The sequence below is a fragment of the Candidatus Nealsonbacteria bacterium genome, assembly GCA_011050465.1.
Lineage (GTDB): Bacteria > Patescibacteriota > Minisyncoccia > Minisyncoccales > RBG-13-36-15 > RBG-13-36-15.
In genome coordinates, this window is sequence record DRFQ01000001.1 from 57,222 (window position 1) to 114,892 (window position 57,671).

The following is a 57,671-nucleotide window of genomic DNA, read 5'->3' on the forward strand; positions in this document are numbered from 1 at the left end:
TAACGCTTTGATTTCGAAAGGAATTTACGAAAAAAAAGACGTGATCCTCATTCTCCCTGAAACTTTTATGAACTTATCTGGAAAGGCAGTCAAAGCCCTATCTGTCTACTACAAACTGCCAACTACTAATGTCTGGATTATTCATGATGATATTGACATTCTTTTGGGCCAAATCAGGATCGTCAAAAATCGGGGATCTGGCGGTCATAAAGGAGTGGAATCAATAGTTAAAGAATTAAAAACGAAAAATTTTATTAGATTTAGAATAGGAATTCAGTCGAAAGACGGAAAACCCAAAAATGTTGAAAAATATGTTCTTCAGAAATTTGGTAAAGCAGAAGAGAAAGTTGTTGAAAAAACTGTTGAAAAAACTTGTTTAGCAATTACAATGGTTCTCAAGGAAAATCTAGAAAAAACAATGACCCAGATGAATTAAGCAAGGTCTTGTGTGAAAAATGAGCTTTTCAACGGAAGTTTTTTAAAATTTCTATTTCCCGGTTGAATCCAACATAGTTCGTGCGGGCCAATGTAAAAATATAACCGATAAAAAAATTGGCCAGCTGGCCAATTAGCACTCTTGCCGATCCCTGCTCCTTTCTTCTTTCTAAAGAATAAACTTTACCCTCCAGTCCACCTATCAGCGCCAGGGACTCAAAAGATAACCTTCAAATCCCTAGACTTTCGGCTACTTCAGGCTTAAGGAGGGATTGCCTAGAATTTCACCGCTGATAGGCAGGCTGGAGGGTAAAAAGGTAGAATACGGCTTGACTATCTTGTAAATATTTTATTATAATTCAATCGAATGAAATTGTCAAGGGAAGCTACCGATAGAGTTTTGATTGTCAGTCTCATCCCCTATTTTTTGAATAAGGGAAATTTTTGGTTTGAGGAGAATTTTTCAAAGATTTTAGCTGCCAGAAAAACCCAATCATTTTTCGAGAGCAATACTCTATTTTTAGAAAAAGGGCAAACCCTTAATCTCTCTCAATTTTTAAGAAAGTTGGATGAAATGGGCTATGAGAAAGTATTGAAAATTGAATATCCGGGAGAATTCTCCCAACGAGGAGGTTTGGTTGAGGTTTTTCCTCTAAATTCAAATCAAGCTCTATTGTTTGAGTTTTTTGGTAATAAAATTGAGAATATTGAAAAATTAGAAGTAGTAATCGAAGATGAGAAAAAATCAAAAGAGATTTTGAAAAAAAAGCTAAAATCTCAAAAAATATTTTCTGATTTAAAAGGAATTAAACCCGGAGATTGTTTAGTTCATCTAGATCATGGTATTGGCATTTATGAACAACAGTCAACTGTCACGCTGTCTGTCAACGGAGAATCAGATAATAAGCAATATTATGTACTAAAATACGCTCAGGAAGATAGGTTATATGTTCCCTTGGGCCTAGAAAGAAAACTTTCACGTTATATTGGTTTTGGGAAACCGCAAATTGCTCGATTAGGTAGTTCACTCTGGCAGAAAACAAAAAGAAAGATAAAAGCAGAAACTGAGAAATTGGCTAAAGAGCTTTTAGACATTGCGGCCAGCAGAGAGATAACCACTCGCTCTCCTTACTTACCAGAAGACGAAATAGACCTTCAGTTAGCTTCTGATTTTCAGTACCTTGAGACTCCCGACCAAAATGAAGCGATCGAAGAAATAAAAAAAGATTTAGAAAATAATCGGCCAATGGATAGAATCTTGTGTGGCGATGTTGGTTTTGGTAAAACAGAAGTGGCAATAAGGGCAATGATAAAAGTGGTGAAATCCGGCTACCAGGCAGTAATGATCTGTCCAACCACTATTTTGGCTTATCAGCATTTCCATAATTTTAGAAAAAGATTAAAAAATCTTCCCGTAAAAATTAGATTGCTTTCTCGCCTTCAAACAAAAAAAGAACAAAAAAAAATTGTTGAAGAATTAAATGCCGGTAAAGTTGATTTTGTTGTTGGCACCCATCGATTATTATCAAAAGATGTTACCCCCCACCCCTCTCAAAAAGGTGGAGGGCTGGGGCTTTTAATTATTGATGATGAACACCGATTTGGGGTTAAACAAAAAGAAAAATTTAAAAAAATCAGGGCTAATCTTGATATATTATCACTTTCTGCAACTCCAATTCCCAGAACCCTTTATTTGGCTCTCTCATCCCTGAAAAAAATAAGTTTAATTACAACACCTCCTCCCGGCAGGCTCCCGATTAAAACTTTTATTGTCCATTTCAAGAAAAAAATAATCAAACAGGCTATTGAAAAGGAAATTTCCAGAGGAGGACAGGTCTATTTTCTTTTTAATCGAATTCAAGCAATTGAAAAAATGCGGGAATTTTTAGAGAAATTATTGCCTAAGGTTAAAATTGGAATCGCCCATGGAAAATTGGCAGAAAAAGAACTAATTAAAACAATACAAGATTTCCAACAAAAAAAGATCGATGTTTTAGTTACAACGACAATAATTGAAAATGGAATTGATCTACCCAATGTTAATACTTTAATTGTCGCAGACGGCACAAAACTCGGGCTAGCCCAAGCCTATCAAATAAGGGGAAGGGTTGGCAGGTCTCATATTCAGGCTTTTGCTTATTTTCTATACTCTAAAAGAATCTCCTCTTTGGCCAGAGAAAGGCTTCAGGCCCTAAAAGAAGCCGAAGCCTTGGGTTCTGGCTATCAAGTTGCTTTAAAAGATTTGGAAATCAGAGGAACGGGGAATATTTTGGGAAAAGAACAATCTGGCAATATAAATCAAGTAGGACTGAACCTCTATTGCCAAATGCTCTCTGAAGCTGTTGAGAAATTAAGAAAATAAAAAAGAGGCCATGTCTCTGGCCCCTCAATAATTGGCGCGGATTGCTAGAAGGATTGGCATTTGCTCTTTTGCAGTTTCTCTGGCTATTCGCTCGATTTCGCCTCTTTCAGACGGCGCTAAATCGTTTACTGATACGTCGAAAAACGAACGAAAAACTTCCTCAACAGTTTTTATCATCCTATCTTTTAGAACATCCTCATCAATTTCGCTTCCCTCTAGGTCATTTAACAATCTTTCTTTTTGTTTATCCAATAGGTAGGTCGCCTCTTGAATTATCTCCTCAAAACTCTTCATTTCCGCCTCCTTTTGGTTGTTTAAGTACAAGCCCTCCGTTTAAAAAATAATATACGGAGTCGAAAAAGTCAATCTTTTGACAAGCTTAGGATTAATGTTGAACTTATTAAAACATCGAATTTCTTAATTTTTAAAAATCGTGCTAAATTAAAAAATGGAAGAAATAAAAGAGATTAATATTAATAATAAAGATTATCCAGAACTTCTTAAAAAAATTAAGAATCCGCCAAAGGTTCTTTATGTTAAAGGAAATATTTTTCCAGATGAGCCCTGCTTTGCTATTGTTGGAACAAGAAGATTTTCTTCTTACGGAAAACAGGTAGCCCTGGGAATTGCCGGCGATTTAGCTGAGGCCGGTTTAATTATTGTTTCAGGATTAGCACCCGGCATTGACACTTTTGTCCATCAGGCAACAGTTGAACGGAGAACACAAACAATTGCTGTTTTAGGAACGGGCATTGATGAAAAAAGCATTTATCCTCAATCAAATCTGAGGTTGGCCCAAAAAATTATTGAAAAAGGTGGAGCTTTAATTTCTGAATACAGACCTGGTACTCGAGGGACTCAATTTACTTTTCCCCAAAGAAACAGAATTATTGCCGGACTCTCTTTGGGAGTTTTGGTGGTTGAGGCTAAAGAAAAGTCAGGGGCTTTAATTACTGCTCACTATGCTCTCGAGCAGGGCCGAAAAGTCTTTGCTATTCCTGGTTCAATTTATTCTTCTAATTCTCGAGGTTCCCACAATTTAATAAAGAAGGGAGCAAAATTAATTGAGAATGCTAACGATATTTTAAGAGAATTAAATTTACCCATTAAAAAGAAGGCTAAAACAACAACGGGAAAAACCAAAGAGGAAAATCTAGTTTTAGAAGCATTAAGAGAAGAGTCTTTATATGTTGACAAAGTTATCGAAAAAACAAAATTACAAGCATCTGTCGTTTCCAGCACTCTCTCGACATTGGAAATAAAAGGAAAAATAAGAAACTTGGGAGGAAGCATATATGCAATTAGTAATAGTTGAATCACCAATTAAATCTCGAACTATCCAGCAATTTTTAGGCCGAAATTACAAGGTCTTATCTTCTTATGGCCATGTTAGAGATCTGCCAAAAAGTAAACTTGGGATAGATATAGAAAACGATTTTAAGCCAAGCTACATAATCATTCCAAAAACCAGAAAAATAACTCAGTTATTAAAAAAAGAAGCTAAAAAAGCAACATCTGTAATTTTAGCTACTGACGAAGATAGAGAAGGAGAATCCATTGCTTGGCATCTTGTCCAGTTGCTTAATCTGAATGGTTTAAAGCCTTATCAAAGAATAGTTTTCCACGAAATTACAAAAAGAGCAATTGAGAAGGCTTTAAAAAATCCAAGAAAAATTGACATGAATTTAGTTAATGCCCAACAAGCCAGAAGAATTTTAGATCGCATTGTTGGCTATAAATTATCACCTTTTTTATGGGATAAAGTGGCTAGGGGGCTATCGGCAGGAAGAGTCCAGTCGGTAGCAGTAAGATTGATAGTTGAAAGAGAAAGAGAAATTCAGAAATTTACTCCCAAAGAATATTGGAGCATTGAGGCATTACTTAAAAAAAATAAAAATACAAAGGTAGAATTTAAGGCTTCGCTAATTAAGAAAAATGGAAAAACTATTCCAAAGCTTGCAATTGCAGCCAAAAAAGAAGCTGATAAAATTATCGAAGATCTAAAAGGGGCTGAATATAAGGTAATTGATATTGAAAAAAAAGAAGTAAAAAGAAATCCTCTTCCTCCATTTACAACAAGTACTTTGCAGCAAGAGATTTATCGAAAATTAAGATTCTCGGCAAGAAAAACCATGTTTATTGCCCAGCGGCTTTATGAAAAAGGGCATATTACCTATCACCGAACCGATTCTCTTAACCTTTCTGAACAATCTTTATTGGCGGTTAAAAAATTCATTATCGGAAATTACGGTAAAAAATATTGGGCAGGTTTTCTGAAAAAGTATAAGGCTAAAGGTAAGACTCAAGAAGCCCATGAGGCCATTAGGCCAACTTATCCTGAAAATACTCCAGAAAAACTGAAAATAGAGGCAAAACCCGACGCCGGAGCGAAGCCCAGCACCAGAGCCGAGCACGGTGCCGGACCAGCCCCGAACCGAAACAAAGTTTCTGGTGCGGGGTTAGACGACGACCAGTTCAAACTTTATGATTTAATCTGGCGAAGATTTATTGCTTGCCAGATGAATCAAGCCATTTTCGACTCGACTACTATTGATATTTCAGCTAAAACATATCTCTTTCGGGCCACTGGCCAAATTTTAAAATTCGAAGGTTTTTTAAAAATATATCCCATTAAATTTGAAGAAAACGAACTACCATTATTGAAAAAAAATGAAGCCTTAAAGCTTATAAATCTCATATCTTCTCAGCATTTCACTCAGGCTCCCCCCAGATATACCGAAGCAACTTTAATTAAGACCCTGGAAGAAAAAGGGATTGGCCGGCCTTCAACCTATGCCCCGACATTAGCTACAATCCAAGGAAGAAATTACATTGAAAAAGATGCAAATAGACGGTTTCAACCAACCAGAATTGGTTTTATAGTAAACGATCTTCTGGTTAAAAATTTTCCGAAGATTGTTAGTATTGATTTCACGGCCACGATGGAGGACGATTTAGATAAAATTGCTCAGGCAAAAGTAGGGTGGGTCACAATTATAAAAGAATTTTATACTCCTTTTAATGAAAACTTAGAAAAAAAGCGTCAAAAAGTTTCAAAAAAAGAATCAATTGCAGAACTAACTAACGAAATTTGCCCAGATTGTGGAGCCAATTTATTAATTAGGATAAGCAGATTTGGAGAGTTTTATACTTGCTCCAATTTTCCAAAGTGTCGATACAAAAAAGATATCCCTAAATCTTTAGATATTAAATGTCCAAAATGTAAGAAAGGAGAAATGGTTGAAAGAAGGACAAAAAATAAGAAGATTTTCTATGGGTGCTCTCTCTGGCCGGACTGTGATTTTGCCTCTTGGGAAAAACCGATTGGAAAAAATTGTCCAAAGTGTGAATCAATCCTAGTTATCACTAAATGGAAAAAGATAAGGTGTTTTAATAAAGACTGTAAACCCCGTTAGAAAGGGCGAGGCTTTAGACTCCGTTAGAGGTAAATCTCTAACGGAGTAAATAACATGCTGAATATCTTGAAACAAATTAAACAAAAAAGCGATGACCCGGTTTTGATTGAAAAGGCTTTTAATTTTGCAAGAAATGCCCACCAGGGACAAAAAAGATTTTCTGGTGATGATTATATTATTCATCCTTTAAAGGTGGCTTTAATTTTAGCCGGTAGAAACCTTGATTCCAAAACTATTGCTGCAGCTTTATTGCATGATGTACCCGACGATACCTCGGCGTCTTTGGATGAAATCGAAAAAGAATTTGGCAAAGAAGTTGCTTTTCTGGTTGACGGAGTAAGTAAATTAAGCAGGCTTCGTTATCCTAAAGTGTATAATCTTCCCCCTATCTCTATCTTTTCTGTTAGTCCTCAAGTAGAGAACCTAAGAAAAATGTTTTTTGCTATGGCTGAAGATTTAAGGGTGATTTTGATAAAACTGGCTGATCGTCTTCATAATATGGAAACATTAAAATATATGCCTAAAGAAAAACAGAAAAGATTTGCCTTAGAAACTTTAGAAATTTTCGCTCCAATAGCTGACAGATTAGGAATGGGCGAAATAAAAGTCCAGCTTGCAGACCTGGCTTTTCCTTATCTTTATCGTAAAGAGTACGAATGGTTAATAAAAAATGTAAAAGAAAAATATGAAAAAAGAGAGGGTTATTTGAAAAAAGTAGAGCCAATTATTAAAAAAATCTTAGAGAAAGAGGGAATAACTCCTTTAAATATCCACTCTCGAGTTAAATCATACTGGAGTCTTTATCAGAAGCTTTTAAAGCATGGCATGGATTTTGAAAGAATTTATGATCTAGTAGCTTTAAGAATTATTGTAAAAGATTTAGATTCTTGTTATAAGACCTTGGGAATTATACATAAACATTTCAAACCGCTTATAGGCAGAATTCAGGACTTTATTGCTCTTCCCAAGCCAAATGGCTATCAAAGCCTTCATACTACTTGCTTCTGTTTGGAGGGAAAACTAACTGAGCTTCAGATTAGAACTCCAAAAATGCATAATCGGGCCGAAAATGGAATTTGTGCTCATTGGGCTTATAAAGAAAAAGTAGATCTAAAGGCTCAACAAAATAAATATATTTGGATTCAACAATTAAAAGACTGGCAACAAAAAATTCACAGAACAAAAGAGTTTTTTGAAAGATTGAAAATTGATTTTTTTAAAAGTAGAATTTTTGTCTTCACGCCCAAGGGAGATGTGATCAATCTTCCCGAAGGAGCTTGCGCTATCGATTTTGCCTACCATATTCATACTGAAATCGGAAACCATTGTGCCGGAGCGAAAGTCAACGGAAAGATAACTCAAGTATCAGCTCCGTTGAAAAATGGAGATGTGGTGGAAATTCTGGTTGATAAAAATAAAAAACCAAGCCGAAATTGGTTAAGATTCGTTAAAACCAATTTAGCCTACTCTCATATCAAAAAAGAGTTTAAAAATGGCTTCTTGGAATCTATTAGAGAGAGGTTTTTACCAAAAAGAATAACAAGACAAATATTTAAAAAGCCAAAGTTATTCGTTAAGCCCGGAATAAAAAAACCCCCTCAAATTATCTTAATCGGCGGGGAAACCGGTATTTCTTTTGCTCTCGCCAAATGTTGTGATCCTCGATCAGGAGATAACATCAAGGCTATCATTGCAAAAACTAAAAATGCCTCTGTTCACAAAATTTCCTGTAAAAACTTAAAGAAGGCTCAATTACAACATCCTCAAAAAATTATTGAAGCTTCTTGGAAAAGACCCTAGGTTGATAAAAACCGGAATCTTTGTTAAATTAAAATTGGACCTTGGCCAGGTTGGCTGAGTTCTCCATAGTTTATCGCAAGAAATAAGCAAAAGTATATTCTTTCTGTACTGGTGATTTTAACCCAACTAACTCTAACTGGCCGCGGTGGCGGAATTGGTTTACGCGTACGACTCAAAATCGTATGACCGAAAGGTCGTGTGGGTTCGAGTCCCACCCGCGGCACTGATTTTAAAAATGAAGTCCTCGAGAAAAATAGAAAAAATCCGAAAGAAAGCTGAAGAAAAGATGATTACTTTAATCTTGGTCGGATTTGAATTGGTAGCGGCTCTGGCCTGGAATGATGCCATTAGACCCCGTTCAATGTTCTCTTCCTAAAAGGAAGAGGAGTGGCCGGAAAGTTTATGTATGCCGTGCTCATTACGGTGATTGCGGTTATTATTTCTTTACAATTAAAGAAAATTTCCGAAAAGAAAGAATAATCAAAAGAGCTGAGAGGATACCAACGATTGCCCCAGCCAAAATATCTGATGACCAATGAACTCCGGTGAAAATCCGAGGAATAGTAATTAAAAAGCTGGCCATAAAGAACAGAAGGCCGGCCTTTTTGTTATAAAAATAGATAATTGTAGCAATGGCAAAAAAGAAGGCAGCATGGCCCGAAGGAAAGGCGGATTGATTCAGACGGTCTAAAAGTAAATTAATATGATTGTCAACAAATGGTCTTGGTCTTTCCCAAAACAAACGAATAGTATCTACAATAATGAACCTTGCCAAAATCGCGGATAAAAAGGACAAGGTTACCATCTGACGATATTTTTTAAAATTTTTAACTAAAAATAAAAGTAATAAAAAAACTAAAATATAACCAAAGTATTTGGCGAAAAAAATAGTCAAAACGTCCAACCAAAACCATCGTAAAGCAAATTGATTAATTTGTTGAAAAATAAATAAATCCAAATTGTGTTGCGAGAATTTAAATTTTTAAATCTTCGCTAGCAGGACAATTCAATTCTAACAAATTGGAAGATAAAAAGAAAAGATATCCCATTACCATTTTTATGTTTATGTAGTCAAAAGTAAAAAGGATAATACTACGGTTCACATATATGTGAACCGTAGATGCAAGCTGCAGGGTTCTGACTTCTGCAGTTTAGTTATTTGAAGATTCTTATCTTTCTCTTTTACCGACCTAAAATATCGTTAATCTTAGCTCGGGTAGTTGAACCAACAAAACCAGTACCTTCCGTTAATCCCCAAGGAGCTAAGATATCTTCAGCATATTTTTCCTGAAAGCGAATTACTGCCTTCTTAGTTAAAGGACCAAACCAACCAGACACTATGCCTTCAGGATAAATCTCAGGACCTTGGGCTTTTAAGAAGATCTGTAAGTATCTGACGTCATCATTTGTCTGGTCATATTTAAGATTAATGGTGAATCTGTAATTAGTTGGGATTTCTTCAGTGACCTCCTTTTCCAAAAGTTGTTGAAGCTGAACTTTTAATTGGTTAATCTTTTCTGAAATTTCAGCAATCTTTTGTTTAAGTTCCTCAACGGTCATCTCAACAATTGGTTTTTCTTTTATCTCTCCCATTAGGGCAAACAAAGTAAAGTGGATGGTCTGGGCAGTGACAGTGTTAGTTAATGTGTTAACTTCGCTTTTCAATGGTTTCCAGCTTTTAGTAGTTTTATCCCACCAGTAAATCTTGAGAGTCTTTTCATCAACCCCGACTTCTTTTACTTTTGCATCTGTATAGGTAAAAGTAATCGCCACTACTCCCTCAAATTTTTCTAATTCTTCTCCTCCAGAAAGAGCTGTAAAATCAGCTACTAAGTCACCAACTATTTTAGTATTTTTAGGTAAGGGATTGGTTTTAATTGCCTCAACTTTATCTTTTGGCTCAATTTTAACTACCACTGTTCCCTTAATGCTGTAGGAAGGAAAAACTACTTTAGCTAACTCTCCAGATTCAAAGGTTTTTCTAACCTCTCCTCCTAAATTTTGATAAACATTACCTTGACCGGTAGTGCTGACTGGTGGAGAAATAACTCCACCACCACCAGTAACAACAACTGTTTTTCTCCAGCTTGTATTAATATTGCAATTAGCACAACTAAAACTAATCCAGCCCACATTTTCTCCCCAGGCATAACCTGAAAAATCACCGGTTGAACCATCAATAATTACCTGAGAACCAGTGGGATTGAAATTTATCCAACCAACATTCTCGCCCCAGGCATATCCTGAAAGATTACCCTGACCGTCATTGGTTACCCCGCCATAAGTAGGGTTGAGATTAATCCAACCAACATTTTCTCCCCAGGCATAGCCAGCAACTGCGCTATTTGTTACCGTTACCCCCTCGCCCTGGCTGGGATTAAAGTTGATCCAGCCCGCGTTTTCTCCCCAAGCGTAACCCGTGGTGTTTCCGGCAGCCCAAACTGGAAAGGCGAAGAAAAATCCTACCCATAAAATGACGGCAAGGAGAGTATATTTTGTATTTTGGAACATATAACCTGGAATTTATAACTTATAACTTTCTTAGAATGCCCAATACCATCTGCTCCAACGTCTTCAGTTAATTCCATTGCTCTTCCATAGTTCTTTTTAGATACATAATTTTCGACCAAAGAAAAATGTAATAGATATTTGGCTTTCTTAAGTGATCCGTACGAGGTTTCTAAAAAATTCTTGTAGACATTATCCATTTTTCTGGCATAACCTTCAATGTAGTCTAAGACTATCGAAAGAGCAGCTCTTCGTAACTAAGAAGTTACTCCGTATAATTCATCTCTGGGAAAATCTTTAGTAATTTTATAAACCAAATGAGCAAACTCATCCATTTTAAATTACAAATGACTATGAAATTGGATCATAAATTCACGGGTTACAGGTTAAGATACAAATTACAAGATTCTACCCGCGGACGCAACGGACATACAAAAGAAAAGTATCCTTATCGTAGCCGTCCACGCCGCCGGTGCCGAAGAACACGACCCAGGCGCCGGCAGGGTTACCGACGAAGGTAGAACCCGACCAATAGTAGCTAGACTGAGTAGCGGGGAAATAAGTGGTGTTAATAGCTGGGCTAACATTTTGGTAATTAACAATGCTTTGCAGTTCTTTTATATTGGGCAATCTCCAGTCAGTCTGGCCGGCAAAATTAAGTCCTTCGCAGTACGAAGGAGCAGCTGCCCAATAATTAGTTTCAATCGTACCGGTGGTGCAAGTTGAGCCGGAAAGGCCTTTTGAACATTTCTGCCACATTAAATTAGTGTTGTTATCGGTGATGGTCTCGTCTCCGTTGTCAGTAAATGACGGATCGAGGGTCCCGGAGTTTGCAGCAGTGTATTCAGCATCCTGCCCCGCTGGAGCATCACCGCAGGTTATTGAGCCTCCCGTTGTGTTCCAACAGCCGGTTTGACCAGTATCGGGAAGAAGCCTTTTAAAGGTTCCGGCCACCCCAAATATGGAAATTCCGCTTTTAATGTTGCCTGCAGTCAGATCAGCATCTCCTTCAGCATAACCAGTGCCATTGTGATAACCTTGGGTAATGGTCAGGTTAGTAGTCGAGGGAGTAATAGTCTGCTGACCGACATTAGTCATTGTGCCGGTTAAAAGAGCGCCGGCTTTTGTCCAGGCCTCAAGTCCTGAGAGGATGTTGCCAACCACAGCGTCACCAGCCCCAGTATCCCCGGGTAGAGCATAAGTGGCCGAAGGATAATCGCCGGTTAGTCCTACGCCAAAAAGAGTGTCTTTTTTTACCGTGCCAACAGTAAGATTGGCCGCGTTGTAAGTTCCGGCTCCGGCAGCCGTAGTTAAAACCGTGCTCTGGATTGTATCGCCGTAAGGATAACCGGCTGTAACGGTTCCGGCGATTCCAAAAATGGTTTTCCCGCTCAAAATATTGCCTGCTATCAAATCAATATCCACCGCGTCCAATGTTGTCGCGCTGTAATAGCCGGCGCTTACAGAGGTAGTGGCGGCTGATAAAGTTTGAGTCGGCATTGTGCCGGTGATAAGCGCGCCTGCCTTGCTCCAAGCTTCCAAACCGCTTAAAATATCTGCGGCAGTACTGTCAGCAGCCGCGGTATCCCCGGGCAGAGTATAAGTGGCCGAAGGATAATCGCCAATCACGCTGAAAAGATCTACCCCGCTTTTTATCTTGCCCACAGTCAAATCAGCATCTCCTTCAGCATATCCTGTCCCATCGTGATAACCTAAGGTAATGGTCTGATTGGTTGTAGTGGGAGTAATAATCTGTTGTCCTACATTAGTCATTGTGCCAGCTACTCCCAAATAAGAAGTGCCAGAAAGCACTTTAGCAGCATCAATGGTGGGGATAGCTTCGTAAATCTGGGTGAGAGTATACATTGAGGAAGCTGGTGAGACTGAAGGAGAAAATGAATGATCGCCTTCAGTGGAAGTAGCGTTGGTAGTTAAACGGGTATAGATATTTGAAAGGGTATACATAGTGGCTGCCGGCGAAGCCGAGGGTTCAAGATTGCCGGCTTTGACGATAACGAAGACAATGGCTACAGAAATGATGATGGTGACAAAACTTAGGAAAATTGTCCTGAATCTGTTCATAGTTTTACGCAAAAATACAAAGTATTTCTTTTGCACTGAAAAGCAGATATTTTGTATTTAAGCGGTTAGTTTTATTATGTTTTATTTCTCTTAAAGAGAGATTGTGTGTTGCATTTTGCATAGTTTCTTATATTATTGTTCTTATTCTAATAATATCATAGCACAGAGAAAAAAAGGAAGTTCAATCCTCATTCTACTTGCTCCTAAGATTTAATACTCCTATTTGTTAAGGTTTACTAAATTTTTAATTACAAAGGCTACTGTAAGCGGACCAACCCCTCCTGGCACTGGAGTGATATAACTTGTTTTTTTGGAAACACTTTTAAAATCTACATCTCCTACTAACTTTCCCTCCAGATAACTTGAGCCACAATCAATAACTATTACTCCCCTCTTTGTCATCTTGGCAGTGATGAGATTTGATTTCCCAACGCCGGAAATTAAAATGTCAGCTTTTTTGGTAAACGAAGAAATATTTGGGGTAAATTTATTAATAACTGTCAAGGTTCCCCCCTTTTTTAAAATCCATAGGGTTAAGGGTAAGCCGGTCAATTTCCCTGAGCCAATTAGAACCACATTCTTTCTTTTAATTCTTAAATTATAAATTGTAAAAAGATAAGAAATTGCCTTAACGACGGGAGGTAAAATTTTTGAAGTTCCTTGATAAAATCTTCCCAAACTCTCAGTTGATAAAACATCAACATCTTTGCGTGAAGGAATTAGATTTAAAACTTTATTTGTATCTATATTTTTCGGTAAGGGGAGTTGAATTATTACTCCCGAATTTTTTGAGTTCTTACTAATTCTTCTAACCTCTTTTTGAAGTCTATTTTGGCTGATTTTTTTTGGGAAATTATATAACCTAAAATTAACTCCAGTATTTTCACAAAACTTTTTCTTTTGGCTGATGAAAATTTTAGAAACAGGTTCTTCTCCCACTAAAACTACGGCTAATCTTAACCTCAGATTAGATTTTTTAATCTCTTTTCTAAGAACATCGGAGATTTTTCCTGCTAATTTTTTGCCATCTAATATTTTGGTCATTATAGTAGAGGAAATTTCTTACACAATTTTTTTATTTCTCTTTTCACCCGCCTAAGTTTTGCTTCGCAAAATTTTGGCGGGTTAATTTTTGAACTTTCAATAACTTCGTTAATCCAATAAGCTATCTTTCGCATCTCCTTTTCCTTCATCCCTCGGCTGGTAAGAGATGGCGTTCCAATTCTTAATCCCGAAGGGTCAAAAGGCTTTCTCTGGTCGTAGGGAATTCCATTTTTATTGGTTACTATCCCAACCTTTTCTAATAAATTCTGGGCTTCTTTGCCCGAAAGTCCTTTATTGGTTAAATTAATTAGAATCAAGTGGTTATCGGTTCCTCCGGAGATTAAATCGAAATTGTATTTCTTGAGTTCTTCAGCCAAGACTTTAGCGTTTTTCACTATTTGTTGAATATATTTCTTAAATTGCGGTTTTTGGGCTTCTTTTAGCGCAACACCAAGAGCGCAAATTGTGTGATTATGTGGTCCTCCTTGAATTCCGGGGAAAACTTTCGGAAAAATCTTTTTCCGTAATGCTTCCCTGCAGATAATTATTGCTCCTCGCGGCCCCCTTAGAGTTTTATGTGTGGTTAAAGTCACAACATCTGCAAAAGGAAAAGGGCTGGGATGTACAGAGCCTGCAATTAAACCTGAAATATGGGCGATATCAGCCATTAAGTAAGCTGTAATCTTATGGGCAATCTGGGCGAATTTTTTAAAATTTACTTTTCTTGGATAAGCGCTGTATCCTGTAATAATTAACTTTGGTCGTTCTTTTTTAGCTAATTTTTCGATTTCTCTATAATCTAAAAATCCTTTTTTATTTACAAAATAATTAACAACTTTGAAATCCTGGCCGGAAAGAGAAACTTTTGCCCCTTGGCTTAGATGGCCGCCATGACTCAAGGCCAGGCTCATAATTTTATCGCCAGGATTTAAAAGTCCTCTTAAAACTGCGTAATTTGCCAGACTTCCAGAATAAGGCTGAACATTTACTGCCCATTTTTTTGGACTTATCTTAAAAACTTTTTTTACTCTTTCTTCAACTAACGTCTCTAATTCATCAATAATCCTTGTCCCCCCGTAATATCTCTTATATGGCCTCCCCTCAGAGTATTTGGCAATAAAGAGCGAGCTTAGAGCCTCTCTGACAGCTGTCGAAGCATAGTTTTCAGAAGCTATTAAATTCAAAGTCTCTTCGTGCCTTTTTCTTTCTTTGTCAATAAGAGCTGCAATTTTAGGATCTTTCTTTCGAATAATTTTAATGTCCATAAAATTAGTGTTTAAAACATCTAATATTAGTTAGCGCCATTGGAACTTTATATTTATTACAAAGATTAATTGTCTCTTTATTACGAATAGAACCACCCGGCTGAATAATTGCTTTTACTCCTGCCTTAATTAAAATTTCAGGGCCATCCGGGGATGGAAAGAAACCATCGGAGGCAGCCACTAAATTCTTAAGAGACACTTTTGAAAAATTTAGTTATATTTTTATCGTATTCGGCTGTTCGCTGAAAGACTTTTTTGGCTAGTTCTAATCGAATTTTCTCTGGAATCTCTTTCTTCTGTTTTAGGACCTTTATAATCATACCATAATCTTCCGGGTCAATGACTACTGCTACATATTTATAATTTTTAGCTGCGGCTCTAATCATTGTTGGCCCGCCAATGTCGATATTATCAACGGCTTTCTCAAGAATGTAATCTTTTTGAGTAATAACTTTCTCAAAAGGATAAACCCGCCTAAGTTTTGTTTTACAAAATTTGGGTGGGTAAAGGTTGCAAACTACCATATCAATTGGCTGAATACCCAATTTTTTAGCCTCTTTCTGGTGTCTTAAATTTTTCCGGTCGTAAAGCAATGCTCCTTCAATCTGGAAAGAAATTGTCTTCATTCTTCCGTCGAAAGCTTCCGGATTCCTGGTAATTTTTTCGATTGGAATTATTTTAATCCCAGTTTTTTTAAGAATTTTGGCCGTCCCGCCAGTTGATACTATTTCCCAACCTAATTTAGTCAAATTTTTAGCAAAATCGGCTATTCCTATTTTATCCCAGACACTAATCAAAGCTCGTTTTTTCATTTTCTTTTAAATTTTGACGGCTCCTCCAGTAACATAAAACCTAAAGAAAATATTGCAGCTATTATAAAAGCTATATTAATTTTGGGAACAAAAAAGAAGAATATTGCTAAAACTAAAAATAAAAAAAATCTAGAAATATTTATAATTATTTCTCGATAAATTATGAATTCATCGGTTTCTGCTCCTTTCAGGGCTGCTTTTTCATAAAACAGGGTCTGGAAAGGAATTCCGGCTGTGGTTCGGGAAATTCTATAAAGAGTGTGGGACAGGAAGGCGCCGAAAGGGGTTACCACAAAGTATTTTATTATCCAGGCCACAGAGGTTAAAAAGGAGCCAATGTTTAAAAGTCTGGGCCGGTTAATGGTGTCAGTCATTTTTCCCATATATAGAGTAAAAAAGGCTGAAAATCCCAAAGCAAAAGAGGTGATTCCTCCCATAACTGAATATTGGATGGCTAAAATAAACATAAAAATAGGCCACAAATAAGCATTCATCGCCACTTCCATACCGTTAAAAGCGAAGGCTAAAGAAGTTTTTCGATTTCCTTTTTTGAAAATTCTGCTCCAGGCCTTTTTATAAGAATCGGTGTAAATTTCATGAATTTCTTTGGAAAGAAATAAAGGAATGGCAGAGGCAAAAAGGATAATTAACACTACCATAAATAAAACCGGATAGTTAAAGGCAGTTAAAATCCATCCTCCAATAATTGGACTGACAACGACGGGGACCAACATGGCAATGTTCATTTTCCCTACCTCCATTCCTCGATGATCTTTTTCCGAAAAACGAGCAAAATCAGTATGAAAGGCTGGCCAAAAAAGAGTCATTCCTAAGACTTTTAAAATGATAGCCAAAGGTATGAATAAAAACGATCGATAAAGAAAAAATAGGCAGAGATAATATCCAAAGAAAAAAAAGTGACTAAAAAGCATGCTGTGTTTTAACCCGATTTTTGCCATTATTTTTCCTCCATAAACTACCAAAATCCCATAAAGACCATGAATTACTCCAAAGAATAAAAGGGTAGAGGGAAGAGATCTCTCAAAATAAAGATAAAGATAAATCGGCTCAAATATTAAAACCATTCCCAGGGCTAAATAACGGATAGCAACGCTGGCGAAAAACTGACTAGCCTCTCTTTTTAGGAAATAATGTAAAAAATAAATTGGAGAGTAGTGTATGGGCATGTTTCTTGATTGTATTTAGTCGAATGAAAAATTAAAAATAAAAAAAATATTTAACTTTAAATTTTGAGATTGGCATTGGCCTTTATTCCTTTCCAGTTTTTTCTCTCGCCCGCTTTCCGGTGGGAACAAGCAGCCCTTGCTATCATTGCTGCATTATCAGTACAGAATTGATTGTCTGGCATTAAGTACCCAGTGCTTGGTATTTCTTGTTGAATTTTCTCTTTAAGCTGTTTTCTCAACTCTTTGTTCGCCGCCACTCCTCCACTTAGTAATATTGTTTTTACTTTATAATGCTTAGCTGCCTTTAGGGTTTTTTTAATTAAAACGTCAATTATTGCTTGTTGAACTTCGACACACATTGCCCGAATAAAGTTCTTATCTTTTCTTTCTTTGGGTCTTTTGTCTTTGACTTTATACAATACGGCGGTTTTTAATCCAGAAAAACTGAAATCATAATCTTTAGTATAAATCATCGGTCGGGGAAGTTTAATTTCGAATGCAACCCTACGGGGAGTCCTCTTCGAGTCCAGCAGATTTCGTGCTTCGGATTTCCATCGCCGAGCAAGCTCGGCTATGGCCGGTCCTCCCGGATAGCCTAATCCCAAAATCTTAGCCACCTTATCAAAACACTCACCAGCCGCATCATCACGAGTTTCCCCCAGTAATTTATATTCGACCGAAGGGAGAATATCTCTGGAAGCATATTTCCCAATACTTTCGATTAGAATCAACTGAGTATGGCCGCCAGCAACTGATAAACAAATAGCTGGAAATATATCTTTTTTCTGAATCTTAATTTCTTCTCTAATAAAGTTGGCAAAAATATGTCCTTCTATATGATTAACCGATATAATTGGCAACTGCCAGTAATAAGAAAGGGCTCTTGCAAAATTGATTCCTACCCATAAAGCAGGCTCTAACCCCGGACCTATTGTTATTGCAATAGAATTAATTTTTGGTTTCTTATAATTTGCTAAAAATTTTTCTAACTTTTTATAGAGATGCTCTTCTCTTGTTAATATTTCTTTAAATTTTTCGAATTTTTTCTTTTGGGCTCTTGATTTATCTTTGACTTTCACTAACATACCGGCTTTTTTTAATGCTCTTTTTAGAACTGGCACTAAATTTTTCTGATGCTCTCTTTTAGCTAAAGTCGGCACCACTCCTCCCCATTTTTGATGAATCTTTATTTGGGAGGAAATGATATTAGACAAAATTCTAAAGCGAGACTTCTGACACTTAGCCAAGGCAATGGCTGTTTCATCACAAGAAGTTTCAATAGCAAGAATAATCATATTTTTAAGACCTGATAATTTTTGGCGGGGAAGTGGTTAAATCCAAAACTATAGACGGCTTGCTTTTGGCCAAATTTCCAGCATCAATAATTAAATCTGGCTGATGTTCCTTTCTCTTAAATTGCCGTAAAACTTCTTTAATATTGCCAGAAGCCGGTTTTCCAGAAATATTAGCCGATGTACCAACGAGAGGTATGTCTAGTTTTTTTAATAGAAAATTCATTGGTTTAAGGTCTGGAATCCGAAGAGCAATCGTATTTTTAGCTACTCCGTAAATTCTCATTTTTGTTTTTTTATTGCCCCGCACCGAATTTTTGCTGGTGCGGAGTCTTTTTAAGACAACTGTTACTCTTCCTGGCCAGACTGTTTCTAAGAACTTTTCCTGTACCTTGTTTATTTTGGCTATTTTCTTGGCTGCCTCAATATTCTTGACAAATATGGGAATTGGATTCTTCGGGGAACGTTGTTTTATCTGAAAAACTTTTTTTACGGCTTTCCTGCTCGTAGCATCGGCTACTGGAATATATACGGTATCAGTGGGGAAAATAATAACCCTACCCTGTTTTAATAAATTAATTACCGAAATCAGCTTTTCTTTTTCTATCTTCTTAAGGTTAATCTTTATTGTCTGCATCTTCTAAGAATTCTAAGGCCAACTTAATTGCTCCTATTGCTGGAATTTGCCTTGGCCGAATAAATTCAACTTTTGGGGCTATTTTTCTAACTTCTTTTTTTATTTTATTTAAAACAACCGGTGACTTTAAAGTGCTACCCACTAAAACTAAAGGAAAATTCTCTTTTTCAAAATTCAATTTTTTTATAACCTGGGCTGCAGCTAAGGCTAATTCTTTTCCTCCTTCAATTAAAATATCTTTAGCAATTTTATCTCCTTTCTTGGCAGCTCTATTGATTAATGGAGATAATAAAGAAATCTGTTCGACAAAATCTTTTTTATAATCAAAGTAAACTCTTTCCATCAATTTCTCTTTTCCCCTGATCTTCCATTTTTGAAAAACTAAATCAGTGAGCTTGGTTTCTTCTCCTCTGCCATCGAGCTGTCGGCAGACCATTCTTAAGGCTCTACGACCCAACCAGAAACCCGAACCATCATCTCCTAAAAACCAGTCCCAACCGCAAGCCATTTCCTCCTTTCCTTTTTTCCAGCCCATGGCCACAGAACCGGTCCCAGAAATTAAAACCACCCCCGCTTTTTTATCGGTACCAGATCTAAAAGCTGCCAGTTGATCCCCCTCAATAATTATTTTTTTATCAGAAAATCGATTAAATTCCGGATATTCAAGAAGGTTTTTTTTAATTATTGTTTTTTTCTTTTTATCTTTCTCTATACCGGCAGCTAAAGCAAGATAAATTATGGCAATTCTTTCTTTCTGATATTTTTTTAAAATATTTCCAATCGCCTTTCTTATATTTAAAACCGCTATTTTCATCCCAACCTTTAGAGGATTAGAAGAACCTGTTTCAGCTTTAATCAGAACCTTACCCCTCAAATTAGCTAGGGCGGCAATTGTCTTTGTTCCTCCTCCGTCTATCCCAATAACATATTGAATTTTTTTTTCTTTCATTGGCTTTTTTCAGTATATCATTTTTTCAGCAACGATAAGAGCCCCGAAAAATGGGGCTCATTGTTGTTAATTAAAAAAGAAATTACTTTCTCTTTTTGACGTTTTTTCTAAATTGACTATAGAAAATTTGATTATCGGCAACATTTTCCATTACTAAGGAATGGGGGCCAATAATACAATCTGACCCAATTAGAATACCGGGCATTAAAGAAGTATTAATTCCTATTGTAACATTTTCTCCAACAATCACTCCCAAAGACTTCAAACCAGTAGTTATCTTCTGTTTCTTGTTTTTAATTTTTATTTCTCCTCGGTCAATTCTGGCATTGGCGGTAACTGTTCCAGCCCCCACCTTACAACCCCGACTGAAAATAGAATCTCCGAAAAAACCTGAATGAATATGACAATCTTCCTGAAAAATTGAATTTTTAATCTCGGCTCCTCCTCCAACCAAAGTATTCTCTTCCAAATTAGTATATCCCCTAATCAAAGAATTAGTTCCAATAATGCAATCTGACCCTATATAACAAGGACCTTTAATTGCAGCTCCTTCAAAAATTTTCACACGTTTACCAATATAAACCTTTCCCTCAATTGTCGCTTTTTTTGAAATTTTGGCTGTATTATTAAATTTTTTATTTAAAAACTTATCGAAAATACATCTCTCTATTTGAAACAAATGCCAGGGGTATTTTAGGGGAGGAGCAATTTTTTCGATAACAATTACTCGGATATTGTTTCTTTTGGCGTACAAAGATAAAGCATCTTCAAAGTCGTAGATATTTTTTTTAACCTTCTGATAAACTATAAAAAAATCCTGAGATAAAAGATAAACACCAACTACTTTTATATTTGAGAGTGTTTTGCCTCTCTTCGGTTTTTCCACAATATCTACAATCTTGCTGCCTTTGAGTTTCATTATGCCGTAAAGTTCGGGCTGATCAGTTTTTTGACCGGCTAAAACAGTTTGAATATTAAATTTTTTGCTCGTTGATTTTAATTTTTTAACTATCTCTCCTCCGTCAACTCGTTCAGCGTTCAAAACAAAAAAAGGACCAGAGATCAAGTTCCTGGCCTGCCAAAGAGCATTGCCCATTCCTTTTGGTTGTTTCTGACAAAGATATTTTATTTTTAACCCGCCGAAAAGCTGATAAAGAACAAGTTCCTTTTCAATATCTCTTTTTGGCCCCTGAATAATAATTAAATCTTTTATTCCTGCTTTTCTTAAGCTTTCTAAAGTATACCAAATCAAAGGCTTGCCCATTATTTTAACGAGACTTTTATGTTTTCGATTTAAGGGCCAAAAACGGGAAGACCCGCCGGCAGCTAAAATTACAGCCTGCATAAAAAAATTAAATTAAGAATCAAGGATTTTTAAAAGAGTTTTAGCCAGTTTATTGGGATCGTGACGAACAAGCCCATTTTTCCTTAGAAAGTTTCCTTTCATAACCTGGATTTTTCTATTTTTAAGATTATCTTTGCTGCATTTAACAAAAGTTGCTCCTTCTCTTTCATACTTTACTACTCTTACCGGTGACGGTCTTTTGTTATTGAAAATAACATAATTTAAAAACTTTCCTCGGACAACATCTCTCCTCTTACGGGAAGGATGATCTGACCAACTTAAATATTTCTCAACTTCATCGATAAAATCTGAGCCAGTGAAATTATTTGTTTCTCCGAGCTTAGTCATTAAATTACAAATGTAAACTTTTTTAGCTCTACTTTTACGAATTGACCTTGATATACTTCTCACTAGAAGGTTGGGGATAATACTTGTATAAAGATCTCCTGGACCAATAACAATTAAATCAGCTTTCAAAATAGCTAGTCTTGCTTTAGGATTTATTTTAACGTTTGGTTTTAAATAAACTTTTTTAATTTTTAACCTAGCATCGTGTTTGGGAACATCAATATTATCCTCACCTTTAATGACCTGGCCGTTTTCCAAGACGGCGTGAAGGTTAGTATCTTGCAAGGTTACCGGGATAACCTCTCCTTTAATATTTAAAATTTTTCCTGCCTCCTCAATTGCCTTTTCAAAGTCTCCTTTTATCCTTTCCAGGGCAGTAATGAAAAGATTGCCGAAACTATGACCGGCCAACCCTCCCTTTTTGAAGCGGTAATTAAAAAGGCTGGCTAATACTCTTTCTGATTGGGAAAGAGCGACCAAGGCTCTTCTAACATCGCCTGGAGGTAAAATGCCAAAATCTTCTCTTAAAATCCGAGAAGATCCCCCATTGTCAGCCATTGTCACAATAGCTGAAAGGTTAACCGGATATTTTTTTAAACCAGAAAGAACCGTATACACTCCTGTCCCTCCTCCGATGACCACAATATTTTTTTTAATCATATTTTAGCTTTTATTTAAACTCGTTGGTAACGGCCTTCCACTCTATTTTCCTTTTAACGGTATGCCAGGGTTTCTTAAAATGAGGCCATTGATCTTCGAAAATCGCTCTTTCTTTTTTATAAAAAACGCCTATTGGCACTCTTTTATTTTTATCAAATCCGTAATCCCATTCCTTGGATTTCTTTAAGGCCTCTCTGAGATTTTTAGAATCGTGATTTTGGCTTCCTATCTTATAAATATTTTTTTGAAAATACGGAATAACGTTATGAAAAATTATACAAGGCTGCAAGACGTCAATAAAAGAGAATCCCTTATGGTTTATTGCCTCTTTTATAAGATTCTTCAAGTGAAGAATATCTAAAGCGTAGCCTCTGGCAACAAAACTTGCTTGACTTTCAAGGGCCATGGCAATGGGGTTTAATGGCGTTTCGGCTACACCAAAGGGGGTTGAAGCTCCGGTGAATCCTTTCTCTGAAGTTGGAGTGGCTTGACCGGTAGTTAAAGAAAAAACCTGGTTATTGTGAACAATCATTGTAATATCTGTATTATAACGGCTCGCATGAATAAAATGGGAAATGCCTTCAGCATAAGTGTCGCCATCTCCGCCAAAACCAATAACCGTTAACTGACGATTAGAGATTTTAGTTCCCAGGCAAACCGGTAAAACCCTGCCGTGAATTCCGTAAAAACCATTTACATTAATGTAATCATAAATTTTGGCATGGCAGCCAATACCGGTTACAATCACCACATCTTTGGCTTGGATTTTTCCTTCATTAACTAAATCAGCCATTGCCTCTCTGGCAGCGCTAAGAATTCCATTGTCCGGACATCCCGGACACCAAGTAATTTCTTCTTTTGTTTTTAAATTTTCAGCTTTCATGATTTTTGTTTTATTTCTTGAACCAAAATATCAGGAGTAAAAGGTCGGCCATCGTATTTGAGAACCTTATTTTGAACAATTAGGCCTGTTTGTTCGGTAATTACGTCGGCCAAAAGTCCCGTGACGCTGTTTTCAACTAAGAAAACTTTTTTAGATTTCTTCATTTCTCTTGCCACCGCCTCTCTCGGAAATGGATCAATATAAGAAACCTGTAAAAATCTAAAATCCTTTAATCTGGGTAAAGCATCAATTATTGCGCCTTTGGTTGAACCCCAGCTAATCAATAAATTTCTTCCTTTACCGTATAAAGAAACAGGCTTCATTGCTCTGATTTCTTTAACAAAATAATGATTTTTTTTGAGACGATTATCACTCATTTTAATAATTGAATCAGGGTCTTCAACAGTATGACCATATTCGTCGTGTTCATAGCCTGTAGCCCGGCTAACTGGACCTTGCCCCGGAACAGCTCTAAGAGATATCCCCTTTTTAGTAATCTGGTAGCTTTTATATTTTCTCCCCGGATTTTGAAGAATAAATCTTCGGCTGCTTATCCGACTTTTCTTCATTTCATCAAAACTATAATTGCTTTCCCCTAAGTGTTTATCTCCTAAAATTATTACTAAAGCTCTGTATTTTGACGATAAATAAAAAGCTTCCTGGATTCTTATTATAGTCTCTTGGGGGTCGCCCGGGGCAACAACAATTTTTGGAAATTCGCCGTGCCCACAGTTTAAGGCGAATTTTAAATCACCCTGACCCGTGTAGGTTGGTACTCCGGTTGAAGGAGCTGTTCTTTGTGCCAAATAAACCACCAGCGGCAGCTCTGCCATTCCAGCTAAGCTTAAAGTTTCGGTCATTAAAGCAAAACCGCCCCCCGAGGTACCAACCATCACCTTGGCTCCGGCAAAGGAAGAACCTAAAGCCGCATTAACCACTCCAATTTCGTTTTCTAACTGAGCCACTAAAATATTATATTTTAATTGTTTCTTAGCTAAAAAGTGCAAAACGGGGGTAGCCGGAGTCATTGGATAGGCCAAATAAATATCCATTCCAGAGGCTAAAGCTCCCAGAGATATTCCTTCGTTTCCTGTAAAAAAATATTTCCGGGGTCCTATCTTTTTGACATTTTCTCGCTTTTTGGCCAAATTACAACCTTCTTCTATTGCTTTTTTTATTAAACCGTTTTTCCCTTTAAATTCTTTTTCTGCAGCATCAAATAAAACTTGCTCGTCAACTCCCAGATATTTTAAAAGATAACCTATGAAGATATCGTTTCCTAAAATCTTGGGGCCTTTTATTTTGTTTAGAATTGTCTCAATATCAAGCGAATGCATCCTTTTTCCTTTCAGACCCTTGCTTCCGATAACGAAACCCTCTTTATTAAGGTTTTTCTGGTGTAAATTTATGGTATTTTGATCCAAGGCCAGAATAATGTCATATTTTTCTCTGTGGGAGTAAACTGGTTTGTCAGAAATTCTTAAAATATTAAAATTATGCCCTCCTCTTATTAAAGAAGGGTAATCCCGATAATTAAAAACATAATAACCCAAATTACAGAATACTTTTCCTATAAAATAGGAAGTGACGGCTGAACCTTGGCCGGCTTTTCCTCCAATTAAAATTATTTTTTCCATATTAAGGCAATAGCATCACAAATATTGGGGCTAATTACAGTTTATTCTACGGTCACGCTCTTTGCGAGATTGCGGGGTTTATCAACATCGCAACCTCTTAAAACTCCCATATGATAAGCAAAGAGCTGCAAAGGAATGACGCTTAAAATTGGGGTTAACATTTCAAGGGTCTTTGGAATATAAATTACGTCATCTGCTAAATCTTTTATCTTTCTATTCCCTTCGGTAGTTAAAACTATCACCTTTCCTTTTCTGGCTTTGATTTCTTCGATATTAGAAATCATCTTTTCATAAACTGAATCTTCTGGACAAATAGCCATTGTTGGGAAGTCTTCGTCAATCAAAGTAATGGGACCGTGCTTCATTTCGCCCGCAGCGAATCCTTCTGCGTGAAGATAAGATGTTTCCTTTAGTTTGATAGCGCCTTCAAGAGCAATGGGATAATTATATTTTCGTCCTAAATAAGCAAAATTATTATACTTAGAATATTTTATAGCAATTTTTTGAATCTTATTATTCGTTTTTAAAATTTCTCTCGCTTTCTCCGGAATAAGTGCTAATTCTTGAGCAATCCGCCGACCTGTCGCTAAAGACATGTCACGTTGTCGTCCCAAAAATAAAGTCAAAAGAGCCAAAACAACTAACTGAGAAATGAAGGCTTTTGTTGAAGCTACAGCAATCTCTGGTCCAGCGTGATTATATATACCGGCATCCGTTTCGCGGGCAACCATACTTCCCACTACATTAGTAATACCCAAAGTAAGAATATTTTTCCGCTTAGCTTCACGAACTACTGCCAAAGTGTCGGCTGTCTCCCCGGATTGGCTGATAGTTATTACGGCCGTAGAAGGATCGAGAATGGATTTTTTATAGCGGAATTCTGAACCATAGTCTGTCTCAACAGGAATCCCGGCATACTCTTCAAGCATATATTCTCCCACTAACGCGGCACAGCGAGCAGTCCCGCAAGCTCCGATAATGATTCTTTGGATTTCACGTAGTTTATTTTCCACCCCCGCTATCCCTCCTAATCTTGCCAGTCCCTCTTTCTTAATCAATCTTCCCCGTAAAGCATTTTCAATTACTTCTGGTGCCTCAAAAATTTCTTTTAACATAAAATGAGGGTAGCCTGATTTTTGGGCCTTTTCTAAATCCCAATCTATTTCTTCAACCCGTTCGGTTTTACTCGGGGTTGATCCCGAGTTTATTGAAAGATTAATTGGTTTTTCCTTTTTGTTTTGAGAAAGATCGGTAATAAAAAAAATCTCGGGAGTTAAAACGGCAACCTCTCCATCATCAAGATAAACCACCTTTTTCGTCCTGCCAATAATGGCTGAAGGATCTGAAGCAACGATGTATTCTTTCTCTCCCAAGCCAATCAAAAGTGGTGAAGAGTTTCTGGCTACGACAATCTTTTCTGGATCATCCCGGGAAATTATTGCCAAACCATAGGTTCCTCTAATTAATTTCAGAGCTTTTGTTACTGCTTCTTCTAAATTACCATTAAAAAATTTTTCGATCAAATGAATTATAACTTCAGTATCGGTCTTTGATGAAAATTGATGCCCCTCTCGGGTAAGTTTTTTCCGCAGAATCTTATAATTTTCAATAATTCCATTATGGACAAGATAGATATTTTTTTTGCAATCTAAATGTGGATGAGCATTTTTCTCGTTTGGTTCCCCATGCGTGGCCCAACGAGTATGAAAAATTGCTGGACTTCCAGAAAAACCAGATTGCTTGATTTTTGCCTCCAATAAATCAATCCGGCCAGCCACTTTAATCAAATGGATTTCTTTTTTAGCTGAATCGAAAATAGCCATACCTGCCGAATCATATCCTCGGTATTCTAAACGCTTTAGGGCTTCAAGCCCAATCGATAAAGTATTCTGTTTTCCGATATAGCCAACTATGCCGCACATAAAATTATTTTTAATTCTACATCTTATTTCAAAAAAAGAAAAGAGGCCGCTGACCCGGAGGTGAAATTTCCGAGCTAGCGGCCTTTGTCTACTATTAGTCAGTTTAGGTCAATTTATTTTAGATGACGCCAGGTTAGGTGTCCTGCAATGGCGATTAATAATAATTCTCCACCCAGAAAAGTCTTCCAGAAAGGTGATTCCTCCTCTCTGGGTAATTGGCCGCCAGTTGGTGGCTGACCACCAGTTGGTGGTAGCATCTTAGGAACTTCGGCCATTGGCGTCTTATGAGCCTCAAGCGTCAGCGTCGGCGAAGGGATTGGTGTGGGTGTCGACGTTGGTGACGGTGATGGCGCCAGTGTTGGCGTGGACGTGGGCGTTGATGTCGGTGTCGGTGTTGACGTAACCCTCAGGCACGGAGGGAAGCTTTCGCTTTTCTCCGGATTAAGAGCGAGATTAACATTTATGTCCACCTCCACCCGAAGCGCGTTGGCCCGGGAGTCGACGTTGACCGTCAACAGAGGATCATACTCGAATTCCAGGACCGCGCCGCCAGCCAAATTCACGTCAACGCTCGTCATTACACCAGGGACGGGCTGGAACTTAGGGTCTCCTCCCCGCGATGGTGGAATATGCTGCGCCAGCATGAGCGGTACGCTGTAGCTGACCTTCTTATTCGTCAAGTTCTTGACCGTGATCAGACCGAACACGTTACCGTCCGCATCGCAACTCGCAGCGACAAGAGTCACGCGAACCGGAGCCGACGAATACGCATCGCTCTTACTGATCTGAAAAATGCTGACTACTATCAGCAGCAAAACTACTAACAGTGAACTAAAAAAGACCCCTCTGTTCATTACTACGCCTCCTTGATACTAGGGGAGCCTGCTAACCATTAGGTTAGCTTCGCTACCAATTAGACACTATAACAAAGTATTCAAAGAAAGTCAAGCCCGAATAAGTCTCAGGCGGATATCAAAAAACCGCCTTCTTGCCTACCTAAATTTCGAAGAAACTTTGGCGGGCTTGGCGGTTTTTTGATTAGATTAAACTAGAATTTAAATTATTGCGGTAATGCAGATGCACAAGCGGGTATCTGCATAAGTTGTTGCAATGTTTGTTGACATTGTTGCACTGTGGCTTGTATTGTTTCCGCACACTCTGCTTGAGCCGCTGCTGTTAATTGGGGTATAACTTGGGTATCTATATTTGCTTTGCATTCTGCTTCTGCTTTTTTAGGAACACTCACTGTAAGTGTATAATAAGTCCAACCAGCCAAAGCAATTAAAATTACAATTAAAACTACAATAATGATATTTTTTGAATTGCCCATGTTTAAACTTGTTATCAATATTTTAAAAAAAACCGACCTTTATATTTATATAATTATTCTATCATTAAATCGTTTTTTTAGAAATCAACTTAATAAAATTGTATCTTTTCTTATTATACCAAAAAACCGCCTTCTTGGCGATTTATAAAGTTAACTAATAACTAAAAACTATAAACTAATAACTGAAAATTACTTTGTAATTTTTATTGGCTCCGCGGGTAGGAATCTCACTGCTCGCTTCGCTGCGCTTTAGACACCCACGGCACTTCGTCCTGAGCTCAGTATCGAAGGATTTCTAACGTTTTCGCCTCAACGGCGAAAGCCTGTTTTCCTACACGGGAAAACACCCAGTTTTCCCGACCCCTTTCTGTGGTTCTCATCCTCCCCCTCCGCAATCATCACAAATCAAAAACACCCATAAAGGGTGTCTTGATTTTGGGAGCTCCCCCTATTGGACGCGTTTAGAACCATTGATTGGAGAAAGATGAGGGAAGAATTAGATAAATTAGCTCCTTTGGTTGCGGGACTTGGACGGTGTTAGAAGCTGTTTATTGTAGAGTATTTAAACTATTTCACTTTAGCAAATAACAAATGATCCATCAGTTTATTGTCTTTTAGGACATCTTTTCTCAATCTCCCTTCATATTTATACCCTGCTTTTTCTAAAACTCTTACCGAGGCTTTATTGAATGGGAACACATCAGCGTATACTCTTTTTAATCCTAATTTAGTAAAGGCATACTTTGTTACCAATTTTACAGCAAAGGTCATAATTCCTTGTCCCCAATACTTTTCTCCTAACCAGTAACCTATTTCTGCTTTATGGACTTCGATCTTATCAAGACCAATACCTCCTATAATTTTTCCATTTATATCAATAGCAAAATTAATTTCGGTTCTCTTTTTTTTCTTTTGTAATTTTAAATTGTGGTTAATCCAAAAACGAGCATCCTTTTTCTTATAAGGATAAGGGATTCTTAAGGTATTTCTTGCTATTTTCTTACTGTTTATATTCTTTGTTAAAGACTCCTCGTCTCCTTTTCTAAGGGGCCTTAATATAAATTGTTTTGAGTGAATAGTGGGCATAATTATTAGCGTTTTATTTTTCTATTCTATCAAAAAATCGCCTTCTTGGCGATTTTCTGAAGCTAACTCCCCCTACAGGACGCATTCAGAACCTTAGATTGGGGTAAGATTAGGGAAAGCCTTAGAGATTTGGAACCCCTTATGGCTACTTATCTAAATCCTCTGGCTAAACGGTGTTATTAAAGACCGTTTGAGATAAACAAAAAGGCCTCGATACTCTATTGAGCCGAGGCTTTATTCCCTCCTATTCTTGAAGACTATCGAGAAGATTAGCAATGTTACGCACAAGACCCATTGTTGGTATGATTTCGTCAGCTTCTGGAAAGTTAAATCTACTAACAGTGTTAACGACCACTTTGGCTCCAACTGCTTTAATCTGTGGAATTATTTTGTTTGCATCACCTGCTGGTATATCGCCAAAGTGTAGTATAACTACATCTACTCCTTTGGCAATATCAACAACTCTTTCTACGTCTGGCCCGTGGCCGAAGCCATAGCGTTCGAGATTGGTCCAGCTAACATCTAATATTTCAAAACCTTTTCTTCTTAGTAGTTGTTCAACTGACCCCCAAAGAAAAGCAAGTTTGTCTTCGTAATCAACGATTAGAACTTTCACGGTTAGCTCTCCTTTAAGCCTTAGAGGCCGGCTTCTGCCAGCTCACGGAACCAACAGGCTGCAGCAAGCAGAAAGACGAGCTGCTCAGACCTATCCGTATTATGTGGAAGATAAAGAATCCATTCCTTGTCTTCTTTAATCATATGCTCCCATTCATTGTGGGACGGGTCAAAACCACAGGCATTTCCTGGACAATTCCAGGAACGAAGTCCGTGTTCATTGTCTATATGAACATTGAATTCGAATTCTAATGCCGTTTCCCCAAAGTATTGCTTTCCTGCGGTAACAAGACGCTGCTGAATTCTCTCTATCTGTTCTCTGGTTAGCGTCTTAAAGAAACGAACCACACTAATGTGGAAATAAATGTTAGCACTTGCACTATAGTTACCTTTCTTTGGGAAAGAAACTTCTACTCGTAATTTCTCAGTATGATCGTGTAGCGGCATTTCTTCTCTCCTCCGTTCGTGGCTGTTCTTGGCAATCCTTATTCAATTGAGAAAGTGCGAAACTCTCTCTGTTAATTTTATATCTTAACGGCTTCCGAAAATAAGTCAAGTCTACTATCAAAAAACCGCCTCTATGGCGATTTTCTGAAGCTAACTCCGGGAGTAGGACTCGAACCGTTAAATCACGATATTGATTAATTTTCCCGGGACGAAGATCACTCTCTTAATTGTTCTACTTTTTAACCATTTTTTTACTTTTTCCAGGGAAGTTGCCAATTCTCTGGCTTTTTTTTCTGAAATACCAGCTTCAACATCAATTTTATCACGGACTTTACCATTTATCTGAATAATCATCACTATAACCTTTTCTTTAATTAATTTTGGGTTATATTTTGGCCAAGGTTGATTATGAATGGAGTTTCGTATATTAAAATGTTTATCCTCCGACCCTCGTCGGCCGTAGCCGACTTCGGTCGGCGAAGGCCGAAGCTTTCTAGTCAAAGAGGACCAGAGCTCTTCGGTCAAATAAGGAGTGAAGGGCGATAAAATTTTCAAGAAATTTTTAAAATCCTCTTTTCCTAATCCATCCTTTCCTTCTATTTGCCAGGCATTACAAAATTCCATTAATGAGCTAACAGCTGTGTTAAATTTTAAAGACTCAATATCTTCTGAAACTTTTTTAATTGTTCTGTGGAGTATTTTTTTCAAATCTAGGGAGCCTTGAGATTCTGGAGCAGCAAGAAATTGTCCGGCTAATTTCCAAACTCTTTCCAAAAACCTTTTAGATCCCTTTACTCCTTTCGTGTCCCAGGCAATCATTTGTTTAAAGGGCCCCATAAACATCTCGTAAATTCTCAGAGTATCGGCACCATATTCTTCTATAATTTGTTCAGGACGTATAACATTGCCTTTGGACTTGGACATTTTAATTCCTCCCTCGCCAAGAATTATTCCGTGAGAAGTTCGTTTTTTGTAAGGTTCTGAGCCAAGAGATTTTGGTACAGCCCTGATATCCCACAAAAATTTATAGATAAAACGAGAATATAATAAATGTAAGGTGGTATGCTCCATGCCCCCATTGTACCAGTCCACCGGCATCCAATATTTAAGTAATTTCTGATCGGCTAACTTTTTTTCGTTTTTAGGGTCGCAATAGCGAAGGTAATACCAATTGGAACCTGCCCAGTTTGGCATAACATCGGTTTCTCTCTTAGCTTTGCGGTCGCATTTTGGACATTTAGTGTTCACCCATTTCTCAAGGGCTGCCAACGGAGATTCGCCGGTCTCGGTGGGCTGATATTTTTCAACAAGGGGGAGTTCAACCGGTAAATCCTTTTCTGGTACAGACACCCAGCCACATCCTTCACACCTAACCATTGGAATTGGCTCTCCCCAATATCTTTGGCGAGAAAAAATCCAATCTCTTAATTTATAATTGATCGTTTTTTTTGCCAGACGCTTGCTGGCTAGCCACTCAATAATTCTTTCTTTTGCCGCCCCGGATTTCATTCCATTAAATCTGCCAGAATTAATTAATATCCCTTCTCCTTCATAGGCCCTCTCCTTGAGTCCACCTGAAACGACCAAAGAAGCTCTTTTTGAAGTTGACCTTGAGGGCTGCGCAGGGTGGATTACCTCAATTATTGGCAGGTTATATTTTCTGGTAAAATCAAGGTCTCTTTGGTCGTGAGCAGGTACTGCCATAATGGCTCCGGTACCGTAGTGAATTAAAACATAATCTGCTATAAAAATTGAAATTTGCCGATTGTTTATTGGATTAATGGCTTTAACTCCCCTAATTTCTACTCCAGTTTTTTCTTTAATCTCGCTTAGTCTTTCTTTTTCAGTTTTCTTCTTGGCTTGTTCAATATATTTCTTAACGCTTTCTAAATTCTCAATTTTTGATTCTAATTGTTCAATTACCGGATACTCCGGAGATAAAACTAAATACGTACAACCAGATAAAGTGTCTGGCCTAGTGGTAAATACGGAAATCTCGTGTTTCGTGCTTTTAATTTTGAATTTTATTTCTGTTCCTTCGGATTTTCCTATCCAATCTCTTTGTAACGTTTTGACTCTTTCTGGATAATCAATGTTATCTAAATCTTTAATCAATCTCTCGGCGTATTTGGTGATTTTTAACATCCACTGTTCTTTTTCTTTTTTAATAACTTTTTGACCGCAGCGTTCACAGTGACCATCGACTACTTCTTCATTGGCCAAACCGATCTTGCACGAGGGACACCAATTGATTGGTATCTCGGCTTTATAAGCCAAACCCTTTTTAAAAAGTTGGACAAATATCCATTGGGTCCATCTGTAATAAGCCGGGTCGGTAGTGTTAATTTCTCGGCTCCAATCAAAAGAAAGTCCTAGTCTTTTTTCCTGACGTTTAAAAAAAGCGGCGTTTTTCTCGGTAACGGTTCTTGGATGAATCCCCGTCTTGACGGCGTAGTTTTCGGTTGGAAGCCCGAAAGCATCCCAACCCATCGGGAACAAAACATTAAACCCCTCCATCCTTCTTTTCCGAGCAATAATGTCTAAGGCTATATAACTCCGGCAATGTCCTACGTGCAATCCTTCACCCGATGGGTAAGGAAATTCAACTAAAATATAGCTTTTTGGTTTTCTAAGCAAGTCTTTGGCTAGATAAAAATCTCTTTCTTCCCAAATCCTCTGCCACTTCTTTTCAATTTTTTGCGGATTATATATCTCCATAACTAAATCTGATTATTCAATTTATCATAAAAAAACAGCTTTCTCAAACCCCCACACCATAACGAGCATAAATTCCATTTATTTGCGCAAAGCGCAATGCTCGTTATGGTGTGGGGGAAAGCTGCTATTTTTTAAAAAAATTATGCTAAATATTAAATAATTTTTTAGTATTTTGGCAGGTTATCCGAGTTACTTCTTCAAAAGTTATATTTTTAATTCTTGCAATTTTTTGAGCAACATATTTAATATAAAGAGGTTCATTCCTCTGGCCTTCGTGGGGGGGCGGAGTTAAATAAGGAGCATCAGTTTCAATTAAAATTTTCTCTAAGGGTAATTTTTTTACTATTTCCTGCCAATCTGGCGCTCCTTCTATCTTTTTAAAAACTAAGCCATTGAATCCAAAATAAAGGCCCATTTCTAGATATCTCTGTGCCTGCCTTTCATCTCCGGTAAAACAATGAACAACCCCGTTAATTGCTGAAATGTTAGATTGTCTAATTATCTGAATAAGGTCATCGTGAGCCATTCGACAATGGAAAATTACTGGCAAATTTAGTTCTTTGGCCAAATTTAATTGTTGACAGAGGACGGACCTCTGTTTTTCTTTAAATTGTTCCAGCTTTTTTTTAGTTTTGGGTTTGTAATAATAATCTAAGCCAATCTCGCCAATGGCTACCACCCGCCTCCTCGGCGGGTCGCCGATGAGGCGACTTTTTTCATCTTGGGCCAAATCTTTAATTTGAGCGGAGCGAAAATCAAGGTTCTTGCCAAGGGCAAGGTTCTTATACTTTTCGTAGTCAAATTCTTCTATCCGAGTTTTAAAGATTGTCTGAGAATCTACTTCTGAATGATCGACTTTTCTTTCTTCCAGATGAATTGGATGAAGGCCAATGGCAGCAAAAACTCCGTTGTCATATCTCTTGGCAATTTCAACTGCTCTCCTGCTCGTTGAATATTGAGAACCAACATTTATCACCCAGACATTATTCTCTAAAGTCCGCTTAATGACTTCGTCAACATCATCTTTAAAAGCATTAAAATTCAAATGAGTATGAGAGTCAATTAACATAATTTTAGAAATCCGGCCAAGGGGCCAGTCGGGGAAAAAGAGATTTTCCCTTTTCGGGTTTAAATTTTCTCTTTTTATCTTTTATATCAACGCCGAGTTGTTGAAATATTTTCTCTGAAGTTTCTGGTAAAAATGGCTGTAAAAGAAAAGCGATGCTAGATAAAGTAAACAGTAAATCTTGTATAACTTTTTGATTTTTATTCTCCCAGGGTTTTTCTTTTTCAATATATTTATCGCAAAAGCTAATTAACTCCCAAACTGAAGACAAGGCTTTATTAAATTTAAATTCATCTAAAGATTTTTTATAACTTTGCCGGATTTCATCAGTTTTAAGTTGAATGGCTTGGAGGGGATAGGCTTTTATGTCTATTTTCTCAGCAAGAGTTAATATTCTGGCCACCAAGTTCCCAAGACCACTTGATAAATCAGCATTATATCTTTTCTCAAATTTCTCATAAGTAAAGTCGCCGTCTTCGGTTGGTGGAATTTCCTTTAAAAGAAAATACCTGACAGGGTCTGTACCGTATTTTTTTACCAGTTTGAAAGGATCGATAACATTACCCAAACTCTTTGACATTTTTTGGCCTTCTACCGAAATGAAACCATGAACAAAAATATTTTTTGGCAACTCTAATCCCAAAGAAAAAAGGATGCCTGGCCAAATTGCAGCATGAAACCTCAAAATATCCTTGCCAATACAATGAATATCAGCTGGCCAATATTTTTTAAATTCTGATGAATTTTTATCATAACCAAGAGCAGAAATATAATTGGTTAAAGCATCTGTCCAGACATAAATCGTTTGATTTTTATCATCTGGCACTGGAATCCCCCATTTTAAGTCTTTTCTCGGCCTAGAAAAACTAACATCTTTCAAGCCCTGTCTAATGAAACTTAATATTTCATTTTTGCGGACCCCTGGAATAATTTTCATTCTGTCTTCTTTTATAGCTTTTTCGATTTCTTTTGAGTACTTTGAAAGCCTAAAAAAATAATTTTCTTCTTCTATAACTTCTGGCTTCTGTTTATGTAGAATGCATTCGCCATTTATCAAATCCTTTTTAGTGATAAAAGCTTCGCAGCCCGAACAATAAAATCCTTTATATTTCTTTTTATAAATATCGCCGTTCTCTTTTAATTTTAGCCAGACTTTTTTAACTGTTGGCCAATGTTTCTTTTGGTCGGTGGTTCGAATAAAATCGTCGTTAGACAAATTTAAGGTTTTTTTTAATTCTTTAACTTTTTTAACAATCTGATCGACGAACTCTTCTGGGTTTCTTTTCTCTTCTTCTGCTGCTTTAACTACCTTTGCCCCGTGTTCGTCAGTTCCGGTCAAAAAGAAAACCTCCTCGCCCAAAAGCCGGTGGTAACGAGCGATAACATCGGCCTGAATTGACTCAAACGCAAAGCCTATATGAGGAAAAGCATTAGTATAAATGATACTAGTGGTAATATAGAATTTTTTTCTTTGATTTAACATAAATTTAAGAAATGGAGCTATTTCTTTTTCACAATAATTGTGAATTCGCCTTTTATTTTGTCTTTCTTGATTTTCTCAATAACTTCTTCGATATCTCCTCGATAAGTTGTTTCAAATTTCTTGGTTAATTCTCGACAAACGACTATTGTTAATTGTTGATTACCAAGGGTTGACTGTAACTCCTTTAAGGTTTTGATTATTCGGTAAGGCGATTCGTAAAAGATAACTGGATATTTTGACTTTACTACTTCTTCAAAAAATTTTCTGCGTTTCTTTTTTTTTGGCGGGAATCCCAAAAACAAAAATTTATCCATCGACAAACCAGAAATTGAAGCTGCGGCTATCACCGCCGAAGATCCAGGGATAGGAATAACTTTTACTTGATCACTTAATAGTTCGATTACTGTTTTAACTAATTCGTTTCCTGGATCTGAAATTCCTGGCGTTCCGGCATCAGAAACTAAAGCTAAATTCTTGCTACTTTTTAGAAGTTGAATTATAGAATTAACTCTCTGAAGCCTTGAATGCTGATGATAGCTTAAAGTAGAAGTTCTTATATTGTAGTGGTTAAGCAATCTTTTGGTCACCCTGGTATCTTCGCACAAAATTAAATCAGCCTCTTTTAATACTTCTAGAGCTCGGAGGCTGATATCCTTAAGGTTGCCAATTGGGGTTGCAACAATGTATAAATTCATTGTCTCATTGTTGAATGGTTATATTGTCAAATTGAAAAGCAATTTAGCAATTTATAACACTATTGATTCCTCTTCCTTCTTTTTTGCTAAAAAATCTTTTAGAAATTCAGACAGAATTCCAGCCAGAGGAATTGCAAATATTGCCCCTAAAATCCCAAGCAATTTCCCGCCAATAACCAGAGAGATTAAGACAATAACCGGAGAAAGCGCAACAAACCTCTTGGTCAACAAAGGAGTCAGGATGTTATTTTCGATCTGTTGAACCAGGGTAAAGGCAACTAAAGCGAAAATTGCCCTCAAGGTACTATCCAGAGAAATGATTACAAAAATCAGAATACCGGTCACAATCGGGCCAATAATAGGAATAAAGTTCAGAACTCCAGCCAATAATCCTAGGGTCAAAGGATATTTTACATTAAGAATTAAGAAAGCGACATAAACAACTCCGCCAACAAAAATACTGGCTAAAATCCTACTGAGAAACCAACCGCTTACTTTCCTCTGGCATCTTGCCCAAAGGTGCAAAACATAGGTTTCATATTTTTTAGGGAATAACAGTGATAATGATTTCTCCACTCCTTTTTCTTCTAAAGAAAGGAAAATAGCAATAGTGACAACATAGATAGTGGAAAAAATACCGCCAAAAATGGCTGATACGGCTCCTAAAAAGCTAGCCGCTATTGTCTCCACTGATTTATTAAGCAACCCTATAAAACTTTCTATATCCTCGAAGGCTTCTACTCCCAGGCTTTTCAGGGGAGGGGAAATTGTTTCAAAGTATTCAGGGAGACCTTGAGAAAATTTCTGGATTTCAACGAAAAATAAAGAAGCAAGAGAATAAATCAATAGGCTTATTAGACCGAAAATTCCGATATAAACAAAAATAACTGCCAATACCCGCGGGATTCTTTTTCTTTGGAGGAAATCGATTATCGGATTAAATAGAATAGAAATAATTAAGGCGAAAATCGAGAGAATTAAAATATCCCTAATCAAATAAATTATGTAGAAAAGGAGAGCAATAAACGCTATTTTAAAAATTGTTCCCAAAGATATGTCTAAAACACGGCTTCCGTTCATATCTTTAATAGTTTTTTGAATTTATTTTTATCTTGAAAAGGCCCAATAAAGGCTAAATTTAATTTTTGCGGTTGAAATATTTCTTGAGCAACCAATTGAACATCTTCGACCGTTACTTCATCAATTTTCTTTAATTGCTCTTTTAAGGTTAAAATTTTTTCTTCTAATATCTCTTGTCCAGCATAAAAGCTCGCCTGAGTATCAGAAGATTCTAAAGATAAAATCGAGTTCCCTTTTAGATAATCTTTGGATTTCTGCAGCTCTCTCTTATCTACTTTTTTATTCTTTAAAGACTTATACTCTTTTAAAATCAAACTTATTGCCTTCTCTGTATTTTTATGATCCACCCCGCTTTGAGTCACTAAATATCCAGTGTCTGGATTATTCTCAGAAGAAGATCTGATATAATAACATAAGCCTGCCTTCTCTCTAACTGATATAAAAAGCCGAGAGCTCATATTCCCACCCAGAATAGTAGTTAACACTACTTGGGCGTATTTTTTAGGATGAAATAAACCATAAGCCCTAACCCCTAAGCAAAAATGGGTTTGGTCGGTTTTTTTAAAATGGAACAGACTCTGGGGACGATTTTGCTTTTCAGTCACTTTCAATCTTTTTTCGGGAATTCCAGTTCTTATCTTTTTAAAATATTTTTTAATTTTCTTCTCGATGGCCTCTGGATTAATATTGCCGGCCACACAAACAATAGTGTTTTTTGCCAAATAATGATTTTTGAAGTAATCCAAGAGTTGGTTTCTTTTTATTTTGGCGATAACTTCTTTTTCACCGGTTATCATCCAACCAGCCGGTTGATTTCCGTAAAGCAGCTTTTCCCATAAATCATGAATATAGCTCATAGGTGTGTCCAAATACATATTTATTTCTTCAATGATCACTCTTTTTTCTCTCTCTATTTCTTGCGCTTCAAACTTTGAATTCAGGAGGATATCTGAAACCCAGTCTAAGGCCAAATCTAAATGTTGGGAATCAATTTTCGCCCAATAACCGGTTAATTCTTTCGAGGTAAAAGCGTTGTACATTCCCCCTACTCGGTCAAGGGTTTCAGCGATCTTGAGGGTGCTTGGTCTCTTTTTTGTTCCTTTAAAAAACATATGCTCCAAAAAGTGAGAAATGCCGTTGATTTCTTTTGTTTCATATTTCGAACCCGTCCCAACTAACACCAAAACAGTTACTGTTTTGGTGTTTTTCAAAGGAACAGTAATAACCCGAAAACCATTTCTAAAAGTAGTTTTTTTGAACATCTTTAAAGGCCTGGAATTAGAGCAAGACTCTTCATATTTCAGTTTATCAAATTTTTCATTAAAAACAAAATCCCCACCACTTTTTATCAACTAAACCTGAACAAGCAAATTATACAAAAAATGGTGGGGGCTTTTGGTTATTACAATTTTTGCCTTAGAACCTCAACTAAATCATTAACTTTTACTCTCTCTTGCTTCATCGTATCACGATCTCTAATGGTCACATCGTTTTGTTTTAAAGTCTCAAAATCGATCGTAACTGCGTACAAAACTCCGGTCTCGTCCCCCCTACGGTATCTTCTGCCAATTGAACCCAATTCATCGTATTGAGTAATAAAATGAGGTTTTAATATTTGATAAACTTCTTTGGCTTTTTTAACTAATGCTGATTTATTCTTAACCAAAGGCAGAACTGCTATTTTTATTGGCGCTAAAGATTTATGAAGTTTAAGTAAAATCTCGGTCTCTTTGACGGCTTTAGTGGTTTTAGTCCTGCCGCCTTTTATTTCTTGATAGCTATCTATCAAAAAAGCAAAAAGAGATCTTTCCACTCCAACCGATGTTTCAATAATATAAGGAAAGTATTGTTCTTTAGTTTCTTCATCAAAATATTTCAAGTCTTTTCCTGAATATTTTGAATGGTTAGATAAATCCCAATCTCCCCGATTATGAATTCCCTCAATTTCTTTCCACCCAAAAGGAAATTTATACTCAATATCTATTGCCCGCTTGGCATAATGGGGAAGTTCAGATTCTGAGGCCTCTTTTATCCTTAAGTTTGATTTTTTGATTCCCAAGCTTAAATACCACTTCATTCTCTCTTTCTTCCAAAAATCAAACCATCTGGCTGCTGTTTTTGGGTGGCAAAACCACTGCATTTCCATCTGCTCAAATTCTCGAGTTCGATAAATAAAGTCTTTTGGAGTAATTTCATTTCTGAAGGATTTTCCAATCTGAGCTATCCCAAAGGGGATTTTCAACCTCATTGAATTTAAAACATTTTCGAAATTCACGTAAATCCCCTGGCAGGTTTCGGCCCGCAAATAAGTCTGGGTAGCTTTTTCTTCAACCGCTCCAACAAAAGTTTTCATCATTAAATTAAATTTCCGGGGCTTGGTTAGCTGACCACCGCATTCAAGACATTTTGAATCTTTTGACTCATCTAACCGAAATCTTTTATGACATGATTTGCATTCAACCAATTCATCTGCAAAGCCGGCCGTCAAGTGGCCGGAAGCCTGCCAAACTTTAGGCGACATTAAAATAGCTGCATCTAAGCCGACAATATTGTCATGCAATCTTATCATTTCGTTCCACCAAGCTTTTTTAATGTTGTTTTTAAATTCTACTCCCAAAGGCCCGAAATCATAACAAGACCTAAAACCGCCATAAATCTCAGATGACGGAAAAATAAAACCCCGCCTCTTTGCGAGACTGACTATTTTTTCCATTAAATTAGATTGATCTTTTAAATATTTTTCTTTCATTTAACGGACAAAGAGTAAAAGAGGCGCCCGCTCCGACTCGCCCGCTCCGACTCGCCATCTTCGGCAAGGCTGGGCGGAGACGAGGCGAGAGGCTCGCCCCCAACGGGGGCGGCCCGTCGCCTGCCTCGTAGGCCGAGTACACAAATTTTATGTACTTCGGTCCTGTGGGGTTTAACTAGTGATGCGATTTTTTACATGAAACCATCCATGTTTTAATTTCTACTGGACAATGCCTTGTTGGTTAGAAATCGTTGGATCATCTGGTAAGTTTGTTTTAATTACCGAGTCTTCCTCTCTAATGATGAATTCTGTCCAGGTATCTTCGCCTATTATTCTAGCCCCGGGAATAAGATCTACAACCTTTCCTTTCTGGGTTGGTTTAGGCGTAAATTTAATTTGGAAATTAATTTCTTGGCCTTCTTTCCCTGCCAAAAGATCTCCAATGTCCCAAACGATTTCTCGGCTGCCTGGATCAAAAGATAATTTTGCTTCTTTGACCTCAATTTCTCCGGTTAACCATACTGTTGAAGGCAAGGTTGCTTTAGCTTTTACATTTTTAGTGTCATTATAAAAACTTTTGACCTGCCAGTATATAGTATAAGTCGTAAAAGAACCTACTTTAGGAGGGATAGAACCTGTATTTTGAAACGGCCCTTGGTTGAAAAAACCTTTTTGGGAAATAACAAGTTTTGAATTAATCTTAGTAATAATCTCTTCTTTTGCTTGGTTAAGGTTAATCTTTGCTTTAATCACGGGATTCCTCAGGCCAGAAGAAAATTCTTTTTTCACCTGAACCCAAAATTCAACTTTTCCTTCTTCCAAAGATGGTAAAAGACGAAGCTGAGGAACCATTATTTGATCCCAATAGATAGTTCCAATTTCTTTCTGGAATTTACCAGAACCCGGCTGTAAATTATCGAAATCTAAAGTATCTCCTTCTAATTTCACTCTTAAAAATAAATTTTCCAGGGCGGTTTCGCCAATGTTCTTGAAAGAAATTTCATAATGCAAATAGTCATCGGGATTAGCCGTATATTGAGGAGAGCCATTTACTTGCCAATAAATATAGATTGAAGGCTCAATTAACTCTAAACCCTTGGCAATCTCTTTTAAAACAATCGCATTATCTTGGTGCCAAGAAATCAACCGAGCTCGAAAAATTTTCCGCGAAAAAACTTCACCGGCTAATTTTCCCTCAATCTCTATTCTTCCTCCTTGGGCTTTATTTAAAAGACTAATTTCCCATTCATTCTCAGCTAAACCTTTTGGTTTGCTGTTTATGAATTCAAAACCTTGAGGGTAATCAATTTCTATTCTTAGATTAGAAAGAGGGAAATCAACGTTTGAAAAATAGTTAAGCCTTATTTTAATATTTTTACCAGCTTCCAATTTGGAAGAAAAATCAAATTCAAAAGTTAGGGGAATAAATTGTATTAAGGCAGTGTGAGAAGTGCTCAATTCAAAACGAGTATTTAAATTTTTAACCCTATAACTCAAAGCAACTTTGGCTTTCTTGGCTTCGTTTTCTTTCCCTAAAAGCCTCGCTTTAAAAGAAAGGGTCTTTTCTTCGCCCGGATAAATGTTTTCAAGGTCCATCTCTTGCCTTAAGGATTTTCCTTCTTCAATTACTGCCCCTTCGGGATATTCGAAAATAAGCCTTGGCTCCTCTATAGTAAGGTTGCCATTGTTTTTATATTTAACTAAATACTCAATCTCCTGGCCTAACTCTATTTCAGTAAGGGCTAAAATTTCTAACTTCAAAATTCCTTTCGAAAAAAAGTTTTTTTGGTAATACCAGACCGCTGATCCTATTAGTAAAATAACTAAAATGATAAATATGGTAAGAATTTTTCTACGCATAGTCTTATAAGATCGATCTTATTATTAATATCAAGATTAATCCTAAGATTAATATAACAAAGAGGTTAAGGGCTCGGAATGACTGACCTTGCAGAGCAAGATAAATACAAATCGGAAATTCCGTTGAGAAGTTTTAGGTCGTGATCTGATGCTTTGAGGCGTGAAATCGTCTTCCAGTCTTTTATCAAAATGAATCTTAATATTTTTGTAGTGTCGGGAGAGATCTCTTCGCCTATTTTTGATTTTTGAAAACAATTATTGCAGATTACTCCCCCTTCCTGAGGATTAAAAAATAACAGAGAAGGAATTAACTTTTTCTGACAGATTAAACAGTTATAAAGTTCCGGTTTATACCCTAAAATAATAAGAAGCTTCCAAAAAAAATAGTGATAAATTAACTGAAAGTTCTTTACTGATGACTGATGACTATTTAAAATTCTAAAAGTTTTTAGGAGTAAGCTCCAGATCATTTCTTCTTTTTCTTCAGTTCCTGCTAAAACGTCTAATGACGCTGCGATCTTGCCGGCAATAATTAATTTTCCCAAATCCTTTTGTATCTGAGGGAATTTCTCAATAAGAATAGCGTCAGTTAAGGTTTTGTGGATTTTCCCCCGAATAAATTCAATATCAGAAAGATAGAAAATATCAGCCCCAGATCTTAATTTCGATTTAATTTTTCTTATCGCTTTCCCCAAAATTTCAACTTTCCCATAATCTTTTGTATAAACCGTAAAAAATTGATTAGCTTCGCCACGATCTATTTTTCTTAAAATCAAACCTTGAGTCCGATAATGAATAAACATACATTTCTCGACTACTTCCGTAATTTAATGATCTAATATTAATTAATTTTTTTTATAGCTATTCTGGTGTTATCGCCATCACTTTTAATTTCTTCTTCATGGTCGAAGCTCTTGTCGGCTTCGCCGCCTATGCTAACTACTTCAGACAAAGTTTCTTTGGCAATGAAATCTTTGTTTTTTTCTAAAATTTCATTTACGGCTTTGGATGAGGAATTATATAGAACAACAATTTTATCTTCAGGTTTTAGATTTAATTTTTTTCGTATTTTATTACTATGACGAATAATATCTCGGATTATTCCCTCTTCTGCTAACTCGGGGGTAATCTCGGTGTCAAGCTTAAGCTGATTTTCTAGGTCTTTGTTGAAAACCACCTCTTTAACATTAATTTCTTCTCTTATTAAATCTACCAATTCCTCCCCCGGTCTTTCCTCTTTTACTTCTATTTTTTTTAATGGCTGACGCACTTTAATGCCGGCCTTTGCTCTTTCCGCTAAAGCCAGATTAACGATTTCTCTGGTTTTTTTCATCTGTTCTTCTAGTTTCTGGTTAATTAAATTATTGTCTAATTTAGGATAAGCTACCAGATGAACCGATTCTTCTTCTTGACTGTTTAATGTTTGGTATATTTTTTCAGAGATGAATGGACAAAAAGGAGCCAAAAGTTTAGACAGTTCCAAGAGCACATAATAAAGAGTTTGGGAAGCTTCTTCTTTCTCTTCTCGTTTTACGGGTCTCTGGAACCTCCTTCGAGAACGCCGGATATACCAATTCGATAAATCATCGACAAAATTTTCAAATAATCTTGCTGCTCCCACTATATCATAATTATCCAAATTTTTAATTACGTGAGATTTTAAGGTTTCGAGACGAGAAATCACCCAATTATCAAGCAAGTTAGCTGATTGGAAGTTTTTGATCGGCTGAAATTTTTCATCGATATAAATTGAAAAAAATGTCTGGCTATTGTTTAAAGTATCGAAAAATTTTCGATACAATGTCTGGATATCTTTGAGGTCAAATTTCTTAGGCTCGGCAATAGGATTGGCGGTATAGAAATAAAATCTGGCAACATCAGCTCCGTATTGATCAATAATATCCTTGGGCCAAACCAAATTGCCTTTTGATTTTGACATTTTTTGACCTTTAGCATCCAAAACAATACCATTGGAAACAACGTTTTTATATGGATTTCCCAAATTTAAAAGCGTTGAAACTGCTAATAATGTATAAAACCACCCTCTTGTCTGGTCAATCCCCTCACAAATATAATCCGCCGGGAAAGAAATCTTCTTGTCAATCCGATCTTTATTCTCAAAAGGATAATGCCATTGAGCAAAAGGCATACTTCCTGAATCAAACCAACAATCAATTACTTCTATTGTTCTGCGCATTTTTCCGCCACATTCACATTTAAAAATAATTTTATCGATGTGGGGCCGGTGTAAATCTTTTATTTTTTCTCCTGATTTGTTGGTTAATTCTTCGATACTTCCGATACAAATTGTTTTCTTGCATTTTTCGCAAATCCAGATTGGCAAAGGCGTTCCCCAATACCTTTCTCGAGATAAATTCCAGTCCTTAATATCTTTTAACCATTCGCCAAATCTTCCTTCTTTTAAATGTCCCGGAACCCAATTAATTTTCTTATTATTTTTAATTAAATCTTCTTTAATAGCTCTCATTTTAATGAACCATGAAGTTTTCGCATAATAAAGCAGAGGAGAGTCACAACGCCAGCAAAAAGGATATTCGTGTTCATACGTCTCTTCTTTGAAAATTATATTTCTTCCCAGAAGATCTTTAATAATTAAAGGGTCAGCTGTCTTCACAAACATTCCTGCCCAAAGCTTAACTTCTGCTTTAAACTTTCCCTCTTCATCAACCGTCATTAAAATAGGCAGATCGTTTTGTTTGCCAGCTTCCATATCTTCTTCGCCAAAAGCTGGGGCTATATGAACCAGACCTGTCCCTTCTTCTGCTGAAATAAAGCTGCCTGAAATTATAAAATAAGCTTTTTTGTCTAATCCTTTTGCCTTAAACAAAGGCTCGTATTCCAAGTTTAAGAGTTTTTCTCCTTTAAATTCCTCTTCTATTGTATATTCTTCTTGAATTGCATCTAATCTTTCTTTGGCCAAGATTAAGTAATCTTTGCCAACTTTTGCTTTTACATAAGAAAACGTTGGATTCGCTGCTATGGCTACGTTTCCTGGTAATGTCCAGGGAGTGGTGGTCCAAACCAGGAAATAAGTGTTCTCTTTCTCTTTTGCTTTAAATTTTACATAGATTGAATTTTCTTTTATCGATTTATAGCCCTGGGCAACTTCGTGCGAAGAAAGAGAAGTTCCACATCTCGGACAATAAGGAACAACCTTATAATCTTGATATAAAAGACCTTTTTCCCAAATCTGTTTTAGAATCCACCATAAAGATTCAATATAATTATTAGAGCAAGTAATATAAGCATTATCAAAATCTAACCAGAAAGCAATTCTTTCGGTAAATTCTTCCCATTCTTTTTTGTAGGCAAAAACGCCGTTTTTGCACTCTTGAATAAATTTTTCTATCCCGATCTTTTCTATATCCTTTTTAGATTTAATGTTCATCTTTTTCTCAGCCTCTACTTCTGCGGGCAAACCATGGGCATCCCAACCAGCCTTTCTTTCAACGAAAAAACCTTGCATGGTTTTATAGCGCAGAATTATATCTTTTAAAGCTCGAGATAAAAGATGATGAATACCGGGCAGACCATTGGCATAGGGCGGTCCCTCATAAAAAACAAAACGAGGGCCATTTTTAGTCTTTTCCAGGCTTTTCTCAAAAATTTTATTCTTCTTCCAAAATTCCAAAACCTTTTCTTCTATTTTTGGTAATTCAAGCTCAAGTTTCATAAAAGTTTTCGAAGCTCACCAACTTCTGGAAAAGTAGTCTTATACTTTTCTCTCGAAAGTTCTTTATTATTTAATCCCTTCACCCACCCGTCCAAGAGCCATAGAGGATCACCGTGGCTTATAATTAAAATTCTTTTATTTTTGTGTTTTCTGTCAATTATTTTTATAAAACTTACTATTCTTTTTCTGCAATCTGACCAGCTTTCGCCTTTGAGCGGTTTTTTATAGAATCTCTTTTTGCGATCCGGGAAATCTCGATAGAATTCTTCTTTAAGCCGACCGTGATAAATTCCTAAGTTTATATCCCTTAGTCTTTTATCATAATTAATTTTTAGGCCCAGCTCTTGAGTTACAATACCGGCAGTCTGGCGCGTCCGAAAAATATCCGAAGAATAAATCAGATCAATTTTCTCATTTTTAAGCTTCTTTGCAGCTGCTTTGATCTGCTTTACTCCTTTTCTCGTTAATTTTACGGGCGGGTTGTCCGGCCAATTATAAATAAATTTTTTCTCTTTTGTCTGATGGGTTGTCTGCCCGTGCCTTAAAATAAAATATTGATTATTAAGCTTTTTTTTCATTATATTCTTTAGATTATCATTTCCGTATCAAAATTTCAATTTAAATTGGAATTTTGAGGAGACCCCGATCTACCCCGCCCTCTATGCTAATAGTTCATAGTATTAAGATTTAGAAAATGATTAATGCTTAATTCTTAAGCTTTCCCCTTGAATTTGCTATTACAGAGAGCGGGGTTAGGGCGGGGTAAGGGTTTTTTTCAATAAAAAAGAGGCCTTTAGCCTTTCATCTGGAATTGCCTGAGTTAAATTTATATTTATTCCAAAGACCCTCGGCTATTTTAGCCTTACCGGGTCCTAAGAAAAATCAAATTTATCAATTCCTTTCAAGTCTAGAAAAAAGCTTTTTAGTCTGTTTGGTGCGTTTAAGTCAAAATCCACGCCCCGGCAACCACGACCATAACCGCCGTAATCAGAATATATCCTCCGGTTGGTTCGGGACTCTTTGAGAAAACTGTTAAGACCTCGATTCAACATAAAGTTAGTCTTCTTTTGATAATTATAATAAAAAGTAAAAACTATTACTACATTCTCTCCGGGGCGGAAATTCCCATCAAACTTAAGGTGTTTTTCATAACTGTTTTTGTAGCCAAAACTAATCCCATGCGAGCTTCTGATAAAAGTCTATCTTCTGTCCCCATACCAGAACCTTCGGTTTGGTGCGGGGCAGGCAAAACGCGGCAGTCTCGATAAAATTGATGGAAACTTGCGGCCAAATCAATAGCATATTGAGGAATTCTCTGAATCTGATAATCTTTGGCCGTATCTTCAATAATTTCAGGTAATCGAATCAGCCCTTTAATAAGCTCAAGCTCCGATGGATGGGTCAATAGTTTAAGTTTGGAATTTGGAATTTTGCTGGATCGAATGTGGTGAGAGACTCCCCGAAGGGTTGCTTTTGAATTTGTTTCGAATTTCGATATTAGAATTTCGGATTTACCGCATTTGCGCAATATTGCGCAAATGCGGGCATGGGCGTATTGAACATAATAAACCGGGCTTTTGGCTGACCTTTTTTTAGCTAATTCAACGTCAAATTCCATTTGGGTATCAAAGGATTTCATTAGATAAAAAAATTTGACCGTGTCCAGCCCAACTTCGTCAATTAAACTTTCTAAGGTTATAATTTTCCCCTTCCTCTTTGAGATTTTCCCTCGTTTCAATCTCATCATTTGAGAAATCAAAATATCTAATTGACCTTTGTAGCCTAAAATTTTACTAATGGCTTCAATTTTAGGAACATGGCCTTGGTGATCTGCTCCCCAGATGTCAATGATTTTTTGGAAATTCCTGCTAAATTTATCTTTATGATAAACAATGTCTGATAAAAAATAAGTAGGCTCGCCTGTTTGACGAATAATGACTTCATCTTTTGGGGCTCCGAATTTTGAAATTCTAAGCCATTCTGCTCCTTCTTTTTGATAAATTAACTTTTTCTTTTTTAGCCAATTATAAACTTTTTTAATTCTACCTTCTTTATAAAATCTTTCTTCTGAAATCCAACTGTCAAATTTAATTTTTAATTTTCTTTCAATAAAGTTCTTTATATCTTTTTGAATCTCTTGAGCTATTAAATAACCTGTTTCACTCTCGCTTTTATTTTTAAATTTAGGTTGTAATTTTCTAACTTGAGAAATTAAATATTCATTTAAATAGGTTTTTCCTCTTCCCAAGGCAGTCTTGCCAAGCAGTCTTATCTGGGTATTGACTTTGGCATTGTTTATTAAATATTCCCGAGTTACTTTATATCCTGCTTTTTCTAAAACATTAGCTAAAGAATCTCCAAAAAAAGCTCCCCGGCCATTACCCAAATGAAGAAGTCCTGTAGGATTAGCTGAAATAAATTCAATATTAACTGTTTTATTTTTGCCAATTCGCAAAACATCAGACCTTTCTTTTATAATTTCTTCAACTTGTTTTTGTAGGTACTTTTTTGAAAGAAAAAAGTTGATAAATCCTGGTGTAACTACTTCGATTCTTTCAAAAAGTCTTGTTTTTTTATTAATAATGAACAGTTGGCTGCTAATGATTTTTGCTATCTCCATCGGATTTTTCTTTACTGTTCTGACAATTTGCATTGCTATATTTGTGGCATAATCTCCATGGGTTTTCTCTTCTGGGTGTTCAATCCCAATGTCTGAGATATCAAACTTGGGGAAGACTCCCTTTTTTTGAACGGTTTTTATTGATTTTTCTATCAATTTAGTGATTTCTCTTCTTATCATCAACCTTAGTTTACCTTATTTTGCTTAAAAATTAAAGAATTTAATGCTAAACTAGAATTAATGAACCTCGTTAGAAATTTAATTATATTGATTACTGCTAGCGGGGTACTCAACTATGATTTCTAGCGGAATGAAAATTCTAGCTGAAAACCCCATGCCAAAACCTTCGGTTCGGTACGGGGCAGGCAAAAAAGCTTACTACACATGACAACTCTTGCTGAGAATAGAAATGCTTACTTTAATTATGAAATCCTGGAAAAGTTTGAGGCAGGTTTAGTTTTAATTGGCCAAGAGGTAAAATCAATTAAATTGGGAAGAATGAATTTAGCCGGTTCCTATATTGTAATAAAAAACGAGGAGGTATATTTAATTGGATGTCATGTTCCTCCTTATCAGCCCAAAAACGCTCCCCCAGATTATAATCCAGAAAGGTCTCGGAAACTTCTTTTAAAAAAAACAGAGATTGAATATCTGATCGGAAAAACCAAGCAAAAAGGCTTGACTTTAATGCCTTTAAGGGCGTATACTAAAAAAGGTAAAATAAAATTAGAATTTGGGATAGCTAAAGGCAGAAAAAAAGTTGATAAAAGAGAATTAATCAGAAAGAGAGAGACTGAAAGAGAAATGGAAAAAGAATTAAAACTTAGGGGATGAAAGGCTTCGATAAGGAATTGATATAAAATAGGCAAGTCGAGCAATGTAGTCAGCTCGCTAAACTGTCTACAACCGAAATAGGTGCCAACTTATTTCAAAAACCTGCATTAGCTTACGCTTAATGCCATCTGACCGGCTAATTCTCGATAGGCCGGAGCCAGGTGTCAAATCTGTCGAGATAGATAGTTTATTCAAGGACCTAGAAAGACTATCGAACAAAGACAGGTCCGAGGTAAAAAGATTTCGCTCGATTAAAACTTTTTATCCCTAAATAAAATCGAGCTAAACTTGTAGAACTGTTTTATAAAAATTCTTTAGACGCGGGTTCGATTCCCACCATCTCCACTCTTTCGCTCCTTTCGGAGCTTCGCCCGTCCCCCGCAGCGACCATAGCTACGGAGGATAGAGAGTGCAAGTACCGTGCACGACGAATAGTAATAGAATGAAGGAGTGTCTTTCGAAGCCTTCTTGTCCTCCGTAGCTTTATGCGAAGGAGGGGACGGAGGAGGACTACAAATAATATATTTGTTTAAAAAACTTTTAATAAACAATCAAATAAGATCTCCTCGTGTTCGGGTAATTGATGAAGCTGGAAAACAGCTGGGGATTATACCGTTGCAAGAAGCGCTCCAGATAGCTAAGGGGCGCAATTTAGATTTAATGCAAGTAACAGAGAGGGTAGAACCGCCCGTTTGTAAATTAATGGATTACGGAAAATATATCTATTCAGAACAGAAAAAAGCCAGAAAGGAAGCTCAAAAACAAAAGAGCGGACAACTCAAACAGATCAGAATTTCTCTTGGTATTTCTCCTCATGACTTAGAGGTTAAAACAATTCAAGCAAAAAAATTTTTGAAAAGAGGGGATAAAGTAAGGATTGAAATGCGCCTAAGGGGAAGAGAGAGAAGTTTTGGGCAGCTTGCAAGAGAAAAAATGAGTAAATTTACAGAAATCCTGAAAGGTTCAGTTGCTATAAAAATTGAGCGAGAATTAAAAAAAGAGCCTCGTGGATTAACAATGATAATCTCAAAGGAATAATCTTTGAAACGTTAAGTCTAATGATCGCGGGGTCATATTCATAATTTTATTAATATGAAAACCAGAAAATCCATTCTAAAAAGATTTAAAATCACCAGAACGGGGAAGATTTTACGCCGACCGGTTGGCCAAGATCACTATTTGGCAAAAAAATCAGGCAAAAAAAGAAGACAAAGCCGAAAATGGGTTACAGTATCAAAACCTGAAACCAAAAGAATTAAAAAATTAATTTCAATTTAGCAAATTAATAGTCTTAATTATGGTAAGAGTTAAACGAGGGAAAACTGCCCATAAAAGAAGGAAACATTTATTAAAATATGCCAAGGGTTTTCGTTGGGGAAGGAAATCGAAATATAAACTAGCGAAAGATGCCCTCCATCATGCCTGGAGTTATGCCTATCGAGATAGAAGGGTTAAAAAAAGAGAATTTAGGAAATTATGGCAGATCAAAATTAATGCCGCTGTCAGAAGTTTGGGCTTAACTTATAGCAAATTTATAAATTTATTGAAAAAAAATAAGATTGAGGTTGATAGAAAAATATTATCTGAGCTCGCCCAAAATCACCCAGCAATATTTCAAAAAATAACTGAAAAAATAAAACCGAAATAGGGTTAAATTGACATAATTTTTACTAAAAGTCATAATAAAAAAAGGTGGCTTTCGGGGAAATGTAAAAACCGGCAATATCGGGTTCTCCTCCCTTACCGTATTGCTTCCCAACCGCCTTTGTGCGGCATATTTCCGCGGAGGCCACCCTCGTTCTTTCTTCAACAATTTGCCAAAAACTCTTCGGTAATGACTTTTGCTAAGGCCTCTTGATGAGAGGCCGCTTTTTTATAGAAAACAAAAGGTCGCCTAACGATTAGGCGACTTTTTCAATCAGATTCCTTATTATGACTAAGATTCTTTAATTACGACGGGGTATTCTCCGGTAAAACAACCATAAATATCTGAAAAAATAGTTAAGAAAATAGGAGAAAAATAAAAAACCGAGCAATATAAAAATATGGTCCACTAAGCCATGGTAGGTCTTTTTGGGTCTTTATGAATTAAAGCCAAAACCTGAGTGGGACGTTTTGTCCAAACTTGTCGGTCTTTAGCTAACTTTTTGATTTCATTACGAGTCAATCTCACCAAACTAAGTTTACCATTATTACCACACCTGGAACAACAATTTTCATCCACATCAGTAATTGCTCCGCATTCACACTTCTTCCATGGGTACTTTTTCACCTTTTTCTTTCTCTCCTTTCCCATTGTTAAGGTTCAGACCCTCCACTTTTTGACTATCACTTTTTTGCTTTTAAGTAAACCCCCACACCAATGGGGCACGGGTATTTATTTGCGTGAAGCACAACACCTCATCTGGCATGGAGGTAAAGTGGTCGAATGTCAGCTTCTTTTTGAAGCTCTTTTATGTTTTTGAATCCTTGTTTTTGTAAACTTTGTTTAACACCAGCTATAAGCTTCGGCAAAAAATCATGACCTGATCCTCGGTAAGGAACTTTGATAACTTTGCCTTCGGCAACTTTTATTTTTGTTTTTTCAATCCCATATCTGAAGGCACCTCTTTTTTCCATAGCCTCGAGAGAACCCATTCCTCGATATTTCTTAACCATTCTGTTTTCTTCGTAATCAAACTCTTTCTCGCCAGGCGATTCGTCTAAAGAGGCAAACAAAGACCCCATCATTACTGTTTGAGCTCCAAGGGCTAAAGCTTTGGCAATATCTCCGGGCTTTGCAATATCTTGATTTGCAGTATCTGGAATTTTTATGCCGCCATCAGCAATAATCGGAAAAAAGCCGTATTTTGATTCTAATTTTTTTGCTTCTTGAATACACTTCCAGACAACCGAAGCCTGAGTTCTGCCGGTACCAAGCTCTTGTTGGGTGACGCAAGCTGCCCCTGGCCCCATCCCTACTTTTAAAGCATCGCAATGTTCCGGTACTTCGGTGATTATTTTTCTAACCATTTCAGCCGAATCGACATTTCCCAAAACTATTTCTATTTCAGGAAAGTTCCCTTTTGTCCATCTGGCAATTTCTAATTGTTCTTTGCAAACCACTGAAGAATCGATGACAATCCCGTCAATGCCGGTCTCAACGCCTCTTTTAATTCTTTCTTTGGCCAGCTCTAGCCTTGATTCAACGGCGATAAATACTCTTAACTGTTTATTCTCGTTCTTGGTCGCCAGAGGATACCTTTCATTTTTTCTCATATCGCTGTCTGTTACCAAGGCAACAATCTTATTTTCTTCATCAATAATTGGCAAGGTGTCAAGGTTATTTTCTTTTATAATTTTATTGGCTAAATTTAAATCGTTATTATATATTATCTCTTTTTTTTGGACAACAATTAATTTTTTTTAGGGGTCATAATCTCGATTAATTCTGTCTCCGTGCCTTTACGATATCTAACATCTCGATGGGTAACAATCCCGATTAATTTTGAGTCCAAGGTTCCGTCTTCGGTTATGGGAATACTAAAGAAACCATATTCTTCAGCAATTTTATAAACATCACCGATATTATTCTTGGGAGACAAAACTATGGGCTTGAAAACAAATCCTGCTTCAAATCTTTTCACCTTTTCAGCTTCGTTAACTTGTTCGTCAATCGTAGAAAAATTATAATGAATCACTCCAATGCCACCAAATAAAGCCATTAAAATCGCCATTTTAGATTCACATACTGTATCCATGGGAGCTGCAACCAAAGGAGTCTTAAGAATCACTTTTTTAGTAAAGTGGGTGGTTAAATCAACTTCATCCCTCTCAAAATCAGGAAGACGGTTAGAAATTAAGGTAATGTCTTGGTAAGAAAATTCTTTATTGATTAGATCTGAATGTAATTTTGCCATGTTTGATTATTATACCTTCTTTTTGTAATAATTTAATTTTCTTTTCTGAACCGTTTCTATAGCCGCCAATTTCTCTGTTCGATTTTACAACCCGGTGGCAAGGAGCATTAGGGTCTTTGTTTTGATTCAAGGCATTACCCACAACCCTCCAAGCCCTTGGAAAGCCCGCCATCTTTGCAACTTCTTTATAGGTTAACGTTCTTCCTCGAGGAATCTTTTTAACAACCCGAAGGACCTTCTCCCGAAAAGAAACCATTTTAAATCAATTCTTTAAAAAGTCTTAGATAATCTCTTAAAAGTCTCGGCATTAAAAACTTTTCTTTCACGGTCTGATGAGCAGCCGAACCTATGTCTTGGGATAGTCGCGAATCTCTTATGAGCTGAACGATTCTTTCGGCAGCTCCTTCTGGACTAGAAACCAAAAAGCCATTTTGGCCATTTTTTATTTGAATTTTAATGCCTCCAACCCTTCCTCCAATTACTGGTTTTCTCTTCCACATAGCTTCAGTAACGGTCAAGCCAAAACCCTCTCTAATAGATTTCTGTAGAACCACATCGGAACCCGTTTGAAAAGCATTGACAAAAGTGTCAACTTTTAAACTGGCTAATTCTTGAGGGTTGGAAAATAGGAAAATATCTGGATCGCCCTTGGCAACTCTTTGGGTTTCTTTAAAGACCTTTAGGGCTTCTGGGTCATCAAGGGCTAAAAAAAGACCAACTAAAGCTAACTGCAGGTTAGGAATCTTTTTCTTGGCTAATTTGTAGGCCGTAATAACCCCTAAGGGATCTTTCCAGGGATCAAAACGGGAAATCTGGGAAACTAAAGGTTTTTTTGGATTAATTCTAAAACTTCTCAAAATAGATTTTGCCATTTTCAACGATAAAGGCTTATTTTTGTTAGTAAAAGGATTAATAGCTGGAGGAAAAATTTCGATTTTTTTTCTGGGAAGATCTTTGGATGCAAAATCTTTAACACTAAAAATAATCCTATCGTACATCAAAAGGAAAGGCTCAATAAAACTCCAAGCCTCTCTGTTTGGCCGGGAAGTATCAATATGAATATGAGAAATTGAGGGATGAAAATCTGGCAGGTAATGAATAATACCAAGAGGCTGAGGGTCATGGATAACCCAGATGTCAGCTTCCATATCAAGCATTAACTTGGCAGCTCTTTCCATATGATAATGATAAAGTCTCCTTGATTGAAAGCTCAAAGAATATTCTTTTCCTTGAAGAGCATTATGAATTTCTTTAGTTAAACCGAAAAATTTTTTGCCCGGTGGGATGACATACCAGTTAGCATTAATACCCATCCCTTTCATTAAGGGAATTAGATTAGCCAGAATTTCAGCCACTCCCCCGCCCTGAGGTGTAGAGTTTATCATTACCACTTTCAATCTCTTCAAGCCTTTGGCCAAGCTCTTAACTTCCCTAAATAGTTCGTCAGAAATAACTCTCTTGTATTTTCTTAATGATAGGGTTGGGGTTTCAACAATTGGCAGCATAAGGTGAATTGCTACATTGTTCTATTGCTACATTGTTCTATCGATTCCAATTTAACAATTTAACAGTTTGACAATGTATCAGTTATTTTTCCAAAAATTGGCGGGCCTTCCTCAAAATCTCTTTTGCGTTGTCAAAAGTAAGTTGATTGAAGGCTTTCTCGTAAGCAAGCCACTGATAACCGATATGCTCAAAAGAGATTTTTACATCTTCTGTCTGTGTTTTTGCTAAGTAGAATGTAACGATCTTAAAAATAGCTTGCCCTTTAAATCTGAAAAAGTATTTAATATGTTCTTTGAATCCTTCAATGATTTCAATATCATCCAACCCTGTCTCTTCTTTAATCTCTCTTTTGGCGGTGTCTATTTCTTCTTCCCCTTTTTCAATATGACCCTTGGGAAAATCCCAATAGTCCTTTTTAGGCTTAGAGCCGGATGGATAATGCAATAATAAATATTTTATTTCTTTATTCTTGCCCCATAGTGAACTTGCTTGCCCCGTAGGGAATTTGTTCTCCTTCGGGGTTCTACTCCGGGGTTGTCTAAAAATAATTGCTCCGGCTGATTTTTCAAGTGGCATTTTTTTTCTTATTATACCAATTTTCATAAGAACTCAAAACGGCTCGCCTCAGCGAACCGTTATTATAATTCTCTTTTTTATAAATGCGGAATTATCTACCTGAAATATTTCAGGAGTTTATCCAAGGATTGAGTATTAATTATATCTTCTTTCTCGGCCCACCCGTCGTTCTGCTCTCTTTCGCTTCACTCAAGCGCTCGCCTTCGGCCAGCTTCGCTCCACTCCCCGGATATCTCTCGATTTCTGGTGTTTTCGTCTGTGGCGAAAGCTTTTTTTCACCCCGTTAGAAATTCCGTATTTTATACTTTCCACCAGAGAGTAAAAGTTAATTATAATTCTTTGGTAATAGAACTTCTAACGGGGCAAGCGGAGAAACGCCCACTGTTCACACACGGCCCAGTTTCCCCGACCCCCTTCTGGAGCTGGCGACTGCTCTTATTTTGTTTAGTATCCCTTTAAAAATTTTATCATTTTAGCCAATGGGTAAACATTGATAATATCTTCAGCAGTTGCCCAGCCCCTGCGGGCTTGAGCTATGCCATACTCGATATATCTCAGTTGATCTATGTGATGGGAGTCGGTATTAATTATCATTTTGACTCCTGCCTCCTTTGCCTTTCGGATGTTTCGATCATTTAAATCTAGTCTTTCAGGGCAAGAGTTAATTTCCAAAATTGTGCCGGTTTCTTTGGCTGCCCTGAAAATTTTACCAAGATCAATCTGGTATTCATCTCTCCTCTGGATTAATCTGCCCGTTGGGTGAGAAATAATATCAATGTTTGGATTTTTCATAGCTTCAATCATTCTTTCTGTCATTTTATCTTTTTCCATTTTAAAACTGGAATGAATACCAGCTATTACATAATCCAATTTCGCCAAAGCCTCGTCTTTGATGTCTATTGATCCATCATTTAAAATATTAGTTTCTGCTCCTTGCAAAATCATGAATTTTATCTTTTTCTTTTGAAAAATTTCGTTTAACTTATCAATTTCTTTTTTTTGTTGAGATAGCTGCTTTTCATTTAATCCATGCTCAATTCTTAGAAACTTTGTGTGATCAGAAATTCCAATATACTCATATCCTATATCCATTGCTGCTTTTGCTATTGTTTCAATAGAATTTACTCCTCCGTCCCAGCTTGAATGGCAATGCAAATCTCCTCGAATATCATTATAACCAATAACTTCGGGCAATTTTCTCTTCAAGGCTGCTTCAATTTCTCCTTGATCTTCTCTCATTTCCGGAGGAATCCAAGCAAGGCCTAAAGCTTTATAAATCTCTTCTTCTGTTTTACCGGCAATCATTTTCTTACCCCGAAACAATCCATATTCATTTAATTTTAAACCTTTATTAATAGCAACCTTCCGCAAAATAATATTATGTCCTTTAGAACCAGTAAAATATTGTAAAGCAGATCCGTAGCTTTTTTTTGGAACTACTCTAATGTCCATATCAAAACCCTCTTTCATTCTCACTGAAGATTTGGTTAAACCCTTACCCCAAATTTTAACGATCCCTGGAAGAGAAGTGAAAAAATCCATTATTTTATCCGCCGAAGCCTTGGCGAAGGCGGGCTTTTTGAATTCTTGAATGGTTACCAAAAAATCAACGTCGCCAATAGTCTCTTTCACCCTTCTGACAGAGCCCGCTAACGATATTTTTTCAACCTCTCTTAACTTTTTTAACTTTTCATAAGTTTCTGTTACTCTTGGTATTATTTCCCCTAATAAAAATCTGCCTTTACTTCTTTTTACAAAAGCAATTCCTTCTAAAATATTTCTTTCAGTTTTTTCGCCAAAACCAAATAAAGACGCAATTTTATGCGCCTTGGCTGCTTTTTCTAAATCTTTTAAGTTCTTAATGTCTAATTTTTGATACAAAATTTTAACTTTTCTTGGACCCATTCCTTCAACTCGGGTTAATTCTTCCATGTTAACCGGGGTTTTCTTTTTCAGGCTCTCATAACTTCTAATCTTCCCGGTCTTTAAATACTCTTCAATTCCTCCTGCTATGCCTTTACCAACTCCGGGTATTTCTTTCAATGCCTTCTGCCCGCCTTTTTTATAAATCTGAGCTGCGTCTTCTTCCAAAGTCTCTAAAGCAATAGCCGCCCTCCGATATGCATAGGGTTTAAAAGCTATTCCTTCCATTTCTAAAAAATCAGCAATCTCGTAAAATATTTGAGCTAATTCCTGATTTTTCATATCTTTATAAATTATCCGCTATCCTCACACAACGAATATTAACGAATCATTAAAGCGAGGCGACTACTGACTTTTTTTGTTAAGCTCATCTATTTACCAACTACTTGCACTGTTATTTCTCTTTCTCTTGCCCGATTATCAAAATCAATGAGAATAATTTGCTGCCATGTTCCAAGCAGTAAACTTCCATTTACAATCGGCACAGTTAAAAACGGCTTCAATAAAGCTGATCTTATGTGGGCGTAACCATTGCAATCACCCCATTTTTTACAATGCTCATAATCTTCTGACATTGGAGCAATTTTCTCAAAAACTCTTTTTAAATCTGCAACCGCTCCTTCTTCGTATTCAAGGGTGGTTAAACCCGCGGTCGATCCCGGGCAAGAAATTAAGCAAATTCCCTCTTTAATTTTCGATTTTTCAACCGCCCGGGAAACTTGACCGGTAATATCAATAATATCATTGAATCCTTTTGTTGAAATCAAAAATTTCATTTATTTTTCTTGGTTTTAATTGTTTTATTTAAATCTTCTAAAATTTTTTTGAGATCAAATCGATAAGCTTTGGCCATTTCTTCAATGGTCTCAACCTGAGCAATGGGACAACCAAAGCAATATAGCCCCA

The 57,671-nt window shown here is 36.7% G+C and carries 52 protein-coding genes, 1 tRNA gene, 1 other RNA gene and 1 pseudogene (2 of these 55 cut by a window edge); 11 read left to right on the top strand and 44 right to left on the bottom strand.

Annotated features, from left to right (window positions below; translation table 11 throughout):
• Both ENH66_00325 and ENH66_00330 read left to right on the top strand, forming a co-directional pair.
• On the top strand, positions 1-436 hold the 3' portion of the coding sequence (locus tag ENH66_00325) for an aminoacyl-tRNA hydrolase (protein HDZ54149.1). It extends 131 nt beyond the left edge of the window; the window shows 436 of its 567 coding nt (coding positions 132-567); its start codon lies beyond the left edge, outside the window; the stop codon is at positions 434-436.
• A gap of 366 nt (positions 437-802) precedes the next feature.
• The gene (locus ENH66_00330) at positions 803-2,797 is read left to right on the top strand and encodes a DEAD/DEAH box helicase (protein ID HDZ54150.1); all 1,995 of its coding nucleotides are present in this window, start codon (positions 803-805) and stop codon (positions 2,795-2,797) included.
• 24 nt (positions 2,798-2,821) lie between these two features.
• On the opposite strand, the gene ENH66_00335 is transcribed toward ENH66_00330, so the two are convergent.
• Positions 2,822-3,091 (bottom strand): hypothetical protein, encoded by a 270-nt coding sequence (locus tag ENH66_00335; protein HDZ54151.1) that lies wholly within the window; start codon positions 3,089-3,091, stop codon positions 2,822-2,824.
• A 154-nt stretch (positions 3,092-3,245) separates the two neighbouring features.
• Here ENH66_00335 and dprA point away from each other — a divergent pair, with 154 nt between their 5' ends.
• From dprA to ENH66_00355, 4 genes are all read left to right on the top strand, one after another.
• Positions 3,246-4,112, top strand: coding sequence for a DNA-protecting protein DprA (gene dprA / locus ENH66_00340; protein HDZ54152.1), 867 nt, complete (start codon positions 3,246-3,248; stop codon positions 4,110-4,112).
• Positions 4,093-6,213: a type I DNA topoisomerase gene (topA, locus tag ENH66_00345; protein ID HDZ54153.1), complete on the top strand. Its 2,121-nt coding sequence runs from the start codon at positions 4,093-4,095 to the stop codon at positions 6,211-6,213. Before dprA ends, topA begins: the two co-directional genes overlap by 20 nt.
• A gap of 54 nt (positions 6,214-6,267) precedes the next feature.
• Positions 6,268-8,013 carry a bifunctional (p)ppGpp synthetase/guanosine-3',5'-bis(diphosphate) 3'-pyrophosphohydrolase gene (locus ENH66_00350; protein ID HDZ54154.1) on the top strand — a complete coding sequence of 582 codons (1,746 nt, stop codon included), beginning with the start codon at positions 6,268-6,270 and terminating at the stop codon, positions 8,011-8,013.
• A gap of 139 nt (positions 8,014-8,152) precedes the next feature.
• Positions 8,153-8,236 (top strand) — tRNA-Leu (locus tag ENH66_00355).
• A gap of 213 nt (positions 8,237-8,449) precedes the next feature.
• Here the strand turns inward: ENH66_00355 and ENH66_00360 are convergent.
• The 34 genes from ENH66_00360 to ENH66_00525 all read right to left on the bottom strand — a co-directional run bounded on the left by ENH66_00360 (position 8,450) and on the right by ENH66_00525 (position 48,207).
• Positions 8,450-8,971 (bottom strand): phosphatase PAP2 family protein, encoded by a 522-nt coding sequence (locus tag ENH66_00360; protein HDZ54155.1) that lies wholly within the window; start codon positions 8,969-8,971, stop codon positions 8,450-8,452.
• 224 nt (positions 8,972-9,195) lie between these two features.
• On the bottom strand, positions 9,196-10,524 hold the full coding sequence (locus tag ENH66_00365; GenBank protein HDZ54156.1) for a peptidoglycan-binding protein: 1,329 nt from the start codon (positions 10,522-10,524) through the stop codon (positions 9,196-9,198).
• Positions 10,476-10,757: a hypothetical protein gene (locus tag ENH66_00370; GenBank protein ID HDZ54157.1), complete on the bottom strand. Its 282-nt coding sequence runs from the start codon at positions 10,755-10,757 to the stop codon at positions 10,476-10,478. The genes ENH66_00365 and ENH66_00370 overlap by 49 nt, the downstream gene beginning before the upstream one ends.
• Before the next feature lie 172 nt (positions 10,758-10,929).
• Positions 10,930-12,603: a DUF1566 domain-containing protein gene (locus tag ENH66_00375; GenBank protein ID HDZ54158.1), complete on the bottom strand. Its 1,674-nt coding sequence runs from the start codon at positions 12,601-12,603 to the stop codon at positions 10,930-10,932.
• 219 nt (positions 12,604-12,822) lie between these two features.
• A complete protein-coding gene (locus tag ENH66_00380) occupies positions 12,823-13,647 on the bottom strand; it encodes a bifunctional 5,10-methylenetetrahydrofolate dehydrogenase/5,10-methenyltetrahydrofolate cyclohydrolase (protein HDZ54159.1) in 825 nt (274 codons plus the stop codon).
• Positions 13,647-14,912 carry a serine hydroxymethyltransferase gene (locus ENH66_00385; GenBank protein HDZ54160.1) on the bottom strand — a complete coding sequence of 422 codons (1,266 nt, stop codon included), beginning with the start codon at positions 14,910-14,912 and terminating at the stop codon, positions 13,647-13,649. Before ENH66_00385 ends, ENH66_00380 begins: the two co-directional genes overlap by 1 nt.
• Positions 14,913-14,916: 4 nt before the next feature.
• Positions 14,917-15,111: a hypothetical protein gene (locus ENH66_00390; protein ID HDZ54161.1), complete on the bottom strand. Its 195-nt coding sequence runs from the start codon at positions 15,109-15,111 to the stop codon at positions 14,917-14,919.
• Positions 15,101-15,724, bottom strand: coding sequence for a hypothetical protein (locus tag ENH66_00395; GenBank protein ID HDZ54162.1), 624 nt, complete (start codon positions 15,722-15,724; stop codon positions 15,101-15,103). The genes ENH66_00390 and ENH66_00395 overlap by 11 nt, the downstream gene beginning before the upstream one ends.
• Positions 15,721-16,911, bottom strand: coding sequence for an MFS transporter (locus ENH66_00400; protein HDZ54163.1), 1,191 nt, complete (start codon positions 16,909-16,911; stop codon positions 15,721-15,723). Before ENH66_00400 ends, ENH66_00395 begins: the two co-directional genes overlap by 4 nt.
• A 56-nt stretch (positions 16,912-16,967) precedes the next feature.
• Positions 16,968-18,206 carry a tRNA (adenosine(37)-N6)-threonylcarbamoyltransferase complex transferase subunit TsaD gene (gene tsaD / locus ENH66_00405; protein HDZ54164.1) on the bottom strand — a complete coding sequence of 413 codons (1,239 nt, stop codon included), beginning with the start codon at positions 18,204-18,206 and terminating at the stop codon, positions 16,968-16,970.
• A 4-nt stretch (positions 18,207-18,210) separates the two neighbouring features.
• A complete protein-coding gene (locus ENH66_00410; GenBank protein HDZ54165.1) occupies positions 18,211-18,840 on the bottom strand; it encodes a threonylcarbamoyl-AMP synthase in 630 nt (209 codons plus the stop codon).
• Positions 18,821-19,789, bottom strand: a complete 969-nt coding sequence (locus ENH66_00415; GenBank protein HDZ54166.1) for a hypothetical protein — start codon at positions 19,787-19,789, stop codon at positions 18,821-18,823. Before ENH66_00415 ends, ENH66_00410 begins: the two co-directional genes overlap by 20 nt.
• Before the next feature lie 82 nt (positions 19,790-19,871).
• Positions 19,872-21,134 (bottom strand): hypothetical protein, encoded by a 1,263-nt coding sequence (locus ENH66_00420; protein HDZ54167.1) that lies wholly within the window; start codon positions 21,132-21,134, stop codon positions 19,872-19,874.
• Between the two features lie 12 nt (positions 21,135-21,146).
• The gene (locus tag ENH66_00425) at positions 21,147-22,142 is read right to left on the bottom strand and encodes a YvcK family protein (protein HDZ54168.1); all 996 of its coding nucleotides are present in this window, start codon (positions 22,140-22,142) and stop codon (positions 21,147-21,149) included.
• 10 nt (positions 22,143-22,152) lie between these two features.
• Positions 22,153-23,025: a 2-oxoacid:ferredoxin oxidoreductase subunit beta gene (locus tag ENH66_00430; protein ID HDZ54169.1), complete on the bottom strand. Its 873-nt coding sequence runs from the start codon at positions 23,023-23,025 to the stop codon at positions 22,153-22,155.
• On the bottom strand, positions 23,022-24,662 hold the full coding sequence (locus tag ENH66_00435) for a 2-oxoacid:acceptor oxidoreductase subunit alpha (GenBank protein ID HDZ54170.1): 1,641 nt from the start codon (positions 24,660-24,662) through the stop codon (positions 23,022-23,024). The genes ENH66_00430 and ENH66_00435 overlap by 4 nt, the downstream gene beginning before the upstream one ends.
• 41 nt (positions 24,663-24,703) lie before the next feature.
• Positions 24,704-26,584: a glutamine--fructose-6-phosphate transaminase (isomerizing) gene (glmS, locus tag ENH66_00440; protein ID HDZ54171.1), complete on the bottom strand. Its 1,881-nt coding sequence runs from the start codon at positions 26,582-26,584 to the stop codon at positions 24,704-24,706.
• A 113-nt stretch (positions 26,585-26,697) separates the two neighbouring features.
• Positions 26,698-27,438, bottom strand: a complete 741-nt coding sequence (locus ENH66_00445) for a hypothetical protein (GenBank protein ID HDZ54172.1) — start codon at positions 27,436-27,438, stop codon at positions 26,698-26,700.
• Positions 27,439-27,644: 206 nt separating this feature from the next.
• Positions 27,645-27,914 (bottom strand): hypothetical protein, encoded by a 270-nt coding sequence (locus ENH66_00450; protein HDZ54173.1) that lies wholly within the window; start codon positions 27,912-27,914, stop codon positions 27,645-27,647.
• A gap of 567 nt (positions 27,915-28,481) precedes the next feature.
• Positions 28,482-29,000: an N-acetyltransferase gene (locus ENH66_00455; protein ID HDZ54174.1), complete on the bottom strand. Its 519-nt coding sequence runs from the start codon at positions 28,998-29,000 to the stop codon at positions 28,482-28,484.
• Positions 29,001-29,244: 244 nt separating this feature from the next.
• Positions 29,245-29,616, bottom strand: coding sequence for a hypothetical protein (locus ENH66_00460; GenBank protein HDZ54175.1), 372 nt, complete (start codon positions 29,614-29,616; stop codon positions 29,245-29,247).
• A 20-nt stretch (positions 29,617-29,636) separates the two neighbouring features.
• Positions 29,637-30,062 (bottom strand): hypothetical protein, encoded by a 426-nt coding sequence (locus ENH66_00465; protein HDZ54176.1) that lies wholly within the window; start codon positions 30,060-30,062, stop codon positions 29,637-29,639.
• Positions 30,063-30,239: 177 nt separating this feature from the next.
• Positions 30,240-32,780 carry a leucine--tRNA ligase gene (locus ENH66_00470; GenBank protein HDZ54177.1) on the bottom strand — a complete coding sequence of 847 codons (2,541 nt, stop codon included), beginning with the start codon at positions 32,778-32,780 and terminating at the stop codon, positions 30,240-30,242.
• Positions 32,781-32,925: 145 nt separating this feature from the next.
• Positions 32,926-33,849: a TatD family deoxyribonuclease gene (locus ENH66_00475; GenBank protein ID HDZ54178.1), complete on the bottom strand. Its 924-nt coding sequence runs from the start codon at positions 33,847-33,849 to the stop codon at positions 32,926-32,928.
• A 4-nt stretch (positions 33,850-33,853) separates the two neighbouring features.
• Positions 33,854-35,329 carry a methionine--tRNA ligase gene (locus ENH66_00480; GenBank protein ID HDZ54179.1) on the bottom strand — a complete coding sequence of 492 codons (1,476 nt, stop codon included), beginning with the start codon at positions 35,327-35,329 and terminating at the stop codon, positions 33,854-33,856.
• 17 nt (positions 35,330-35,346) lie between these two features.
• Positions 35,347-36,024, bottom strand: a complete 678-nt coding sequence (rsmI, locus tag ENH66_00485) for a 16S rRNA (cytidine(1402)-2'-O)-methyltransferase (GenBank protein HDZ54180.1) — start codon at positions 36,022-36,024, stop codon at positions 35,347-35,349.
• 51 nt (positions 36,025-36,075) lie between these two features.
• Complete coding sequence (locus tag ENH66_00490; GenBank protein HDZ54181.1) at positions 36,076-37,104, bottom strand: AI-2E family transporter; 1,029 nt, start codon at positions 37,102-37,104, stop codon at positions 36,076-36,078.
• Positions 37,101-38,366 (bottom strand): insulinase family protein, encoded by a 1,266-nt coding sequence (locus ENH66_00495; protein HDZ54182.1) that lies wholly within the window; start codon positions 38,364-38,366, stop codon positions 37,101-37,103. The genes ENH66_00490 and ENH66_00495 overlap by 4 nt, the downstream gene beginning before the upstream one ends.
• 140 nt (positions 38,367-38,506) lie before the next feature.
• Positions 38,507-39,817: a glycine--tRNA ligase gene (locus ENH66_00500; GenBank protein ID HDZ54183.1), complete on the bottom strand. Its 1,311-nt coding sequence runs from the start codon at positions 39,815-39,817 to the stop codon at positions 38,507-38,509.
• A gap of 255 nt (positions 39,818-40,072) precedes the next feature.
• The gene (locus tag ENH66_00505) at positions 40,073-41,713 is read right to left on the bottom strand and encodes a hypothetical protein (protein ID HDZ54184.1); all 1,641 of its coding nucleotides are present in this window, start codon (positions 41,711-41,713) and stop codon (positions 40,073-40,075) included.
• Positions 41,714-41,778: 65 nt separating this feature from the next.
• A complete protein-coding gene (recO, locus tag ENH66_00510; GenBank protein ID HDZ54185.1) occupies positions 41,779-42,516 on the bottom strand; it encodes a DNA repair protein RecO in 738 nt (245 codons plus the stop codon).
• Between the two features lie 38 nt (positions 42,517-42,554).
• Positions 42,555-45,407 (bottom strand): isoleucine--tRNA ligase, encoded by a 2,853-nt coding sequence (locus ENH66_00515; GenBank protein ID HDZ54186.1) that lies wholly within the window; start codon positions 45,405-45,407, stop codon positions 42,555-42,557.
• A complete protein-coding gene (locus tag ENH66_00520; GenBank protein HDZ54187.1) occupies positions 45,404-45,985 on the bottom strand; it encodes a histidine phosphatase family protein in 582 nt (193 codons plus the stop codon). Before ENH66_00520 ends, ENH66_00515 begins: the two co-directional genes overlap by 4 nt.
• A 521-nt stretch (positions 45,986-46,506) precedes the next feature.
• Positions 46,507-48,207 (bottom strand): arginine--tRNA ligase, encoded by a 1,701-nt coding sequence (locus ENH66_00525; GenBank protein ID HDZ54188.1) that lies wholly within the window; start codon positions 48,205-48,207, stop codon positions 46,507-46,509.
• A 204-nt stretch (positions 48,208-48,411) separates the two neighbouring features.
• Between ENH66_00525 and smpB the strand changes: the two are divergent.
• The 5 genes and pseudogenes from smpB (at position 48,412) to ENH66_00550 (ending at position 50,509) form a co-directional block, all read left to right on the top strand.
• A pseudogene (smpB, locus tag ENH66_00530) lies at positions 48,412-48,849 on the top strand (SsrA-binding protein SmpB).
• Positions 48,850-48,853: 4 nt separating this feature from the next.
• Positions 48,854-49,209: a transfer-messenger RNA gene (gene ssrA / locus ENH66_00535) on the top strand.
• A gap of 102 nt (positions 49,210-49,311) precedes the next feature.
• Positions 49,312-49,899 (top strand): translation initiation factor IF-3, encoded by a 588-nt coding sequence (locus ENH66_00540; GenBank protein ID HDZ54189.1) that lies wholly within the window; start codon positions 49,312-49,314, stop codon positions 49,897-49,899.
• A gap of 54 nt (positions 49,900-49,953) precedes the next feature.
• Positions 49,954-50,139, top strand: a complete 186-nt coding sequence (gene rpmI / locus ENH66_00545; GenBank protein ID HDZ54190.1) for a 50S ribosomal protein L35 — start codon at positions 49,954-49,956, stop codon at positions 50,137-50,139.
• Positions 50,140-50,158: 19 nt separating this feature from the next.
• Positions 50,159-50,509, top strand: a complete 351-nt coding sequence (locus ENH66_00550; GenBank protein ID HDZ54191.1) for a 50S ribosomal protein L20 — start codon at positions 50,159-50,161, stop codon at positions 50,507-50,509.
• 405 nt (positions 50,510-50,914) lie between these two features.
• Here the strand turns inward: ENH66_00550 and ENH66_00555 are convergent, their stop codons facing one another.
• The 9 genes from ENH66_00555 to ENH66_00595 form a co-directional block, all read right to left on the bottom strand.
• Complete coding sequence (locus ENH66_00555; protein ID HDZ54192.1) at positions 50,915-51,157, bottom strand: hypothetical protein; 243 nt, start codon at positions 51,155-51,157, stop codon at positions 50,915-50,917.
• A 104-nt stretch (positions 51,158-51,261) separates the two neighbouring features.
• Complete coding sequence (locus tag ENH66_00560; protein HDZ54193.1) at positions 51,262-52,173, bottom strand: hypothetical protein; 912 nt, start codon at positions 52,171-52,173, stop codon at positions 51,262-51,264.
• Between the two features lie 83 nt (positions 52,174-52,256).
• Complete coding sequence (locus ENH66_00565; protein HDZ54194.1) at positions 52,257-52,760, bottom strand: hypothetical protein; 504 nt, start codon at positions 52,758-52,760, stop codon at positions 52,257-52,259.
• Positions 52,729-53,016 carry an MGMT family protein gene (locus ENH66_00570; protein ID HDZ54195.1) on the bottom strand — a complete coding sequence of 96 codons (288 nt, stop codon included), beginning with the start codon at positions 53,014-53,016 and terminating at the stop codon, positions 52,729-52,731. The genes ENH66_00565 and ENH66_00570 overlap by 32 nt, the downstream gene beginning before the upstream one ends.
• Before the next feature lies 1 nt (position 53,017).
• Positions 53,018-54,265 (bottom strand): glycosyltransferase, encoded by a 1,248-nt coding sequence (locus tag ENH66_00575; GenBank protein ID HDZ54196.1) that lies wholly within the window; start codon positions 54,263-54,265, stop codon positions 53,018-53,020.
• Positions 54,266-54,347: 82 nt separating this feature from the next.
• The gene (locus tag ENH66_00580; protein HDZ54197.1) at positions 54,348-54,842 is read right to left on the bottom strand and encodes an NUDIX domain-containing protein; all 495 of its coding nucleotides are present in this window, start codon (positions 54,840-54,842) and stop codon (positions 54,348-54,350) included.
• 444 nt (positions 54,843-55,286) lie between these two features.
• Complete coding sequence (polX, locus tag ENH66_00585; GenBank protein HDZ54198.1) at positions 55,287-57,047, bottom strand: DNA polymerase/3'-5' exonuclease PolX; 1,761 nt, start codon at positions 57,045-57,047, stop codon at positions 55,287-55,289.
• Positions 57,048-57,136: 89 nt separating this feature from the next.
• Entirely contained in the window at positions 57,137-57,541 is a 405-nt protein-coding gene (locus ENH66_00590) for a YjbQ family protein (protein HDZ54199.1), read from the bottom strand.
• Positions 57,538-57,671, bottom strand: the 3' portion of a protein-coding gene (locus ENH66_00595; GenBank protein ID HDZ54200.1) for a DUF1858 domain-containing protein. 79 nt of this gene lie beyond the right edge of the window; the window shows 134 of its 213 coding nt (coding positions 80-213); its start codon lies beyond the right edge, outside the window; the stop codon is at positions 57,538-57,540. Before ENH66_00595 ends, ENH66_00590 begins: the two co-directional genes overlap by 4 nt.

Bases quoted from the DNA above. Each gene is read 5' to 3' on its own strand.
- ENH66_00330 (HDZ54150.1), top strand. From the start codon at position 803: ATGAAATTGTCAAGGGAAGCTACCGATAGAGTTTTGATTGTCAGTCTC.
- ENH66_00335 (HDZ54151.1), bottom strand. From the start codon at position 3,091: ATGAAGAGTTTTGAGGAGATAATTCAAGAGGCGACCTACCTATTGGAT.
- dprA (HDZ54152.1), top strand. From the start codon at position 3,246: ATGGAAGAAATAAAAGAGATTAATATTAATAATAAAGATTATCCAGAA.
- topA (HDZ54153.1), top strand. From the start codon at position 4,093: ATGCAATTAGTAATAGTTGAATCACCAATTAAATCTCGAACTATCCAG.
- ENH66_00350 (HDZ54154.1), top strand. From the start codon at position 6,268: ATGCTGAATATCTTGAAACAAATTAAACAAAAAAGCGATGACCCGGTT.
- ENH66_00365 (HDZ54156.1), bottom strand. From the start codon at position 10,524: ATGTTCCAAAATACAAAATATACTCTCCTTGCCGTCATTTTATGGGTA.
- ENH66_00375 (HDZ54158.1), bottom strand. From the start codon at position 12,603: ATGAACAGATTCAGGACAATTTTCCTAAGTTTTGTCACCATCATCATT.
- ENH66_00380 (HDZ54159.1), bottom strand. From the start codon at position 13,647: ATGACCAAAATATTAGATGGCAAAAAATTAGCAGGAAAAATCTCCGAT.
- ENH66_00385 (HDZ54160.1), bottom strand. From the start codon at position 14,912: ATGGACATTAAAATTATTCGAAAGAAAGATCCTAAAATTGCAGCTCTT.
- ENH66_00395 (HDZ54162.1), bottom strand. From the start codon at position 15,724: ATGAAAAAACGAGCTTTGATTAGTGTCTGGGATAAAATAGGAATAGCC.
- ENH66_00400 (HDZ54163.1), bottom strand. From the start codon at position 16,911: ATGCCCATACACTACTCTCCAATTTATTTTTTACATTATTTCCTAAAA.
- tsaD (HDZ54164.1), bottom strand. From the start codon at position 18,206: ATGATTATTCTTGCTATTGAAACTTCTTGTGATGAAACAGCCATTGCC.
- ENH66_00410 (HDZ54165.1), bottom strand. From the start codon at position 18,840: ATGCAGACAATAAAGATTAACCTTAAGAAGATAGAAAAAGAAAAGCTG.
- ENH66_00415 (HDZ54166.1), bottom strand. From the start codon at position 19,789: ATGAAAGAAAAAAAAATTCAATATGTTATTGGGATAGACGGAGGAGGA.
- ENH66_00420 (HDZ54167.1), bottom strand. From the start codon at position 21,134: ATGCAGGCTGTAATTTTAGCTGCCGGCGGGTCTTCCCGTTTTTGGCCC.
- ENH66_00425 (HDZ54168.1), bottom strand. From the start codon at position 22,142: ATGATTAAAAAAAATATTGTGGTCATCGGAGGAGGGACAGGAGTGTAT.
- ENH66_00430 (HDZ54169.1), bottom strand. From the start codon at position 23,025: ATGAAAGCTGAAAATTTAAAAACAAAAGAAGAAATTACTTGGTGTCCG.
- ENH66_00435 (HDZ54170.1), bottom strand. From the start codon at position 24,662: ATGGAAAAAATAATTTTAATTGGAGGAAAAGCCGGCCAAGGTTCAGCC.
- glmS (HDZ54171.1), bottom strand. From the start codon at position 26,584: ATGTGCGGCATAGTTGGCTATATCGGAAAACAGAATACTTTATCGATT.
- ENH66_00445 (HDZ54172.1), bottom strand. From the start codon at position 27,438: ATGAACAGAGGGGTCTTTTTTAGTTCACTGTTAGTAGTTTTGCTGCTG.
- ENH66_00450 (HDZ54173.1), bottom strand. From the start codon at position 27,914: ATGGGCAATTCAAAAAATATCATTATTGTAGTTTTAATTGTAATTTTA.
- ENH66_00455 (HDZ54174.1), bottom strand. From the start codon at position 29,000: ATGCCCACTATTCACTCAAAACAATTTATATTAAGGCCCCTTAGAAAA.
- ENH66_00465 (HDZ54176.1), bottom strand. From the start codon at position 30,062: ATGCCGCTACACGATCATACTGAGAAATTACGAGTAGAAGTTTCTTTC.
- ENH66_00470 (HDZ54177.1), bottom strand. From the start codon at position 32,780: ATGGAGATATATAATCCGCAAAAAATTGAAAAGAAGTGGCAGAGGATT.
- ENH66_00475 (HDZ54178.1), bottom strand. From the start codon at position 33,849: ATGTTAATTGACTCTCATACTCATTTGAATTTTAATGCTTTTAAAGAT.
- ENH66_00480 (HDZ54179.1), bottom strand. From the start codon at position 35,329: ATGTTAAATCAAAGAAAAAAATTCTATATTACCACTAGTATCATTTAT.
- rsmI (HDZ54180.1), bottom strand. From the start codon at position 36,024: ATGAATTTATACATTGTTGCAACCCCAATTGGCAACCTTAAGGATATC.
- ENH66_00490 (HDZ54181.1), bottom strand. From the start codon at position 37,104: ATGAACGGAAGCCGTGTTTTAGACATATCTTTGGGAACAATTTTTAAA.
- ENH66_00495 (HDZ54182.1), bottom strand. From the start codon at position 38,366: ATGTTCAAAAAAACTACTTTTAGAAATGGTTTTCGGGTTATTACTGTT.
- ENH66_00500 (HDZ54183.1), bottom strand. From the start codon at position 39,817: ATGGAAAAAATAGTCAGTCTCGCAAAGAGGCGGGGTTTTATTTTTCCG.
- ENH66_00505 (HDZ54184.1), bottom strand. From the start codon at position 41,713: ATGCGTAGAAAAATTCTTACCATATTTATCATTTTAGTTATTTTACTA.
- recO (HDZ54185.1), bottom strand. From the start codon at position 42,516: ATGTTTATTCATTATCGGACTCAAGGTTTGATTTTAAGAAAAATAGAT.
- ENH66_00515 (HDZ54186.1), bottom strand. From the start codon at position 45,407: ATGAAACTTGAGCTTGAATTACCAAAAATAGAAGAAAAGGTTTTGGAA.
- ENH66_00520 (HDZ54187.1), bottom strand. From the start codon at position 45,985: ATGAAAAAAAAGCTTAATAATCAATATTTTATTTTAAGGCACGGGCAG.
- ENH66_00525 (HDZ54188.1), bottom strand. From the start codon at position 48,207: ATGATAAGAAGAGAAATCACTAAATTGATAGAAAAATCAATAAAAACC.
- rpmI (HDZ54190.1), top strand. From the start codon at position 49,954: ATGAAAACCAGAAAATCCATTCTAAAAAGATTTAAAATCACCAGAACG.
- ENH66_00550 (HDZ54191.1), top strand. From the start codon at position 50,159: ATGGTAAGAGTTAAACGAGGGAAAACTGCCCATAAAAGAAGGAAACAT.
- ENH66_00555 (HDZ54192.1), bottom strand. From the start codon at position 51,157: ATGGGAAAGGAGAGAAAGAAAAAGGTGAAAAAGTACCCATGGAAGAAG.
- ENH66_00565 (HDZ54194.1), bottom strand. From the start codon at position 52,760: ATGGCAAAATTACATTCAGATCTAATCAATAAAGAATTTTCTTACCAA.
- ENH66_00570 (HDZ54195.1), bottom strand. From the start codon at position 53,016: ATGGTTTCTTTTCGGGAGAAGGTCCTTCGGGTTGTTAAAAAGATTCCT.
- ENH66_00575 (HDZ54196.1), bottom strand. From the start codon at position 54,265: ATGCTGCCAATTGTTGAAACCCCAACCCTATCATTAAGAAAATACAAG.
- ENH66_00580 (HDZ54197.1), bottom strand. From the start codon at position 54,842: ATGCCACTTGAAAAATCAGCCGGAGCAATTATTTTTAGACAACCCCGG.
- polX (HDZ54198.1), bottom strand. From the start codon at position 57,047: ATGAAAAATCAGGAATTAGCTCAAATATTTTACGAGATTGCTGATTTT.
- ENH66_00590 (HDZ54199.1), bottom strand. From the start codon at position 57,541: ATGAAATTTTTGATTTCAACAAAAGGATTCAATGATATTATTGATATT.